The organism is Nocardia sp. NPDC050799, from assembly GCF_040654015.1.
Lineage (GTDB): Bacteria > Actinomycetota > Actinomycetes > Mycobacteriales > Mycobacteriaceae > Nocardia.
Window position 1 is genome coordinate 1 of the sequence record NZ_JBFAHF010000021.1, and the last position, 57,671, is coordinate 57,671.

Genomic DNA, 57,671 nt, shown 5'->3' on the forward strand with positions numbered 1-57,671 from the left:
GCCGTTTCGGCCTCGAAAGCGCATGAGCCGAAGGCTCGAGTCCCGAGGCCGAAACGGCGAGACCAAGGGGGCCTCAACCCCGCGGCGCCGCAGGCGCCGCCAAAAAACACAGACCTTCACGAGCGGGTCCACATCCCACCTTCACGAGCAAGCCCACCCTCGCATGACGAGCAGGCGGCCGGTGCGGGCTCCTCGGGCTGCACCCGGACTCGGTGTCGGCGGTGGGCGGTACGGTCGCAGGCATGAGTGAGGGTCTGTTCGATATGCCCGGTGCGGGGGCGAGCGCACCGGATATCGCCTTCGCGGGCGAGGCCGCACGGGATGGTGGGGCGCGCGCTCCGCTCGCCGTGCGGATGCGGCCCGCCTCGCTCGACGAGGTCGTCGGGCAGCAGCATCTGCTGGGTCCCGGGTCGCCGCTGCGGCGGCTGGTGGAGGGGTCGGGTGCGGCGTCGGTGCTGCTGTACGGGCCGCCCGGTACCGGGAAGACGACGCTCGCGTCGCTGATCTCGTATGCCACCGGGCGCCGGTTCGAGGCCCTGTCGGCCCTGTCCGCCGGCGTCAAAGAGGTGCGGGCGGTCATCGATATCTCACGTCGGCGGCTCACCGCGGGCGAACAGACCGTGCTGTTCATCGACGAGGTGCACCGCTTCTCCAAAACCCAGCAGGACGCGCTGCTGGCCGCGGTGGAGAACCGCATCGTGCTGCTGGTGGGCGCGACCACGGAGAATCCGTCGTTCTCGGTGGTGGCGCCGCTGCTGTCGCGGTCGCTGGTGCTGCAGCTGCACTCGCTCGGCTCCGACGATATCCGGGCCGTGCTCACCCGGGCCATGGCCGATCCGCGCGGTCTGGACGGGCAGTACACGGTGACCGGCGAGGCCCTCGACCACATCGTGCGGATCGCCGGCGGCGATGCCCGGCGGGCCCTCACCGCGCTGGAGGCCTCGGCGGAATCCTCACTGGACGGGACGGTGGATCTCGACCTGGTGGCCGCCAGTATCGACAAGGCGGCCGTCCGGTACGACCGGGCCGGTGACCAGCACTACGACGTGATCAGCGCGTTCATCAAATCGATCCGCGGCTCCGACGTGGACGCGGCGCTGCACTATCTGGCCCGCATGCTGACCGCGGGAGAGGATCCGCGCTTCATCGCCCGCCGCCTGATGATCCACGCCAGCGAGGACATCGGTATGGCCGACCCGACCGCGCTGCAGACGGCGACCGCGGCGGCCCAGGTGGTGCAGCTGGTCGGCTTACCGGAGGCCCGGCTGGCGCTGGCGCAGACCACCATCCATCTGGCGACCGCGCCGAAATCGGGCGCGGTGGTCGCGGCCATCGGCGCGGCCATGGCCGATGTGGCCGCCGGGAAGGCGGGTGCGGTCCCCCCACATCTGCGGGACGGGCACTACGCGGGCGCGGAGCGGCTCGGCGCCGCCCAGGGCTACCGCTACCCGCACGACGACCCGGACGGGGTCCTCGCTCAGCAGTACCCGCCGGACGAACTCGTGGGAGTGGACTATTACCACCCCACCGACCACGGTCACGAGCGGGCGGTCGGGCCCCGGGTCAGCACGCTGCGCCGGATCGTGCGCGGTCTGCGCCCCGGAAACCCGGCTCGGTGATAATTCGGGTGCGCGGCACCGGTAGGCTGGATATTCGTGCAGACCCACGAGATCAGACGGCGGTTCCTGGACCATTTCGTTAGTGCCGGGCATACAGAGGTGTCCAGCGCATCGCTGATTCTCGACGATCCGAACCTGCTGTTCGTGAACGCGGGCATGGTGCAGTTCAAGCCGTATTTCCTCGGTCAGCAGACGCCGCCGTTCCCGCGCGCGACCAGCGTGCAGAAATGTGTGCGCACCGGTGATATCGAGGAAGTCGGCGTCACCACTCGGCACAATACGTTCTTCCAGATGGCGGGTAATTTCTCGTTCGGCGACTACTTCAAAGAAGGCGCCATCCGCTTCGCCTGGGAGCTGATCACCAACTCGCAGGAGGACGGCGGGTACGGATTCGACCCCGAGCGGATCTGGGTCACCGCGTACCAGGACGACCCCGAGGCCGCCGAGATCTGGCGCCGGGTGGCCGGTATCCCCGAGGAGCGGATCCAGTTCCGCGACGGTAAGGACAACTACTGGGATATGGGCGTGCCCGGTCCCGGCGGGCCCTGCTCGGAGATCTACTACGACCGCGGGCCCGAGTACGGCCGCGACGGCGGCCCCGTCGTCGATGAGGACCGGTACCTGGAGATCTGGAACCTGGTTTTCATGCAGGACATCCGCGGTGAGAACAGCCCGAAGCTGGGCTTTCCGCCGGTGGGCGTGCTGCCGAAGAAGAACATTGATACCGGTATGGGCGTCGAGCGCATCGCGCTGCTGCTGCAGGGTGTCGACAACGTCTACGAAACCGATCTGCTGCGGCCCATCATCGACAAGGCCGAGGAACTGACCGGCCGCTCCTACGGTGTCGAACACGCCGACGACGTCCGGTTCCGGGTGATCGCCGACCACGCGCGCACCTCGGCCATGCTGATCGCCGACGGCGTCAACCCCGGCAACGACGGCCGCGGCTACGTGCTGCGCCGGTTGCTGCGCCGGATCGTGCGCTCGGCCCGGCTGCTCGGCGCCGAACAGCCGGTGATGAGCGAGTTCATGCGGGTCGTGAGCGAGCTCATGGCGCCCTCGTATCCCGAACTGTCCACCGACTACCCGCGGATCGAAACCGTCGCGGTCGGCGAGGAGACGGCGTTCCGCAAGACGCTGAGCACGGGTTCGAAGCTGTTCGACGAAACAGCGGAGCAGGTCAAGGCGGCGACCTCGCGCGGTGGCACCGGGGCCATCTCCGGCGCGGACGCCTTCACCCTGCACGACACCTATGGTTTCCCGATCGACCTGACCCTGGAGATGGCCGCGGAAGCGGGCCTCTCGGTGGACGAGGACGGGTTCCGCACGCTCATGGCCGAACAGCGGCGGCGGGCGAAGGAGGACGCGCACGCCCGCAAGCACGCGCACGCCGATCTGTCGGTGTACAAGGACCTGGTCGACCGCGGTGATACGGAATTCACCGGTTTCGACGAGCTGACCTCCGAGGCCCACGTACTGGCCCTGATCTCCGAGGGAGTCCGGGTGCCGACCGCGCCGGCGGGCACCGATATCGAGGTGATCCTGGACCGTAGCCCGCTCTACGCGGAATCCGGTGGTCAGATCGCCGACCGCGGCACGATCACCGCGGCGGGGACGAAACTCGTCGTCAACGATGTGCAGAAGATCGCGAAGAGGCTCTGGGTGCATCGGTGCACCGTCGAACAGGGACAGATCACCGAGGGTGATGTGGTGCTGGCCCAGGTCGATCCGGGCTGGCGACGCGGCGCCACCCAGGGACATTCCGGCACCCATATGGTGCACGCGGCACTACGCCAGGTGCTGGGGCCGAACGCGGTCCAGGCCGGTTCGCTCAACAAACCGGGCTACCTGCGGTTCGACTTCAACTGGCAGGGTCAGCTCAGCGAGCAGCAGAAGGCCGATATCGAGGCGGTGTCCAACGACGGCGTCGGCGCGGACTTCCCGGTGAACACCTTTGTCACCGATCTGCCCAAGGCCAAGGAAATGGGCGCGCTGGCGCTGTTCGGGGAGAACTACGGCGACCGGGTTCGCGTGGTCGAGATCGGCGGGCCGTTCTCCATGGAGCTCTGCGGCGGCACCCATGTGGGTCACTCCTCGCAGATCGGCCCGATCACCCTGCTCGGCGAGTCGTCGGTGGGCTCGGGCGTGCGCCGGGTGGAGGCCTTCGTCGGTTTGGACTCCTATCAATATCTGGCCAAGGAACGCGCGTTGCTGGCCGGGGTCGCCTCGATGCTGAAGGTGCCCTCGGACGAGGTGCCGGGGCGGGTCGAGCAGCTGGTGGACCGGCTCCGCGTCGCCGAGAAGGAACTCGAGCGGACCAAGATCGCGGCTGTGCTGTCGTCGGCGGGTTCCTATGCCGATGCCGCCGAACGGCTCGGGGACGTGCTGCTGGTCGCGGCCGCCGCACCGGCCGGAGTATCGGCGGGTGATCTGCGTACCCTGGCCACCGATATCCGTGGCCGGCTGGGTTCCACCCCCGCCGTCGTGGTGTTGCTCGGAAATAACGCAGGCAAGGTGCCGTTTGTGGCGACCGTGAACAAGGCCGCCCAGGCGCTGGGCTTCGCCGCCGGTGATCTGGTGGCCGTCTTCGGGCCGCGGATCTCCGGCCGCGGCGGCGGCAAGCCGGAGATGGCGCAGGGCGCGGGCTCGGACCCGTCCGGTATCGACGCGGGTCTGGCGGCGGTACGCGATCACATCGGCGCGCACGCCGGCTGATGACGGTGGGCTCGCTGGACGACCCGCCCGTCGACCGGCCCGATCCTGCCACGGATCCGGGCCGGGGCAGGCGACTGGGCATCGATGTGGGCAGTGTGCGGATCGGGGTCGCGGCGAGTGATCCCGACGGTATCCTCGCGACCCCGGTGGAGACCGTCCCCCGCGCTACCGGCTCCCGGCGCGCCGGGCGGCCGCGGGCCGACCGCACCGGCGGGTCCGCGCCCGGGGCGGGCGCCGATATCGCGCGGATCGCGGCGATCGCGGACGAGTACGAGGCGGTGGAGATCATCGTCGGGTTGCCGCGCACGCTGCGCGGCGAGAAGGGGACCTCGGCGCGCATGGCAACGGAGTTCGCCGGAAGATTGCGCGACTCGCTGCCCGAAGTGCCGATCCGGCTTTCCGACGAACGTTTGACTACGGTGTCTGCTGCACGCGCTCTGCGGGACAGTGGTGTTCGAGCGCGCGGACAGCGGCAGGTGATCGACCAGGCTGCTGCTGTGTCGATCCTGCAGAGCTGGTTGGACGAACGGAGTTCTGTGATGAGGTCGGCCGAGGACGCGGCACGTATCGCGTTGTCCGGAGACGATGAATGACGGATCGATGGGCGCGGGCGGAAGCGCAATTCCGGCAGCGTGAGGCCGAGCGAAAATATCGCCGCGACGACAAGGCATGGGAGCGGTCCCGCGGGGCCTCCGCCACGCCGGTGGCCGACGAGCCGGATTGGGACGACGAGCCTGCGGAGGGCTGGGACCCCTACGAGGACGACGACACCGCCGTCATTCCCCGCTATGTCGACGACGACGAATACGACGACGATTTCGACGACGAGCCCGAACCCGAGCCGCGGCCGCGACGCCGCGCCGGTGCGCGGACCGCGCCCGCTCGTGGGGGACGCGCGGCGGCGCGGAAAGCCGCCCGTAAACACGAGGGCGGCCGCCGCCGGCTGATCTGGGTGGCCGCCGGGGTCCTGCTGGTGCTGGTCGTCGGGGCGGGGGTGTACAAGCTGGTCAATCGCTACACCCCGGCCGAGGATTTCGCCGGTCCGGCCGGTGCGCCCGTGGTGGTCCAGGTGAAACCCGGCGATACCGCCACCGAGGTCGCTTCGACGATGGCCGAAGCGGGAATCGTCGCCAGTTCCGCCGCCTTCTACGAGGCCGCCGTGCAGAACGAGGGGATGAATTCGCTCCAGCCCGGCTACTACGCGATCCCGGTGCACAGTCCGGCCGCGGACGCGGTCGCGGCGCTCGTCGCGCCCGGATCGCGGGTCGGCAATGTCGTCGTCTCCGAAGGCCGGCAGCTGCACGATCAGCACGATGTGAGCACCGGCGCGCGCAAGGAGGGCATCTACACCAAGATCGCCGCCGCCAGCTGTGTGGGTGCCGAACCCGAACGCCGCTGTGTCACCTACGACCAACTGGCCCAGGCCGGCGCCACCACCGATCTGGCCGCGCTCGGCGTCCCGGAATGGGCGGTGGAGTCGGTCCGCACGGTGCCCGACCGGGCCCGCCAGCTCGAGGGCCTGATCGCCGCCGGCAGCTGGGATTTCGATCCGAGCGGTTCCGCGCTGGACATCCTGCGGCAGCTGGTGACCGAGAGCGCCCGCAACTATGAATCCACCGGACTGCTGGAATCCGGCCGGGTCAACGGGCTCAGCCCGTACGAAACCCTGATCGGCGCCTCCCTCGTGGAACGCGAAGCGCTGCCGCAGGATATGAGCAAGGTGGCCCGGGTGATCGTGAACCGCCTGGAGATCGACCAGCCACTGCAGTTCGATTCCACCGTCAACTACGCACTCGACAAGACCGAGGTGGCGACCACCGACACCGACCGCGGGCAGACCACCCCGTGGAATACCTACGCCATGCCCGGGCTGCCCGCGACCCCGATCTCCTCGCCCTCGATCGCGGCGCTGGAGGCCATGGAGGAACCCGAGACCGGGACGTGGCTGTACTTCGTGACGGTCGACAAAGAGGGGACCACGCTGTTCACCGAGAGCTATTCCGAACATCTGCGGAACATCGAATTGGCGTTGGAGAGCGGGATCCTCGACAGTGGGCGCTGAACCGGCGGGCCCGCGTCGCGCCGCTGTGCTCGGCAGCCCCATCACCCATTCGAAATCTCCGCAGCTGCATCTGGCGGCCTACCGCGCGCTAGGCCTGGACTGGACCTACGAGCGGATCGAATGCACCGCCGACCGGTTGCCCGGTCTGGTGGACGGGCTCGGCCCGGAATGGGCCGGATTGTCGGTGACCATGCCGGGCAAGGAAGCGGCCCTCGCGTACGCGCAGGTACGCACCGAACGCGCGGTACTGGTCGGTTCGGCCAACACCCTGGTGCGAACGGCGACCGGCTGGCGTGCCGACTGCACCGATGTCGACGGGGTGCTGGGCGCACTGCGGGGCGGCGGGGTGCGGGAGCTGTCCGAGGCGGTGGTGCTGGGGGCCGGGGGCACCGCCCGCCCCGCGCTGCTGGCGCTGACCGAAATCGGGGCCACGACCATCACCATCGTCGCCCGCGATGCCGGCCGCGCGGCGGGCGCGCGCGAACTCGCCGAGCGGCTCGGTGCGGCCGTCCGGGTGATCGGATTCGACGCGCCGGAGCTGGCCGGTGTCTGCGGCCGCGCGGGCGCCGTGGTGAGCACCGTGCCGGCCGCGGCGGCCGCGGCGGTCGCCGGGTCGGTGGCCGCGGCTCCCGTGGTGCTCGACGCGCTGTACGCCCCATGGCCCACCCCGCTGGCCGAAGCGGTCGCCGCCGCCGGGCACACGGTGATCGGCGGTCTGCAGATGCTGCTCGAACAGGCATACGGTCAGGTCGAGCAGTTCACCGGCCGCCCCGCCCCCCGGGAGGCGATGGCCGCCGCGCTCGCCGACCTCGGCTGATGTCGCCGGTAACGCATCGGATCCCGGCGAATATCTGTAACGGGTTCTAGTCCGGTGCGCGGGGGAGTTATGGTGATCGGCATGACTGCGTGGTTGTTGCGGGCACTGGTGCTCGGTGGGCTGGCCGTCGTCCTGCGGGTGCTCCTCGGGTTCGCGATGGGCTACATCCCGACCTACGGGGTGTGGTTGCGGCTGCTGTGCCTGGTGGTGCTGATCGGTGCCGCAGTGGCCTGGGGCGTGCGCGACGGCCGGGCCGACCGCCACGAGCACCCGAACCCCGAGCACGGCGCGGATCTGACGATCCGGTGGCTGCAGACCGCGGTGGTCGCCGGCGTGGGCAGCGGGCTGGTGTCCTGGCTGCTCGATCTCCTGCCGATGGTCGACCTCGGCGACGGCGGCCTGCTGTTCGAGGCCACCGCCGCCTCGTCGTTCATCGTCCTGCTGGTCTTCGTGCCCGGACTCGTCGGGGTGGCCGTCGGACGGCGGCGGGGCAGCCGCGACAACGAGCGGTCGGCGGGTGGTGTCACCCCCGCGCTCGGTTCGCCCGCCTGACGGTCCGACGAGCCCTATCGGGCCGGAATGTTGTCGCCGGTCCGACTACGGCGGGCAGGACGGGCTCGGACAGGCGGAATGTCCGTGGGCCGGGGTGAGCCTTCGGAAAGAATGCGAGTACCGGGCACGCGGGCCGCGATCGTACCGATCGCGGCCCGCGCCTGGTCGCACGGCCGGTCGGCCGGCCTCACAGCAGGATCGCGCTGCCTCCGGTGGACCCGGAGCCGGCGACCGCCGAATACGCCGCGGCGAGCAGGGCGGGGTCGGGGCCTTCCAGCCGGCCGGGTTTGGCCAGTCCGTCGAGCACCACGAACCGCAGCACGCCGGATCGGGTCTTCTTGTCGGTCTGCATACTCTCCAGCAGCTGCGGCAGGGCATCGGGATCGTAGGTGGTGGGCAGTCCGACGCTCTCCAGGATGCTGCGGTGCCGGTCGGCGGTGGTGTCGTCGAGCCGGCCGGCCAGCCGGCCCAGTTCCGCGGCGAAGACCAGGCCCACCGACACCGCCGCGCCGTGCCGCCAGCGGTAGCGCTCCCGGCGTTCGATCGCATGGCCCAGCGTATGACCGTAATTGAGGATCTCGCGCAGCGCGGACTCCTTGAGATCGGCCGCGACCACCTCGGCCTTCACTGCCACTGCCCGGCGAATGAGCTCCGGCAATACCTCGCCGGTCGGGTCCAGCGCGGCCTGCGGGTCGCGTTCGACCAGATCGAGGATCACCGGGTCGGCGATGAACCCGGCCTTGATGATCTCCGCCATCCCCGCCACGATCTCATTGCGCGGCACGGTTTCCAGGGTCACCAGGTCGACCAGCACGGCGGACGGCTCGTGGAAACAGCCGACAAGGTTCTTCCCCGCTTCGGTGTTGATACCGGTCTTACCGCCCACCGCGGCGTCCACCATGGCCAGCAGCGTGGTGGGTACGTGCACGACCTTCACTCCGCGCATCCAGGTCGCGGCGACGAATCCGGCGAGATCGGTGGCCGCGCCGCCGCCGAGGCTCACCACTACATCGTTGCGGGTGAGACCGATCCGGCCCAGTACCTCCCAGCAGAAACCGGCCACGGCGAGTTCCTTGCCCGCCTCGGCGTCCGGGATCTCGATGCGGTGGGCGTCCAGGCCGGCCTCGGCCAGCGTGGTGCGTACCACCTCGGCGGTCTCGACCAGCGACGGCTGATGGAACAGGGCGATGGTCCGTACACCGCCCGCGCCGGTGACCACCTCGACGAGGTCCCCGAGCAGACCGCGGCCGATGATCACCGGATAGGGCTGTGCGGTGCGGACCTCGATACGCGTCGGTTCTGTCACGTGTGCTGCTCCGATCCTGTCTGTGTCTGTTCGGCCTGTTCTCGTTGCTGCCGCCGGGCCCGGGCCCGTCTGGCGCGCGCCCGCCGGGACCGGCCCGGGGTGCGCAGGCCGTTGTCGGCGGCCTGCGCGGGCTCGGCGGCGGGTGCTGTTCCGGTGTCGCTCCCCGTGGTGCCCGAGGCCGCGGCATCGCCTCCGGAAGCGGCCGCGGAACCGGGTTCGCCGGAGGCCGCCGCGGGTTGTGCCGCGGTCCGCCGCGCCCGCGCCCGGGCCCGCCGGCGGGCCCGGGACCTGCTGGTGCGCTGGGTACCCGAGCCTTCGGGCAGATCCGTGTCGAGGGTGTCGGCGGTCACCCGGACCGATTCCAGTGCGAGTTTCCCCAGAATCGAGCGGACCACACGGCCGGGACTGCGGCCGTCGGTGCGCACCCGGACCGAGGTCACCTCCCGGTAGAGCGGCCGCCGGGTCCGCATGAGTTCCCGGTATTTCGTCCCCGGGTCGGCGCCACCCAGCAGCGGCCGGTGGGTACCGGCTCCCGTGCGGCGCAGCCCCTCGGCGATGCTGATCTCCAGATACACCACGGTCCGGTCGCGGAGCAGAAGGCGAGTACGTTCCGAGAGCACCGCGCCGCCACCGAGGGAGACGACACCGCTGCGGGTGGCGAGCGCGTCGCCGACCACCTCTTCCTCGATCCGGCGAAATTCGGTTTCCCCGTCCTCGGCGAAGATCTCCGGAATGGTGCGGCCGGTCACCTCCTCGATCCCGGCGTCGGTGTCGTAGAGCTCGACGCCGAGCTCCCGGGCGAGTTTGCGGCCGATAGTGGTCTTGCCCGCCCCAGGCGGTCCGATCAGCACTACCAGTGGGCCGTGCGGACCGGTGTCCTCGGTCATTAGGCCGGGTCGGCGACGGTATCGCCCGGGTTCAGATGGGGGCGCCCGCTGATCCGCTTCACATAGCCGTCGAGGTTGCCCACCGTCTCGGCGAGCGAATCGCCACCGAACTTCTCCAGCGCGGCCTGGGCCACCACCAGCGCGACCATCGATTCGGCGACCACGCCGGCCGCCGGAACGGCACAGACATCGGAACGCTGGTGGATCGCCACGGCCTCTTCGCCGGTGGACATATCCACCGTGGCCAGCGCGCGCGGCACCGTGGAGATGGGCTTCATGGCCGCGCGGACGCGCAGGGCCTCCCCGTTGGTCATCCCGCCCTCGAGACCGCCGGCCCGGTTGGTGGACCGCAGCACGCCGTCACTGCCGGGGCGCATCTCGTCGTGGGCCTGGCTGCCCCGGCGCCGCGCCGTCTCGAAACCGTCGCCGACCTCGACGCCCTTGATGGCCTGGATACCCATGAGCGCCGCCGCGAGCCGCGAGTCCAGCCGGTTCTCGCCGCTGGTGAAGGAGCCGAGTCCGATCGGGAGCCCGGTGACGACCACCTCGACCACTCCGCCCAGCGTGTCGCCGTCCTTCTTCGCCGCCTCGATCTCGGCGATCATGGCCGCCTCGGCGCCGGCGTCGAACGCGCGCACCGGGCTCTCGTCGATCGCTGCCAGATCGGCGCCGGTGGGGACCACCCCGGTGGTGTTCGCGGCCGTACCGATGGAGACCACATGGGAGACGACTTCCACCCCGAGGGCCTGGCGCAGGAAGGCGCGCGCCACCGTCCCGGCCGCGACCCGGGCCGCCGTCTCGCGGGCGCTGGCGCGTTCCAGCACCGGGCGGGCATCGTCGAAACCGTATTTGAGCATGCCCGAGTAGTCGGCATGGCCGGGGCGGGGGCGGGTGAGCGGAGCGTTGCGGGCCAGTTCGGCCAGTTCGGCCTCGGCGACAGGATCGGCGGACATGACGGTGGTCCATTTGGGCCATTCGGAATTGGCGATCTCGATGGCGACCGGCCCGCCCATGGTGCGGCCGTGGCGGACCCCGCCGATCACGGTGACCTTGTCGGCCTCGAACTTCATCCGGGCGCCGCGACCGTAGCCCAGCCGTCGGCGCGCCAGCTGTGCGGAGATCTCCTCCGAGGTCACCTCGACACCGGCGACCATCCCTTCCAGGATGGCGACGAGAGCGGGTCCATGGGATTCTCCAGCGGTTATCCAGCGCAGCACGCCGACCATCTTCCCATGTCGGCGCGACGGACGGGGGATGCGGTCGGCCGTGCTCATCGCCCCCGGGACGTGCGTGGGGTCCGGGATTGCCGCGGGGTCACCACAGGGTGAGTCCGAGAAGTGTCGCCGCACACATCGACGGACCGTGCGGGATCGTGGGTCCGGGGCCTTCCGGCGCGGGCGCCCGCGGGCCGGGGCCGCGGTGTCGGCCGCCGTATATCCGCCGGCCCACCCGAGAACCGAGCAGTGCGCCGACTCCGGCGATCGCGGTACACACCGGTGCCGCGACGGCCGACCAGACCCAGACGGGACCACCCCCGAGCCCGGCGGCCGCGCCCAGTCCCACGGCCAGTTTCACGTCACCGGCGCCGAGTGCGGCCGGGCGCGTCAGGTGGATCAGCAGATATGGGGTCGCGAGCAATGCCGCGCCCCAGGCGGCGGCGGGAAAGCGCCCGGTCAGCGCCGCATAGCCGAGCACGATCACGGCTCCGGGCACCGTGAGCAGGTTCGGTAGGCGCCGGGAGCGGATATCGCTGATGCTCAGCGCCGCGCACCAGACGGTCAAGGCGAGGAAACCGAAGGTCGTCATGTCGTCCACGATCGCCGTCGGCGGGCCGTACCGGTGGCGGCGAACGCGATCTGTGGACAAGTCGGGCCGCCGGGCCGATATGTGAACAGCGAGTGATCCTCATTTCCGAGGTGTCTGTCGCCCGGTCGGCCCGTGTGCCGAGGCCGGGTCGGCGGTACTTTTATGCCATGTCTGCTGATGCCGGTCGGGGCCCTCGGGTCCGGCCCGATTACGCTGCCCGGCGCGGTGCCCTGCGCAACCTGCTGGTCCAGAACGAGATCGACGGCCTCCTGGTCACCGATCTGGTGAACATCCGCTATCTCACCGGATTCACCGGGTCGAACGCCGCGCTGCTGGTGCACTCGTGGGACACCCCGGGCGCGGAGGACCGCACCGTGATCGCGACCGACGGCCGCTACGACACCCAGGTCGCCGAGCAGGTACCCGATCTACGCGCCGAGATCGCCCGGGCGGTGTCGCGCCGGGTGGTGGAACTGGCGGGGGAGTGGCAGTTCGGCCGACTGGGTTACGAGAGCCATATCGTCACCGTCGATCAGCACCGAGCGCTGCTCGAGCTCGGCTCGGGCCTGGAGTTGGTGGCGACACCTGGCCTGGTCGAGCAGCTGCGCATGGTCAAGGACGAGTACGAGATCGACCTGCTGCGCACCGCCTGCGCCGTCGGTGACGGGGCCCTGGCGGCACTGCTGGACACCGGGGCGCTGCGGCCGGGACGCACCGAGCGTCAGGTCGCCCGGGATCTGGAATGGGCGATGTTCGAGCGCGGGGCGGCCGGGATCGCCTTCGAGACCATCGTCGCGGCCGGGGCGAATTCCGCCGTTCCGCATCACCGGCCCACCGAGGCGGTACTGGCCGTCGGTGATTTCGTGAAGATCGATTTCGGCGCCGTGGTGGACGGCTACCACTCGGATATGACCCGGACCTTCGTACTCGGCGAACCCGCGTCCTGGCAGCGCGAGGTCTACGACCTGGTGTATGCCGCGCAGCGGGCCGGCCGTGAGGCGCTGCGGCCCGGTGTGCCGTGTGCTGATGTGGACGCGGCCGCCCGTGCGGTCATCGCCGCCGCCGGTCACGGGCCGCTGTTCGTGCACGGTCTGGGGCACGGGGTGGGGTTGCGCATCCACGAAGCGCCCGGAATCGCCAAAACGGGCACGGGTACACTCCAGTCTGGCGTGGCGGTGACCGTCGAACCAGGGGTGTACTTTCCCGGCCGCGGCGGCGTCCGGATCGAGGACACGCTCGTGGTGCGCGAAGGGGGCCCGGAGCTGCTCACCAACACCAGCAAAGATTTGATCGTCGTCGGATGACGACGGTCGCCCGAGAACCGAGGAGACCCGAAGACAGTGGCGGACACCAGCGACTTCAAAAACGGCCTCGTGCTGAAGATCGACGGTAATCTCCAGCAGATCGTCGAGTTCCAGCACGTGAAGCCGGGTAAGGGTCCCGCGTTCGTGCGGACGAAGCTGAAGAACGTGCTGTCGGGCAAGCTCGTCGACAAAACCTTCAACGCGGGCGTGAAGGTGGAGACCGCCACGGTCGACCGCCGCGATATGACCTACCTCTACCACGACGGCTCCGATTACGTCTTCATGGACGGCGAGACCTTCGACCAGATCGCCATCGGGGAGAGCACCATCGGCGAGCAGGCCCGGTTCCTGCTGGAGAACATGACCGTGCAGGTCGCCACGCACGAGGGTGCGCCGTTGTACGTGGAGCTGCCGGTCACCGCCGAGCTCGAGGTCACCCACACCGATATCGGTCTGCAGGGCGATCGCTCCACCGGCGGCACCAAGCCCGCCACCGTGGAGACCGGCGCCGAGGTCCAGGTCCCGCTGTTCATCAACACCGGCGACAAACTCCGCATCGATACCCGCGACGGCAGCTACCTGGGCCGCGTCAACTCCTGACGTGCCCGATCAGCCCGCGGACAAGAAATCCGCATACAAGAAGCTCGGCGCCCGCCACAAGGCGCGCCGCCGGGCGGTGGACCTGCTCTTCGAGGCCGAGGCCCGCGATGTCGATCCCGCCGATCTGGCCGACGAGCGGATCGAGCTCGCGGCCCGCGATCAGGGGGTGGCGCCGGTGCACGCCTATACCCGCACCCTGGTGGACGGTATCGCCGAGGAACTCGACCGGGTGGACGGGACCATCGCGTCGTATCTGCAGGATTGGACGCTGCCCCGGTTGCCCGCGGTGGATCGCGCCATTCTGCGGGTGGCGGTATGGGAACTGCTCTACGCGCCCGATGTGCCGCCGATCGTCGCGGTGGACGAGGCGGTGGAACTGGCCAAGGAACTGTCCACCGATGATTCCCCGGGATTCGTGAACGGGGTGCTCGGCCAGGTGGTGCTGGTGGCTCCGCAGATCCGCGCGGCCGCCGCGGCCGCCGGGCGTGCCGGCGATTCGGAATCGGAGGACTGAGATGCGCAAGTACCTGGTGCTGGCCCTCCGTACTCCGGCCTACGATCCGGCGGTGGCCGAACCGCACCGCCGGTTCCTCGCCGAGCTCCGTGCGAAGGGCATGCTGCAGGAAAGTGGTCCGTTCACCGACGGCCGCGGCGGCGCGTACCTCGTGCTCGCGGATTCGCTCGCGGCCGCCGAGGCAGTGGTGTACACCGATCCGCTGCACACCACCGGCTCGTCGGCGATCACGATCCACGAGTGGGAGATCACCGGCTGAACCCATACCGGATCTCTCCGGCCCGGTCCGCCGCGCGACTCGATGAGAGGGCGATAGGCTGTTCATCGCAACGTCCCATGATGTCGAGGAGTGCGGACTATGACCGAGAACGCGGGTATCACCCTGCCCGAGGGCGGCTGCACCGCCGCGGAGGCCTGGGAGATCTTCGACCGGTTGCCGGCCGCGCGGGTGGACGAGGTGATCACCGGCCGCTGGCGCGGTTCGGAATTGCCCACCGGTCACCCGATGGACGGCACCCTGTCCGAATCCGGGTGGTACGGAAAACAGTTCGATGCGCCCGATGAGGTGCATCCGCTGCTGTTCACCGATGAGCGCGGCACCGTGTTCGCGGTGGATCCGCGGCGGGTCCCACTTTCGCTGGCGGGCCGGATTCCAGCGCACTGGCTGCGCCCGGTCCGCAAGAACCTGCGCACCCTCGGCCCGCTGCTGCGCACCCGCAAAGCGACGGCCAGGTTACGCGATATCGAGTACCGCGGCGTGGTCAGCGCCGCCATGGTCTATGACCATCTGCCGATCATCGACCATTTCCGCCGGCTCGGCGACGACAGGCTGCTCGGTGTCATGGATATGCGCGGTCTGGCCGAACCGTACTTCTTCGTCCTGACGCGCTGATCAGCGCGCCGCCGGGCCCGGCCGCAGGATGATCTTGCCGAGCGGCGCCCGGGATTCCAGCATTTCGTGGGCCGCGGCGGCGCGGTCGAGCGGCAGGATCGTTTCCACCGGTGCCGCCAGGGCCGGTACGCGCTCGAGTATCGCGGCACGGGCGCGGCCCACTCGGCGGTGCCAGGCGGGGCCGGAGCATCCGGTGAGTGTCAGCCCGTGCGGGATGAGGTCGGCCGCCGAGATGCGGGCGGGTTCCCCGGAGAGCCAGCCGTAGCTGAGCATCCGCCCGGAGCCGGGTGTCATGGTGCCGAGCAGCGTGGCCGCCGAGGTGCCGCCGAGTGAGTCGAACACGATATCGATCGTGCGGCCCGGTTCCCCGCGCAGTTCCTCGGGCCAGTGCGCGTGGCGGTGGTCGATCACCTCGTCGGCGCCCGATTCCCGCGCGCGCCGGACCTTGTCCGGACCGCCGGCGGTCGCGATCACCCGGGCCGCGCCGAACTCGCGGGCCAATTGGACCAGGTGAACCCCCACGCCGGTGGCGCCGGCCTCGATCAGCACGGTTTCGGAGCCGGTCAGCGCCGCGGCTTCCAGCAGCGCCAGCGCCACCGAACCGCTCATCATCACCGCCGCCGCGTCGGCGGCCGTGACGCCCGCGGGAATCGGAGTCGTGGCTTCCGCTCGCGCGCGGACCAACTCGGCATACGACCCCGTACCGTCCGTATCGGCCACCACTCGTTGTCCGAGGTGCTCGGATCCGACGCCCTCGCCCACGGCGATCACTTCGCCGGCCGCCTGGAAGCCGAAGACGACCGGTGGTGGTGAGGCCATCGGAAACGCGCCGGAACGCAGCTGGGTTTCGGGGTACAGAACGGGAATCGCCTCGGTTCTGATCACTACTTCGCCCGGGCCGGGGACCGGCTCCGGGGCTTCCCGGGGCACCAGCACCTCGGGCCCGCCGGTATTCGTCATTACGATTGCCTGCATTGAAACTCCATAATTTGACTGACGGTCCAGATAACTTCTTCAAGATATGGACCGTCGGTCAAGTTGTCAACGAAGGTGGTGCGACAATTCCGAAGGAACGCGCGGACGCCGCCCGCAACCGGCGTGCCATCCTGGACGCGACCGCGGCGCTACTCGCCGAGCGCGGCCCGGAGGCGGTCACCATGGACCGGGTCGCGGCGGCCGCCGGCGTGGGCAAGGGGACGATCTTTCATCGTTTCGGCAACCGTGCCGGATTGCTGCACGAGCTGGTCGCCGAAAGCGCGGTCACCCTGATGTCCGCCGTGACCGGCGGCCCCCCGCCGCTGGGGCCCGGTGCGCCGGCCGGTGACCGGCTGCTCGCCTTTTTCGACGCCATGGCCCGGCTGGTGATCGACAACCTGGCGCTCATGGAGGTCTATCGAGGGGTCTCGCCGCATCCGCGCACCGAGGAGTTCCACCGGTTCTGGCGTGCCCACATCACCGCTCTGCTGAGCGAAGCACGCCCGGATCTGGACGCGGAGACGGTCGGGCGGCTGCTGCTGGACGGTCTGGCGGGCCAAACCGTGCCGGACATGGTCCGCGCGGGATCAACCGATCGGTTGCTGGCGGCGGTCGATCAGCAGGTGCGCGCGATACTGCGCGCGTCCTAGCGCATCGAGATTCAGCGCACGTTGCGCGGCCGGAACTGGATGCTGATCCGCGGCCCGGTCACCCGCCGGGTCTTGGGTACCGCGTGCTCCCAGGTGCGCTGGCAGGAGCCGCCCATGACGAACAGATCGCCGTGACCCGGGTGGAAGCGCAGGCTCGGCCCGCCGGCGCGGGGTCGCAGCAGCAGGGGCCGCGGCGCTCCCAAGGTGAGGATGGCGACCATGGTGTCGTGCGCGGCGCCGCGTCCGATGGTGTCGCCGTGCCAGGCCACGCTGTCGCGGCCGTCGCGGTAGTAGCAGAACCCCGCGGTGCGAAACGGTTCGCCGAGTTCGGGTCCGTAGTAGGTGGTGAGGGCTTCGCGGGACTCCTCCAGGACGGGGTCCGGTAACGGGTCGGATTCGCCGTAGAAGCAGAGCAGTCGCGGTACCTCGACGACCCGGTCGTACATCTGCCGCCGCTCGGCCTGCCACGGCACCGTCGCGGCCAGTTGTTCGAACAGGTCGTCGGCGCCGCGCAGCCAGCCGGGGCGCAGATCGACCCAGGCGCCGTGAGTGAGCGGGGTGCGCCCGACGTCGGTCAGCGGGGCGAGTTCCGGCGCTCCGAAGCCGTCGAAGAGTGAGCCCTGCAGTGCCATGCCGTCAGGGTACCCCGGTATTCGAACGTATGTTCCAATGGGTCGGCAATGGGCCTCGGCTCGCCGATCGCCGGGGCCGGCGCTCCCGCAGCACCGCGGGTGGGGGCTCGCAGAGCAACGATGACTGCTCCGGCTGGTTTCCCGCTGAACAGCGCCGACGCCCGTATCAGCGGCTGTGTCAGGCCGGCATCAGGACGGTGTCAGCGGATCCGGCGACAGTACTCCCATGAGCAGCACAGCACACAGCACATCTCGGACGGACGCGGTGTCCGGTCGATCGGATTCCGCCGCAGCATCTTCGAAGGAGTACGCCACCATGTCGGTCACCCTGACCGATCGGGAACAAGCCACCCTGCGGACCGCCGCCTACGGCGCCGTGACGTTGATGGCCGCCACCGGCGCGGCCCACTCGGCCGTGGCGAACGGGTCCCTCGTACTGGCTTCCGCGACCGGGGTGGTCGGCCATGTGCTCGCCGCGAGGTCCGCGGACGTGGAACTCACCGGAAAGACCGTCGCCGAACTCGCCGACCAAGTGTTCTCGGCTCTGCGTGCCGCGGTGAACCTGCTGGAGAACAAGAATCCGGCCGAGGCCGAGAACTTCCGCGGCACGGTCGGCCTCGCTGTCGGCGCCGCCGCCCGGCCCCGCCGGGGTGAGCCCGGCCCGGCGACGGTCGAGATGGCCCGCAAGATCACCGCCGCCCTCGCCGGGCCGGGCTCCGTGGACGGCCGGACCGAGCCGGCGGCCGGTGAACGGGATCGTCCGGAGTTGCGGAGAGCGCTCGAGGAGATCGTCGTGTCCGGTCTCACCGGGATCACGGTGCGGGTGCACGACGAGCGGGGCGCGTGGGCCGGCAGTGCGGGAGTGGCCGAGCTGGGTGGTTCGGTGCCGCCGCCGATCGACGGGCATGTCCGGATCGGCAGTAATACCAAGACGTTCACCGCGACGCTGGTGTTGCGGTTGGTGGGCGAGGGCAGGATCGGGCTGGACGTCCCGGTGGTGGAGTATCTGCCGGAGTTCGGGTTCGACGCGCGGATCACGGTGCGGATGCTGTTGCAGCACACCAGTGGCCTGTTCAACTTCACCGGGGAGTACTACGGCGACGGGACGGTCGTGGCGGGGATCCCCTGCACCATCTCGGGTAAGGCGTGGGTGGACAACCGGTTCCACAGCTACGAGCCGGAGGAACTGGTCCGGCTGGCGCTGTCGAAACCGGCGCGATTCGCGCCGGGGACGGACTGGAGCTATTCCAACACCAATTACGTGGTGGCGCGGTTGCTGGTCGAGAAGGTCACCGGACGCCCGGTCGCCCAGGAGATGCAGCGCCTGATCCTGGGACCGCTGGGACTGACGGGTACCGTAGCGCCGACCACGCAGACCGGGATCCCCGAGCCGCACGCCCACGCCTACTACCGCTACGAGGACGACGGCGAGGAACTGACGATCGACGTCACCGAACACAATCCCTCCTGGATCTCCAGCGGCGGTGACATGATCTCGACCAGCCGGGACCTGCACGTCTTCATTTCGGCGCTGAACAGCGGCGAGCTCCTGCCGGACGAGCTGCTGGCCGAGATGCGCACCCCGCGCTCGACGGGTATCCCCGGGATGGGCTACGGCTTGGGCGTGTTCGTCCAGGACATAGCCGGCGGCGGCACCGTGATCATGCACAACGGCGGCGCCGGGGGACATGCGGCGCTGATGTACAGCACGCCCGATGGCGCCGCGACGCTGACCGCCACGCTGAACTATGTGGACGATGCCGCGCTGTCGCTCTCCGCGGCGTTCCAGGAGGCGACGCGGCGGCTCGTCGGCGAAGTATTCGACGGCGGGCGGGCCGATTCGGCTCTTCCGGCGGAATGAGCGCAAGGGTCCATGCGCCTTTGCGAGCCGACCTGCTCCGGTAGTGCGCGCGATAGCACGCGAATCCAGGCCGCGCAGAGCTTTCGAGCTCGGCGCGGCCCGCTGCTGTGCGAGCCGTTCACGCGATCCGGCGTTCCGTGGCGCGCGCCCGCATGCGGTGGTCCCGGCCGGACGGAACCGAGAAACCGGCGGGCGAACATCAGGAATCGGCGGCGGGGATCGCGCGCTCCACGGCCATCTGTACCAGTTCGCGGGCCTGTTCCTCGGTGAAGACGCCGGGCAGGGTGAGTCGTTCGAGGATCAGCCAGTTCAGGGCGAGGAACAGCAACACGACGGTGTTCTCGTCGCCGGGCATCCCGAAGTCCAGGTGGTTGCGGATATTGAAGTCCAGATCGGCGCGCACCCGCTCGGTGAGCAGGGCCTGTAGTTCGGGTCGCCGGGTGGCTTCCAATCGGAGTTCCAGGAGTGCGAGATAGCCGGTGCGGAAGCGGGTGACGCGGCCGACGACCTCGGTCATGAGCGCTGTGACGGTCTCGCGGGTGCGTGGTCCGTGCAGGGCGGCCATGGCCGATTCGTCGGGGGTCAAGCGCTCGTAGTACCGGTGGCCCACCTGGACGAGGAGATCGTCGCGGTTGCTGAAGTAGTTGGAGGCGGTTCCGGCGGGTACCGCCGCCGCTTTGTCCACGGCGCGGAAGGTCAGACCCCGGGCCCCGTCTCGGGCCAAGACCTCGATCGATGCGTCCAGCAGCGCCTGGCGGCGTTCGGGATTCGTGCGGACCACTTGACACCACTCCATCTGTAGTACTACGGTTCAAACCACTTCGAGTAGAGTACTACACCTGAGGTAGTAAGGGTGTGTAGTCACCACCGTCCCCTCGAAGGTCCGGTACGCACCGGTACACGAAAGGCGCAATAGATATGCGAAAGCAGCACGGCACCTACCCCATTCGCAACAACCAGCAGCGCTTTGTGGCTCGTCCCGTCCCGCCGCGGGTGGCCGCTGCCCGCAATGCAGGGCCCCGGACCGGCCGGCGTGGCCCCCGCTGAGGCGGAGTCGGCCGCCCGCCCGTCCCGTCCGGACGGGACGGAACGCAGCAGGAAACAACACCGGCGCGACCGGTGCGTCTACAGAAGAGGACACCCGCCCCATGCACGATGTGAATATCTGGAGTGAAGAATTCGGCACCGGGACGGATACGCCGATCCTGTTGATCATGGGGTCGATGTCGCAGGGCATTCTGTGGCCGGACGAGTTCGTCGGCCGCCTCGTCGCCGGGGGTCGCCGGGTCATCCGGTACGACCACCGCGACACCGGCCGGTCGGGCACCGTCGATTTCGCGGCGCATCCGTACACGTGGAGCGAAATCAAGAACGACGTCTATCGCGTGCTGGACGCGCACGACCTGCGGAGCGCGCACCTGGTCTGCCACTCGGCGGGTGGGCTGCTCGGCCAGTTCATCGCCGTCGAGCGGCCGGAGCGGGTGCGCTCGCTGACCGTTATCGGTTCCTCGCCGCTCGGCGGCGGCGAAGGCATGGTCCTCATGCGGTCGCTGCTGGGGGAGCCGCAGCCCGAGGGGAGCCTGCCGGAGCCGACGCCGGAGTTCGTCGCGTTCTACCGCGCGCTGCTGGCCGCCGCCCCACCGGACAACCGGCACGACCGGATCGAGGGCATGGTCGCCGAGCAGCGCGTGCTGCACGGCACCGGGTTGCCGTTCGACGAGGACGCGGCACGCCGGCTGCAGGAGCGGATCCACGACCGCGCCCGCGATTTGTCGGCCGTAACCAACCACCGGCTGGCCGCGGCGGCGCAGCCGGACTTCGAGCCGGTGGGCGTGCTGTACCGAGTGCAGGCGCCCACGTTGGTCGTGGAAGGCAGCCACGAGCCGGCCAAACCGGGCCACGGCGCGCTCATCGCCGAACAGATCCCCGGGGCACAGCTGCTGATCATGGCGGGTCTGGGGCATACGCTGCCGCCGGAGGTGCACGAGGAGCTGGCCGCCGCCGTCCTCGCGCAGACGGAGGAATGAGGATCACCGGTTTTCGCCGGCCAACCCGGCCGGCAGTTCGACCGTGCGGTCCTGTTCGGCGGCGGTGCCGAAAGGGGTCATCATGAATACGGTGACCCCGGTATCGTCGAGCCGGGCCGACGCCCGTGCGCACCACCGCCGGGCGTGGTCCCGTTCACACTTGGAGGCAGGTCCTCACCTGGTGAAAGTCCCCGCTCGGCGGCTGATAGGCTGCTCGGCGTAAGACATCCTTTAACGGACCGTCCAGTGAGGCGGGGAAGGAGGTCGGTATGGCCGTGCCCGAAGAACGCGGTGCTGCCGAGGCGACGTCACCTCCCGAGCGGCATACCCCGGAATGGGTCGCGACAGGGCGCGAACTGCTCTCCGCCTCCGATGTCGGCCGCACCATCGCGCGGATCGCACACCAGATCATCGAACGCACCGCCCTGGATTCGGGCGATGCCGGCACGCCCCGGGTAGTGCTCATCGGTATTCCGACCCGCGGTACCACCCTCGCGCATCGGCTCACCGACAAGATCGAGGAATTCTCCGGAGTCCGGCCCGCGCTCGGTTCGCTCGACATCACGCTCTACCGCGACGATCTACGCACCAAGCCGCATCGGCCGCTGGAACGCACCTCGGTGCCGGAAGGCGGGATCGAGGACGCGCTGGTCGTACTCGTCGACGATGTGCTCTTCTCCGGACGCACGGTGCGCTCCGCGCTGGACGCGCTGCGGGATCTGGGCCGGCCGCGCGCCGTCCAGCTGGCGGTCCTGGTGGACCGCGGCCACCGCGAACTACCGATCCGCGCCGATTTCGTCGGCAAGAACGTGCCCACCGCGCGCACCGAGGACGTCTCGGTGCTGCTGTCCGAACACGACGGCCGCGACGGGGTTTTCCTGCATCAGGGGGAGGGACAGTGAGACATCTTCTGACGGTGACCGATCTGGATCGCGACACCGCCACCGAGCTGCTCGACGAGGCCGAACGGTTCGAACAGGCGCTGCTGGGCCGCGAAGTGCGCAAACTCCCCACCCTGCGTGGGCGCACGGTGATGACGGTGTTCTTCGAGAACTCCACTCGCACCCGGGTCTCCTTCGAGGTCGCGGGCAAATGGATGAGCGCAGATGTGATCAATGTGAGCGCGAGCAGCTCCTCGGTGGCCAAGGGAGAGTCGCTGCGCGATACCGCGCTCACCCTGCACGCCGCGGGTGCCGACGCGCTCATCGTGCGGCATCCCGCCTCCGGCGCGGCCCATCAGATCACCCGCTGGTTCGAGGACTGGTCGCGGCAGTCGGGCAGTTCGGTCCCCGCGGTGATCAACGCCGGTGACGGCACCCATCAGCACCCCACCCAGGCGCTGCTCGACGCGCTGACCCTGCGTCAGCGGCTCGGCGATATCGCCGGTAAACGAGTGGTGATCGTCGGCGATATCCTGCACAGCCGGGTGGCCCGGTCCAACGCGTTCCTGCTGTCCACGCTCGGCGCGGAGGTGGTGCTCGTCGCGCCGCGCACGCTGCTGCCGGTAGGCGTCGAGGGCTGGCCGGTGCGGGTCTCGACGGACCTGGATTCCGAACTGCCCGGCGCTGACGCCGTCCTCATGCTGCGGGTCCAGGCGGAGCGGATGAACGGCGGATTCTTCCCGTCGGCCCGCGAGTACGCGATCCGCTACGGCCTCTCGGAGCGCCGGCTGGCGCTGCTCGACGAACAGGCGGTGGTGCTGCACCCCGGCCCGATGCTGCGCGGTATGGAGATCGCGTCGTCGGTGGCCGATTCGCCGCGCGCCGCCGTATTGCAACAGGTGACGAATGGAGTCCATATGCGGATGGCGGTGCTGTTCCGCCTCCTGGTCGGAGTGCAGGAGGCCGCGGCGTGAGCGAGTCGGGCCCGGAGGCGGCAGCGGAGCGTAACCACGGAGGGCCCTCGCGCGCGCCCGGAGGACACAGCGTGAGCGATAACGTGCTGATCACCGGGGTGCGGCCCTACGGCGAGGGCGAGCCGGTGGATGTGCTGGTCGCCGGCGGCGTGATCCGGCAGATCGGGACCGGCCTGCAGGCCGAGGACGCCGAGATCGTCGACGGCGCCGGGCAGGTGCTGCTGCCCGGATTCGTGGATCTGCACACCCACCTGCGCGAACCCGGCCGCGAGGACACCGAGACCATCGAGTCCGGTTCCGCCGCCGCGGCGCTGGGCGGCTACACCGCGGTCTTCGCCATGGCCAACACCTCGCCGGTCGCCGATACCCAGGTGGTCACCGACCATGTCTGGCGGCGTGGGCAGGAAGTCGGGCTGGTCGATGTGTACCCGGTGGGCGCGGTGACCGTGGGCCTGGCCGGCGCGCAACTCGCCGAGATGGGCACCATGGCCAGCGGCGTGGGCGCGGTACGCATGTTCTCCGACGACGGGCACTGTGTGCACGATCCGCTCATCATGCGGCGCGCGCTGGAGTACGCCCGCTCGCTGGGCGTACTCGTCGCACAGCACGCGGAGGAGCCCCGGCTCACCGCCGGGGCGGTGGCGCACGAAGGACCGACCGCGGCCCGGCTGGGTCTGGCGGGGTGGCCGCGGGCCGCGGAGGAATCCATCGTCGCACGCGACGCGCTGCTGGCCCGAGACGCGGGCGCACGGGTCCACATCTGCCATGCTTCCACAGCCGGCACCGTGGAATTGGTGAAATGGGCGAAAGCGCAAGGTATTTCGATCACCGCCGAGGTTACGCCCCATCATCTGCTGCTGACCGACGCCCGCCTGGAAACCTACGACGCGGTGAACAAGGTGAACCCGCCGCTGCGCGAGGGATCCGATACCGAGGCACTGCGGCAGGCGCTGGCGGCCGGCATCGTGGACTGTGTCGCCACCGATCACGCCCCGCACGCCGAACAGGACAAATGCTGCGAGTTCGCCGCGGCCAGGCCCGGGATGCTGGGCCTGGAGACCGCGTTGTCCATCGTGGTGGAGACCATGCTGCGGCCCGGTCTGCTGGACTGGCGCGGGGTCGCCCGGGTGATGAGCGAACGGCCCGCCGAGATCGTCGGCCTCGACGACCAGGGCCGCCCGATCGCCGAGGGTGAGCCCGCCAACCTGGTACTGGTCGACCCGGAGGCCACCTGGACCGTGCAGGGCGAAGACCTCGCGAGTATCGCGAGCAATACCCCCTACCAGGCTATGACGCTACCGGGACGGGTCACCACCACACTGCTGCGCGGCCGGATCACCGCCCGCGACGGGGTGGCCGCCGCACCCGCGGGTGTACGAGTAGGAGAGCGTTGATGGAGCGGACACTGTGGGTTATCGGCTGCGTTCTGTTGTGGGCGCTGTTCGTCTACCTGATGTACCGGGGCTGGCGTCACCGTGCGGCCCGGCAGGCCGACCGCATCGGCGACCTGCCCCCGGTACCGGAGGAGACGGGCGCGCAGGTCCTGGATCCGACCACCGGCCTCTACCTCGGCAGCACCATCGCGCCGAGCTGGCAGGACCGGATCGCGGTCGGTGACCTCGGCTTCCGCGCGACCGCGGAGCTCACCCGCTTCGAACACGGAATCCTGCTGGAACGGCAGGGCGCGTCCGCGATCTGGATTCCGGAGGAGTCCATCTCCGTGATCCGTACCGAGCGTGGACACGCGGGCAAGGTCATGAGCGAGGGCGGAGTACTGGTCATCCGCTGGACGCTGCCGAGTGGGACCGAGATCGACACCGGGTTCCGCGGCGACGACAAAACGGTGTATCCGGCCTGGGCGCGGGCAACGACGGGAGACGACGAGAGATGACGACAACAACGGACGCGGCCCTGGTTCTGGAAGACGGACGGGTTTTCCGTGGCACCGCCTACGGCGCGGTGGGCCAGACCCTCGGCGAGGCGGTGTTCTGCACCGCGATGACCGGATATCAGGAAACCCTCACCGACCCCAGTTATCACCGGCAGATCGTGGTGGCCACCGCCCCGCAAATCGGCAATACCGGCTGGAACGACGAGGACGACGAATCCCAGCAGATCTGGGTCGCGGGCTACGCGGTCCGCGATCCCGCGCGCCGCGCCTCGAATTGGCGGTCCAGCGGCACCCTGCCAGGACAGCTGGAACAGCAGAACATCGTCGGCATCGCCGGTATCGACACCCGTGCGGTGGTGCGGCATCTGCGCAGCCGCGGCTCGATGAAAGCGGGGATCTTCTCCGGCCCGGCGCTCGCCGATACCGAGGAACTGCTCGCCCGGGTCACCGGCCAGCCGTCCATGCTGGGCGCCGATCTCGCCGGTGAGGTCACTACCGACCGGATCTACACCGTGGAACCGGAAGGCACTCCCCGGTTCACCGTGGTCGCCGTCGACCTGGGGATCAAATCCAACACCCCGCGGATGTTCGCCGCGCGGGGCATGCGGGTGCACGTGGTCCCGTCCTCGACGAGCCTGGACAAGATCCTCGAACTGAAACCCGACGGCGCGTTCCTGTCCAACGGTCCGGGCGACCCGGCCACCGCCGATACCGCCGTCGCCCTGACCCAGGGCATTCTCGACAAAGGGCTGCCGCTGTTCGGTATCTGCTTCGGTAACCAGATCCTGGGCCGGGCGCTGGGTCGCGGCACCTACAAGATGAAATTCGGGCATCGGGGAATCAATATCCCGGTCATCGAACACGACACCGGCCGCATCTCCATCACCGCGCAGAACCACGGGTTCGCGCTGGAGGGGGAGCGCGGCGAGCAGTTCGACACCCCGTTCGGCAAAGCCGAGGTCAGCCACGTCTGTGCCAACGACGGTGTCGTGGAGGGGGTACGCCTGATCGACGGCCGCGCCTTCTCCGTGCAATACCACCCGGAAGCGGCCGCCGGACCCCATGACGCCGCGTACTTGTTCGACCGGTTCTCCGGTCTTATGGAGGGAGCCTGATGCCACGCCGTACCGACCTCGAACACATTCTGGTCATCGGTTCGGGCCCGATCGTCATCGGTCAGGCGTGCGAATTCGACTACTCGGGCACCCAGGCGTGCCGGGTCCTGCGCGCCGAAGGGCTGCGCGTCTCGCTGGTCAACTCCAATCCCGCGACCATCATGACCGACCCGGAATTCGCCGACTCCACCTACGTGGAACCGATCACCCCGGAATTCGTCGAAAAGGTCATCGAGAAGGAACGCCCCGACGCACTACTGGCCACCCTCGGTGGGCAGACCGCGCTGAACACCGCGGTCGCGCTGCACGAGCGCGGGGTGCTGGAGAAGTACGGGGTCGAGCTGATCGGCGCCGATTTCGATGCCATCCAGCGCGGTGAGGATCGGCAGAAATTCAAGGACATCGTGGCGCGGGTCGGCGGGGAGAGTGCCCGCTCCCGGGTTTGCTACACCATGGACGAGGTCCGCGAAACCGTCGAGGAACTGGGCTTCCCGGTCGTGGTGCGACCCTCGTTCACCATGGGCGGGCTCGGATCCGGGATGGCCTACGACGATACCGATCTCGACCGGATCGCCGGCGGCGGCCTGGCCGCCTCGCCTACCGCGAACGTGCTGATCGAGGAGTCGATCCTCGGCTGGAAGGAATACGAACTCGAGCTGATGCGCGACGGGCGCGACAATGTCGTGATCGTCTGCTCGATCGAGAACGTGGACCCGATGGGTGTGCACACCGGCGACTCCATGACCGTCGCCCCCGCTCTCACCCTCACCGATCGCGAGTACCAGAAGATGCGCGATCTGGGTATCGCGATTCTGCGTGAGGTCGGGGTGGATACCGGCGGCTGCAATATCCAGTTCGCGGTGGATCCGGCCGACGGCCGGCTCATCGTCATCGAGATGAACCCGCGCGTCTCGCGGTCCTCGGCGCTGGCGTCCAAGGCCACCGGCTTCCCGATCGCCAAGATCGCGGCCAAACTGGCCATCGGTTACACGCTCGACGAGATCGTCAACGACATCACCAAGGAAACCCCGGCCTGTTTCGAACCCACCCTCGACTATGTCGTGGTGAAGGCGCCGCGGTTCGCGTTCGAGAAGTTCCCCGGCGCCGACCCCACCCTGACCACCACCATGAAATCGGTGGGTGAGGCCATGTCGCTGGGCCGCAATTTCGCCGAGGCGCTCGGTAAAGTGCTGCGCTCGCTGGAAACCAAAGCGGCCGGGTTCTGGACCGCCGCGGACGGCAAATGGGCACCGTCCTCCACTGATCAGGCCGATATCGACGCCGCGATCGCGGAAATCCTCACGGATCTGCGCACCCCCACCGAGGGCCGGATCTACCAGGTGGAGCGCGCCCTGCGGTTCGGGGCGAGCATCGAGGACGTCGCCGCCGCCTCCGGGATCGACCCGTGGTTCGTCGCCGAGATCGCCGGACTGGTGGACCTGCGCGCGGAACTGCTCGAGACCCCCGTCCTGGACGAATCGCTGCTGCGGCGGGCGAAGTACCACGGCCTCTCCGATCGCCAGATCGCCGAACTGCGGCCGGAACTGGCCGGTGAGAGCGGCGTACGTGCCCTCCGGCACCGGCTCGGGGTGCGGCCGGTGTTCAAAACGGTCGATACCTGTGCCGCCGAATTCGAGGCCAAGACCCCATACCACTATTCGGCCTACGAACTCGACCCCGCGGCCGAATCCGAGGTCGCCCCGCAGCCCGATCGCGACAAGGTGATCATCCTGGGTTCCGGGCCCAACCGTATCGGCCAGGGCATCGAATTCGACTACTCGTGCGTCCACGCCGCGCAGACGCTGTCGGCGGCCGGCTACGAGACCGTCATGGTCAACTGCAACCCGGAAACGGTGTCCACCGACTACGACACCGCCGACCGCCTCTACTTCGAACCCCTCACCTTCGAGGACGTGCTCGAGGTCTACCACGCCGAATCCGAGTCCGGTACGGTCGCCGGGGTCATCGTGCAGCTCGGCGGGCAGACCCCGCTGGGGCTCGCGGAACGGCTCACCGCCGCCGGGGTGCCGCTGGTCGGCACCAGCGCCGCCGCCATCGACCTCGCCGAGGACCGCGGCGAATTCGGTGACGTCCTGATCGCCGCCGGGCTGCCCGCGCCCAAGTACGGCACCGCCACCACCTTCGAGCAGGCCCGCAAGATCGCGGCCGAAATCGGTTATCCGGTTCTGGTGCGCCCCTCGTACGTGCTGGGCGGTCGCGGTATGGAGATCGTCTACGATGAGCTGTCCCTCGAGGGTTATATCTCCCGCGCCACCGAACTCAGTCCCGAACACCCGGTGCTGGTGGACCGGTTTCTGGAAGATGCCATCGAAATCGACGTGGACGCGCTCTGCGACGGCGACGAGGTCTTCCTGGGCGGCGTCATGGAACATATCGAGGAAGCCGGTATCCACTCCGGCGACTCCGCCTGCGCGCTGCCGCCGATCACGCTGGGCCGCAGCGATATCGAGGCGGTGCGCCGCTCCACGATCGCGCTGGCCAAGGGGATCGGCGTCAAAGGTCTGCTGAACGTGCAGTACGCGCTCAAGGACGACATCCTCTACGTCCTCGAGGCCAACCCGCGTGCCAGCCGTACCGTACCGTTCGTCTCGAAGGCCACCGCTGTACCGCTGGCCAAGGCGGCTGCGCGGATCATGCTCGGCACCACCATCGCCGAACTCCGCGCCGAGGGCATGCTGCCCGAGGGCGACGGCGGGCATGTCCCCCTGGACGCTCCGGTGGCGGTCAAGGAAGCGGTACTGCCGTTCCACCGCTTCCGCAGTGCCGACGGGAGCCAGGTGGATTCGTTGCTCTCGCCGGAGATGAAATCCACCGGTGAAGTCATGGGAATCGACGCCGACTTCGGCACCGCGTTCGCCAAGAGCCAATCCGCGGCGTACGGATCGCTGCCCACCGAGGGCACCGTGTTCGTCTCCATCGCCAATCGCGACAAACGCGCCATGGTGTTCCCGGTGAAACGCCTGCACGATCTCGGCTTCCGTATCCTGGCCACCGCTGGAACCGCGGAAATGCTGCGCCGCAACGGGATCCCCTGCGAGCAGGTCCGCAAACACTCGGATCCGGTCTCCCCGGCGGGCGGCAGCCACACACCTCCGCAGCCGTCCATCGTGGACCAGATCCGCGACGGGGAGGTCGATATGGTCTTCAACACCCCCTACGGCAATTCCGGCCCCCGGGTGGACGGCTACGAGATCCGTAGCGCCGCGGTCGGGGTCAATATCCCCTGTATCACCACGGTCCAGGGGGCCGCGGCAGCCGTCCAGGGCATCGAGGCCAGTATCAACGGCGGGCTGGGTGTGCGGTCGCTGCAGGAATTGCACTCGGCGTTGCGCGGCTGAGGGCGCGGGCGATGACGACCACGACGTTCGGTGAGCGGCTGGCCGCCGCCATGAACACCCACGGGCCGATCTGTGTCGGGATCGATCCCCATCCCGCCCTCCTCGCGGCCTGGGGCATGTCCGAGGACGCCGACGGGCTCGAGGCCTTCGCCGAGCGCTGCGTCGAAGCCTTCGACGGAACGGTGGCGGTGGTCAAACCACAGGTCGCCTTCTTCGAGGCCTATGGCGCCGCGGGGATCGGGGTGCTCGAACGCACCATCGAAGTGCTGCGCGCCTCGGGCACCCTGGTCCTGGCCGACGCCAAACGCGGCGATATCGGCTCCACCATGGACGCCTACGCCCGCACCTGGCTCGCCGACGGCCCGCTGGGCGCGGACGCGGTCACCGTATCGCCCTACCTGGGCTTCGGTGCCCTCCGTCCCGTCCTGGAGCTGGCGCACGCCCACCATCGCGGCGTGTTCGTCCTGGCCGCCACCTCCAACCCGGAAGCCGCCCAGATCCAGCAGGCGACGGTCGGCGGCCGCACCGTCGCGCAGACGGTGGTCGACGACGCCGCCCAGCTCAACCCGGCCGGGCAGCCGGGTTCGGTGGGGGTGGTGGTCGGCGCCACGCTCACCGAGACCCCGGATCTCACCATGCTCAACGGGCCGATCCTGCTCCCGGGAGTCGGGGCGCAGGGCGGCACCGCGGAGAAGGTCCGGGCACTGCTGCCGCGCCCGCTGTGGCGGGCGGCGGTACCGAATGTCTCTCGGGACGTGCTCCGGGCAGGGCCCTCGGTCGAGGCGCTGCGCAGCCGCCTGGCGGAGTTCCAGGAGGAGTTCGCCTTCCTCCGGTGAAGTAGGCGGCGTGCGTGCTCGTGACGGGGCGTGGGCTTCGTGCAAGGGCGCGAAACGGGCTTGCGTTGCGTCGGCATTCGAGGCCCCGGGATCGGAGGTCGGCGCCACGCCCGAGGGCGCCGGGATTTTGTTTGTCGTGTCGACTCCTGAGCACACGGATGTGCCGGTCCGGCCGTCGGCTGTACGCTGTACATATTCGGACGATACGGGCGCCTCGGTGGTTGTCTCGGAGGGTCCGTGGGACCTCGTTTTTTGTTGCCGGAGCCGCTTCCGCTCGCTCAGCAGGGGCTCGGGCGAAAATTTCCCAGAAAATTCCTGGTAGGGCGGCTGGGAGGTAGCCAGCAGGTCGATCGGAAGTGTGGTTATCGCGCCGCAACTCCGGTTTGCGCTCGAAAAGCCGCTGATGGCAGGCTGTTTCGTGTGCAGGGGGGTGCAGGCCGCAGTTACGGCAAGCAGGGATGCGGGCGGGTCGGCAAGGGGGTGATACCGGGTGCGATTCATGCCCTGACCTGGGGGGTGGGTTCGCAATCCGGGGGCGTCGTGGGTACGGTCGCTGAGACTGCCGGGTAGTTCGGCAGGTTTCGATGCAGGAATGATGAGACGGAGGAACCGTGGCCCTTCCCCAGCTGACTGATGAGCAGCGCGCCGCTGCTCTGGAGAAGGCGGCTGCCGCTCGCCGTGAGCGGGCAGAGCTCAAGGATCGCCTGAAGCGCGGCGGCACCGACCTCAAGGAGGTCCTCGGCCAGGCCGAGAGCAATGAGATCATCGGTAAGATGAAGGTGCGCGCACTGCTGGAAGCCCTGCCCAAGGTCGGCAAGGTCAAGGCCGAGGAGATCATGAACGAGCTCGAGATCGCGCCGACCCGCCGGCTGCGTGGTCTCGGTGACCGGCAGCGCAAGGCGCTGCTCGCCAAATTCGATCTCGGCGCCTGACACCCTCGGTGGTCGAGAACATGACGAAGGGTCGGCTGGTTGTACTGGTCGGCCCCTCGGCCGTGGGCAAATCCACCGTGGTGCGATGTGTCCGCGAACGGCTGCCGGAACTGGTTTTCAGTGTCTCGGCGACGACACGGGACCCGCGTCCCGGTGAAGTCGACGGTCGTGACTACCGGTTCGTCAGCCGGGCCGAGTTCGACGCGATGATCTCCTCCGGCGATCTGCTCGAATGGGCGGATATCCACGGCGGGTTGCAGCGGTCCGGTACGCCGGCCGCGCCGGTGCGCGCCGCATTGTCGGCCGGGCTGCCGGTACTGATCGAGGTCGATCTCGAAGGAGCACGGTCGATCCGGCGGGTGATGCCGGAGGCCGTGCTGGTGTTCCTCGCGCCGCCCAGCTGGGAGGAACTGGTGGACCGGCTGCGCAGCCGCGGCACCGAACCGCCGGAGGTCATCGAACGCCGCCTGGCGACGGCGCGGGTGGAACTGGCCGCACGTGACGAGTTCGACACTGTGATCGTGAACGACACCGTGACCAGCGCCTGTGCGCAGTTGGTATCGTTGTTCGTCAGCACGAATTCCAATTCGTAGCCGGCTGCGCGGCCCGAGAGCCGTCGTGCAGCCAAACCCAGACCCCGCAGGAGCCTCCTCAGTGAGCAGTACGGATACCGCCGCCACGCCCGCCTACGACACCCCGATCGGCCTCACCAATCCGCCGATCGACGAGCTGCTCGACCGCACCTCGTCCAAGTACAGCCTGGTGATCTACGCGGCCAAACGGGCCCGTCAGATCAACGACTACTACAACCAGCTGGGCGACGGCATCCTCGAATACGTCGGCCCGCTGGTGGAGCCGCTGCCGCAGGAGAAGCCGCTGTCGGTGGCGATGCGGGAGATCCACAGCGATCTGCTCGAACACACCGAAGGCGAATGACCGCCGGCCGGTGATGGGCCGATAGGGCAGGAGGCGCGCTATGGCGCGGGTAGTTGTCGGGGTGGGCGGCGGAATCGCCGCATACAAGGCGTGCGCGCTGGTGCGGCGGTTCACCGAGACCGGTCATACCGTCCGGGTGATCCCCACCGAGGCGGCACTGCAGTTCGTGGGCACGGCCACCTTCGAGGCGCTGTCCGGTCATCCCGTGCACACCGGGGTCTTCTCGGATGTGCCGGAGGTGCCGCATGTGCGGCTCGGCCAGGAGGCGGAACTCGTCGTCATCGCGCCCGCCACCGCAGACCTCATGGCGCGGGCCGCACACGGGCGCGCCGACGATCTGCTCACCGCGACTCTGCTCACGGCCCGATGTCCCGTGCTGTTCGCGCCCGCCATGCACACCGAGATGTGGGAGCACGCGGCGACCGTCGCGAATGTGGCGGCTCTGCGCGCGCACGGCGCCACCGTGATGGAGCCCGCGTCCGGCCGGCTCACCGGTACCGATACCGGCCCCGGCCGCCTGCCCGAACCCGAGGAGATCTTCGGCCTCGCGTCACTGCTGCTCGAACGCCCCGACGCGATACCCCGGGACCTGGTGGGCAGGCGGGTGGTGATCACCGCGGGCGGCACCCGGGAACCGCTGGATCCGGTCCGTTTCCTCGGCAACCGCAGCTCCGGTAAGCAGGGGTACGCGCTCGCCCGGGTCGCCGCCCAGCGTGGCGCCCAGGTCACGCTCATCGCCGGCAATACCATCGAGATGGCACCGCCGGCCGCGGTCGAGCTGGTCCACATCACCACGGCCGAACAGCTGAAAACCGCGGTCGACAAGCACGCCGTCGGCGCGGATGCGGTGATCATGGCCGCCGCGGTTGCCGATTTCCGGCCCGCCACGGTGGCCGCCGCCAAAATCAAGAAGGGCAAGGACGAACCCGACACCATCGCCCTGGCCAAGAACGAGGACATCCTCGCCGGTCTGGTCCAGGAGCGCCGGGAGGGCCGGTTGCCCGGAACGGCCATCGTCGGATTCGCCGCCGAGACCGGCGACGCGGACGGCGACGTGATCACCCACGCGCGGGCCAAACTGGCCCGTAAGGGCTGCGATCTGCTGGTGGTGAACGCGGTGGGCGACGGTAAGGCGTTCGAGGTCGATACCAACGACGGCTGGCTGCTGCGCGCGGACGGCAGCGAACAGGCGCTCGACCACGGATCCAAGGCGTTGCTGGCCAGTCGCGTCCTGGACGCGCTGGGTCCCCTGCTGAGCTGAGCCCCGGGCGCCCGCGGAACCGCGGGATCCGTCTGTTGCCACGGCCGTGGCGGTGTGAGAGGTGCCCGCCGAGGGCGCGAACGCGATACGATCCAGCCCGCTCGGGGGCGCGCGTGCCGCGGAGCGGACACACACGGCCGGAAACGCGTCCAGGATGGTGTCCGAAACCCCAATTACGCCGCCCGTTCTAATAGTCTGGGAGTCCAGGGGCGTGACCGGAGCCGTGCGCTACGGTCCCTCCGGACACGAGTAACCGTTGAGGAAGAGGGAAACTGTGCGCACGTCCGGTAGCCGGCTATTCACCAGTGAGTCCGTGACCGAGGGTCATCCGGACAAGATCTGTGACGCCATCAGCGATTCCATCCTCGACTCTCTTCTGGCCCAGGATCCGCGCAGCCGGGTCGCCGTGGAAACCATGGTGACCACCGGTCAGGTGCACGTCGCGGGCGAGGTCACCACCGAGGCCTATGCGGATATCCCGCATATCGTTCGCGAGAAGATCCTCGAGATCGGATACGACTCCTCGGCAAAGGGATTCGACGGGAACTCCTGCGGCGTGAATATCGCGATCGGTGCGCAATCGCCCGATATCGCCCAGGGCGTCGACACCTCGCACGAGGCGCGGGTCGGCGGCTCCGACGACGAGATCGAACAGCAGGGCGCCGGGGACCAGGGCCTCATGTTCGGTTACGCCAATACCGACACCCCCGAACTCATGCCGCTGCCGATCGCGCTGGCCCACCGCCTGTCGCGCAAGCTCACCGAGGTCCGCAAGACCGGTGTACTGCCGTATCTGCGGCCCGACGGCAAAACCCAGGTCACCATTGAATACGAAGGTGACAGGGCGGTACGGCTGGACACCGTCGTTCTGTCCACTCAGCACGCCGCCGATATCGATCTGGACAATCTGCTGGCCCCCGATATCCGGGAAAAGGTCGTCGACGCGGTGCTGGCCGATATCGCCATCCCCGACCTGGACATCTCCGATATCCGCCTGCTGGTGAACCCCACCGGCAAGTTCGTGCTCGGCGGCCCGATGGGCGATGCCGGCCTGACCGGCCGCAAGATCATCGTCGACACCTACGGCGGTATGGCCCGCCACGGTGGCGGTGCGTTCTCCGGCAAAGACCCCTCGAAGGTCGACCGCTCGGCCGCCTACGCCATGCGCTGGGTCGCCAAGAACGTGGTGGCCGCCGGTCTGGCGGATCGGGTCGAGGTGCAGGTCGCGTATGCGATCGGCAAATCGGCACCGGTCGGTCTGTTCGTGGAGACCTTCGGTACCGAGAAGGTCGACCCGGCCCAGATCTCGTCGGCGATCACCGAGGTGTTCGACCTGCGCCCGGGCGCGATCATCCGCGACCTGGATCTGCTGCGCCCGATCTACGCGCCGACCGCCGCCTACGGGCACTTCGGTCGCACCGATATCGATCTGCCCTGGGAGCGCACCGATCGCGCGGACAAGCTGCGCGCCGCCGCCGGACTGTAAGTTCCACGTCCCGCGTGGATCGATCACCCACCGACACCCCCGCAGACCCCGCGTCGGCGGGGGTGTCGGCCGACGCGGGGCCGGCGCGTCGCCGGGCGGCTCGCGCGAAGAAGGCCGCGACCCCGGCCCCCGAGCCGGTCGAGAACCCGATCGCCCGGGTGCTGCCGCTACTCACCCCCGCGCATCTGGACCGCGATTTCGACTATCTGGTGCCGCCGGAGCTCGCCGATATCGCCCGTCCCGGTGTCCGCGTCCGGGTCCGGTTCGCGGGGCGGCTGGTGGACGGTTATCTGCTGTCCCGGCACGCCGAATCCGATCACCCGGGCAAGCTGGTCCGGCTGGAGCGGGTGGTATCCGCCGAACAAGTGCTCACCCCGGAGATCTTGCGCCTGGCAACCACCGTGGCGGCACGGTGCGCCGGGACCCGTGCCGACGTGCTGCGCCTGGCGATCCCGCCACGGCATGCGCGGGTGGAGAACGGGGGGCCGGTGAAGAAAACCGCGGAGATGGACGGCCCGACCGTCTCCGCGGTCGGCTCGGCGGCGTCCGGGGCCCCGGCGCCGGACGCCGCCGAGCCGCGTATGGGCACTTCGTCAGGTGTGCATGTCGGGCCGGGGACGGCCGACGAGCCGGGGACGGACGCCCGATCGGGCGATGACGTCAGGTCCGGTGGGGACGTCGGGCCGGGTGGGGACGTCGGGTTGGGTGGGGACGTCGGGTTGGGTGGGGACGTCGGGCCGGGTGGGGACGTCGGGCCGGGTGGGGACGTCGGGTTGGGTGCGGACGTCGGGCCGGGTGCGGACGCCGAATCAGGTACAGAGACCGGGTCGAGCACGGGCCACGGACCGGGCACTGGCACCGAAGCGGGCACGAACACCGGGGCAGGGGCGCCGCGGGGGACCTGCCGATCGACCGATTCCGGCTCGGGCGGTGAGGCGGCGCCGTTGCGTGTGGTCGACGTGCCCGGAGCCTCGGAGGAACCGAGGGAGTCCGGCGGATCGCCGGTGCACGGCTCGGATACCGGCAGCGCGGAGCCGCGAGAGGCGGACCGTTTCGACGCGGCGGGACGCGCGGCACTGCCCGCGGCAGTGGACACCGAGGCCTGGCGCCGGTACCGGCACGGGGACGCCTTCCTGACCGCACTCGCGGGCCGCCGGGGGCCGCGGGCGGCGTGGCAGGCACTGCCGGGAGAGGACTGGGCGCGGCGATTGGCCGAGCTCGCGGCGGTGGTGGTCGCGGAGGGCCGCAGCGCGATCCTGATGGTGCCCGACCAGCGCGACCTCGACCGGGTGCTCCGCGAATGTGAACGGCTGGTCGGTGATTCCGCCGTCGGATTGTCGGCGGGGCTGGGCCCGGCGGCCAGATACCGGCGCTGGCTGTCCGTTCTGCGCGGTACCGCGCGCGTGGTGGTGGGCACCCGCAGCGCGGTTTTCGCGCCCGCTGTGGATCTGGGCCTCGTCGCGATCTGGGACGACGGCGACGACACCTATGCCGAACCCCGCGCCCCCTACCCACACGTGCGGGAGGTCGCCATGCTCCGCGCCCACGACACCGGCGCGGCCTTTGTGGCGGCCGGATTCGCCCGGACTGCCGAGATCCAGGCCGTCGTGGAAACGGGATGGGCCCACGATCTGCTCGCCGACCGGGCCACCATACGGGCCGCCGCGCCGCGGATCAGCGCCCCGGGGGACAGCGATGCCGCGCTCGAACGCGATCCGATGGCGCGCGCGATCCGGATCCCCGCCGCCGCCTTCGCCGCAGCCCGGAAGGCACTCGCCGCCGGGTCCGGGGTGCTGGTGCAGGTGCCGCGCCGTGGGTACGTGCCGGCGCTCGCCTGTACTAAATGCCGCACACCCGCCCGTTGCCGCCGGTGTGTGGGGCCGCTGTCGTTGCCCGGGTCGGACCGTCCTGCCGGGGATCCGGGGACGGCGCACAGTCCGGTCTGCCGCTGGTGCGGGCGCACCGAGGCGGCGTTCCGGTGCCCGGCCTGCGGGGGCCGGGTGTTGCGCGCCGTGGTCATCGGTGCGGCGCGGACCGCCGAGGAACTCGGCCGGGCATTCCCCGGGGTGCCGATCCGCGGGTCCAGCGGCGCGGCAATCCTGGACACGGTGCCGCCCGGGCCCCAGGTCGTGGTGGCCACCGTCGGGGCCGAACCGTCGCTCGCCGGTGGTTACGGGGTGGGGCTGCTGCTGGACGGGTGGGCGCTGCTCGGCCGCGCCGATCTGCGCGCCGCGGAGGACGCCCTGCGTCGTTGGCTCAGCGCCGCGGCCCTGGTGCGGCCCGACGGTGAAGTGCTGGTGATGGCCGATCCCGCCGTGCCGACCGTGCAGGCGCTGCTGCGCTGGGATCCGGCCGGGCACGCGGCCGCCGAACTGGCGCAGCGGACCGAGGTCGGATTCCCGCCGGCGGTGCGGATGGCGGCGGTGGACGGCACTCCGGACGGTATCGCCGGACTGCTCGCCGCCGCCGAACTCCCAGCGGCGGTGGAGGTACTGGGCCCGGTGCCGCTACCGGCCGCCGCGCGGCCGCCCTCCGGTACGCGCGGCGACGACCCGGATGCCGAGGTCGAACGGGTGCTGCTGCGAACGCCGCGAACACGTGGCGCGGCGCTGACCCGGGCGCTCACGGCGGCGCAGGCGATCCGGAGCAGTCAGCGGGCGGAGTCGCCGCCGCGGGTTCAGATAGACCCGCTGGACATCGGCTGACCCGCCCGGGCCCGGGGCCGTGTGGTGCCCCCGAGCCCGGGCGGCAGACCGGGCGAGCAGGCTGCCCGGTCGCGCACCGGGCGACGCCACGGGTGGACGGGCGAATATCGACGCACGGAGCCGGTATCGCGGGCGCTCTGGTCGGTGGTGATCCGCCCGTATATCCGCCGGACGCTGGTGTCGGGACGATCGAGGGATTAATCCGGCAGAGGTTGCGTTGGATAGATTGTCGATATATCGTCGATGCTACGTCAACCGATCGAGTAGCTCAGGAGGCTGCTATGGAGAACATCGAGAACACAGAATTTCGCCCGGGTCACGGGCGTCGTGGGCGCGGCCCACGTCCGGGCGGTTTCGGTCCGGGCGGTCCGTTCCGGCACGGTGGCCCGCCCGGTTTCGGCCCAGGGTTCGGCGGGGACTTCGGTCCCGGGTTCGGCCCCGGATTCGGACCGGGTTTCGGCTCGGGATTCGGACGCGGGCGCGGCCGGGGCGGCCGGGGCCGGCGCGGCGATGTACGGGCGGCGATCCTGCTGCTGCTCGCGGAGCGCCCCATGCACGGCTACGAGCTGATCCAGCAGATCCGCGAACGCAGTGACGACCTCTGGCGGCCCAGCCCCGGATCCATTTATCCGGCGCTGTCGCAGTTGGAGGACGAGGGTCTGATCACCATCGAGAAAGTTGCCGGCCGCAAGACCGCGCAACTGACCGAGACAGGGACAGCTCATGTGACGGAGAACCGGGCGGAGCTCGGGGACCCGTGGGCCGACGTCAAGGAAGGAGTCGGCGCGCACACCAGCGATCTGCGGGCCCTGATCGGCCCGCTCATGGGCGCGGTCGCGCAGGTGGCGGCGGCAGGTACCCCGGAGCAGGCGGCCAAGGCGGCCGAGGTGCTCACCGATGCCCGGAAGGCGTTGTACCGCATCCTCGCCGGAGACGAGGATTCCGGAAAGTAACGGGGTGATCAAGACCTCCGGCTCCGGTTCTCCGCCGCGCCGGCAGGGTGGAAGATTGTGTTGTGAAACAACTTCGATGGCCGACGGGGCGGGACGGTTCACAAACCGGCAGGCGTGTCCTGCGGGCGGTGACCGTGGCTGTCGCACTGGCTGGGTCGGTGTTGCTCGCGAGTGTCGAGAGCACCGCTCAGCCGGCCGGTTACCTCCCCGCGTCGGTCCCCACGGACCCCGCTCCACCGCAACCCGACCAGCTGGGCGCGGTGCTCTATATGAAATCCCATCCGGACGCGGTGCCCCGCGGCGTCAACGATTTCGGATGTGTCCCGGACGCGGCCCATCCGCGGCCGGTGATCCTCGCGCACGGCACCGACGCGAGCGCCTACACCGACTGGTCGGTCATCGGGCCGCAGCTCGTGGACCACGGCTTCTGCGTCTTCGCGCTGAATTACGGTGGTAAACCGGGCGCCGGTACCTACGGCACCGAGGACATCGTGCTCAGCGCTTACCAGATCGCGCAGTTCGTCGACGAGGTACGCGCCGCGACGGGAGCCCGGCAGGTCGATCTGGTCGGATTCTCCCAGGGCGCCAATGTCACTCGCTACTACATCAACAAACTCGGCGGCGCGCCCCACGTCGGCAACTGGGTCGGTCTGGCGTCGCCCACCTACGGCGGGGTGCTGTACGGCCTGGTCCCGGTCGCCGAGCAGCTTCCGGGCGCGATGGACCTGGCGACCCGGGCGGTCTCCGTGGCGGCGGTCCAGCAGGTGCAGGGTTCACCGTTCATGCGGGAACTCAACGCGGGCGGCGACACCGTTCCGGGGGTGCGCTACACCACGGTCGGCAGCCGGGTCGACGAAGTGATCCAGCCCTTCGGCAATATCGCGCTGCGCGGGCCGGGGGCACACAACATCGTCCTGCAGGACCGCTGCCCGGTCGACCTCACCGGCCATTTCCACATGGTCTACGACCCGTACGTGTTCCAGTTGCTGTTCCAGGCCCTCGACCCCGAACACGCCCCCGGACCGGTGTGCGTCCCGGTATCGCTCGGCACCGGCATACCCCAGGTGATCATCGGCGGGAACATCTGAGGCCGGGTCGACGGCGTCGCCTCCGGCGGCGCGGGCCCTCGTGGTCGTCGTTCTCGGGACGGCCGCCCGCACCTCGCACGCGCTCCGGAACCGGCGCGTGGGATCCGGCCGCGTGGGCCGTCCATGCGGAGCGGACCGGAGGTGTGCGCGGACGCCCTGAGCACGGTCGTGCCGGGCTACCTAGAATGAAACCTTCCTGCCCTGCCACATGTCTTCGGGAGCTACCGTGACCGTCCAGTCCGTCCGCCTCTTCGGCGATCCGATCCTGCGAGCCCGCGCGGCGGAGGTCACCGAGTTCGGCCCCGAACTGCGGCAGCTGGTGACCGACCTGACCGACACCATGTACGACGACGGCGGAGTGGGGATGGCGGCCCCGCAGATCGGTGTCGGCCTGCGCGTGTTCGTCTACGACACCCGCGACGCCCGCGGGCATCTGATCAACCCGAGCTGGACCGCGCTGGACGAGGAGGAACAGATCGGTCCGGAGGGCTGCCTGTCGATCCCGGGGGTCAATCACGATACGAGGCGGGCCATGCGGGTGCGGGCGACCGGCGTGGATGTGGACGGCAACCCGGTCGAATTCGAGGCCGACGGACTGCTGGCGCGCTGTGTGCAGCACGAAACAGATCATCTGGACGGCACTCTGTTCATCGACCGGCTCGATCCCCCCGACCGGAAGCAGGCCATGCGCACCATCCGTGAATCCGACTGGTTCATCGCCGGGCTGACCGTCCGGCCGAGCCGCGCCCTCGCCGAGCGGGACCGCTGATGCGGATCGTCTTCGCCGGTACTCCCGACCCGGCGGTCCCGTCGCTGCGCCGGCTCCTCGATTCCCGGCACGAGGTGGTCGCCGTGGTGACGCGGCCGGACGCCGTCGCCGGGCGTGGCCGGAAGCTGAAACGCTCACCGGTCGGGCAACTCGCCGACGAACACGGTATTCCGGTCCTCACCCCGGGTAAGCCCGGCGATCCCGAATTCGTCGAGGCGCTCGCGGAGCTGGCGCCGGACTGCTGCCCGGTGGTCGCCTACGGCGCGCTGCTACCGCCGCGGGTGCTGGAGATCCCGAAGTACGGCTGGATCAATCTGCATTTCTCGCTGCTGCCCGCCTGGCGCGGCGCGGCACCGGTCCAGGCCGCCATCGCGGCCGGCGACGAGATCACCGGCGCGTCCACTTTCCGGATCGAGACCGGTCTGGACACCGGACCGGTCTACGGCGTGGTGACCGAGCGGATCGCGGTCACCGATACCGCCGCCGATCTCCTGGGCCGGCTGTCCGACAGCGGCGCGGCGCTGCTGGAGCAGACCCTCGACGGTGTCGAGGACGGCACTCTGCAGGCGATTCCGCAACCGGCGGACGGAGTCTCCTACGCACCCAAGATCACCGTCGAGGCGGCACAGGTCCGCTGGGATCAGCCCGCGCTGGCCGTCGGCCGCGCCATCCGGGCGGTGACTCCGTTCCCCGGCGCCTGGACCACGGTCGCCGGGAACCGTCTCAAGCTGGGTCCGGTGGAGCTGGTCGAAGAGGTGCTGCCCGAGCGGCAGATCGAGGTGCGCAAAACCGGTGTTCTCGTCGGTACCGCCACCACCGCGGTGCGGCTGGACCAGGTGCAACCGCAGGGTAAACGGATGATGGCCGCACTCGATTGGGCGCGCGGCGCCCGTCTGGCACCCGGCGCGGTGGTCGAATGACCGGCTCGAGCGGCGATCGGCCCCGGGGCTTCCGGCGCCACGCCGACCCCCGCGTGGTCGAATCCGAGGCCCCGGACAACGAATCGCCGGAGCGCCGGGGTGGTGTCGGGCCGGGCGGCGGGCCGGGCCGGCGACCGGACGAACCCCGGCAGGATCGGAGCGAGGGCGGTGCTCGCGGCGGCGAGCGTGCGTCCGGGTCCGCGCCGGACCGGAGTCCGGGCGGTTTCCGCCGGGGCGAGCGTGCAGATGATGCCCGGCAGGGCGAGCGGTCGGGCGGGGCCCGGCAGGACCAGCGCTCGGCAGGTTTCCGCCGGGGCGAACCTCCGGCCGGCTCCCGGCAGGATCGGCGCGAGGGCGGTTCCCGTACCGACCGGCGGCCGACCGGTGACCGCCCGGCCGGTCCCCGCGGAGATCGTCCGGCCGCGGAAGCCCGGGGTAACCGCGAGGCCATCGCCGATCCACGCCGACGCCGGGATCGACCCGAAACCAGGGGATACGGTGAGCCCGGCGGGGGCCGCGGGAAGCCGCCGGACCGCGAGGCCGAGCCCGGTCGCAGCACGGGTGGCGGTCGCCGTCCCGACCGGGAAACCGGTGTGAGTCGGGGTCATCGCCCGGCCGGAGCGTCCGACCGCCCCGGCCGGAGTAAAGCCGCCGCGGGCACCGATGCCGCCCGGAAAGGAACGGATGACAGCCGGGACGACCGGCGCGGGGATCGGCGCCGCGGCTCGGCGGCGGCCGCGCAGGGCCGCGGCGCCGGGAAACGGGCCGATGGTCCGGTCCGGGACCGGCCCGGCCGGGGTCATGGTGCCGCGCGCACTCCGGCGGACCCGGCGCGCACCGTGGCGCTGGAGACCCTGCGCGCCGTCCGTGACCGGGACGCCTACGCCAACCTGGTGCTGCCCGGACTGCTGCGCGAGTATCGCGTGGAGGGACGTGACGCGGCTCTGGCCACCGAACTCGGTTACGGAGCGTGCCGGGCCCTGGGCGTGCTCGACGCGGTGATCGCCGACTGCGCCGGACGTGAGATCGACGAGATCGACGGCTCGCTGCTGGATATCCTGCGCCTCGGCGCCTACCAGTTGCTGCGCACCCGGGTCGAACCGCACGCCGCGGTGCACACCGCGGTCGAATTCGCCCGTGCCGAATCCGGTACGGGGCGTGCCGGTTTCGTCAACGCGGTGCTGCGCCGCGTCGCCGAGCGGAGTGCGCAGGAGTGGATCGAGCGGCTCGCCCCCGCCGATCCGATCGGCCGCATGGCCTTCGAATACGCCCATCCGAGGTGGATCGCGCAGGCGTTCGCCGATGCGCTGGGCGCGGACGCGGATGAACTGCCGGAGCTGCTCGCCGCGGACGACGCCCGGCCGCTGGTGCACCTGGTGGCGCGGCCCGGCGATATCACCGCCGAGGAACTCGCGCTGGTCACCGGTGGCGAGGAGGGCCGGTGGTCGCCGTACGCGGTGTACCTGGAGGGCGGTGACCCGGGCGCGCTGGAACCCGTGCGGGAGGGCATGGCCGCGGTCCAGGACGAGGGCAGTCAGCTGGTGGCCCTGGCGCTCACCCGCGCCCCGCTGCACGGCACCGACGGCGGCCGCTGGCTGGACCTGTGCGCGGGTCCGGGCGGAAAGACGGTGCTGCTCGGAGCGCTGGCCGATATCGACGGTTTCCGGGTCGACGCGGTCGAGCCGGCCCGGCACCGGGCCGAACTGGTCCGTACCGCGACGCGCGGGCTGCCCGTACAGGTGCATATCGCCGACGGCCGCGACAGCGGCCTGGCCGCCGGCTACGACCGCATCCTGGTGGACGCCCCGTGTACCGGCCTCGGCGCGCTGCGCCGCCGTCCGGAGGCCCGGTGGCGGCGAACTCCCGCCGATATCGCCGATCTGGTTGCTCTCCAGCGCGAACTGCTGACCGCGGCCTGGGACCTGGTGCGCCCCGGTGGTGTGGTGGTGTACTCCACCTGCTCGCCTCATCTGCCGGAAACCGTTGCCGTAGTAGCGGATACGGTTCGCCGCACCGGTGCCGAACAGCTCGACGCCCGCCCACTGCTACCCGGGGTCACCGGGCTCGGCGCGGGCCCGGCGGTCCAGTTGTGGCCGCACCGGCACGGGACCGACGCCATGTTCGTGGCCGCGCTGCGCAAACCGGGGTAACCGCCGGGCGCGCGCGAGTAGCGCCGGATTTCCGAACCTGCCGCGTCCGCGCCCGGCACACTGTCGCTATGGGTATCACCTGGGCGCACGTGGTACGGATGGCCACCGAGCTGCCGGAGGTCGCCGAATCGACCTCCTACCGCACCCCGGCTCTGAAAGCGGCGGGCAAGAGTTTCGCGCGGTTGCGTACCGAAGCCGAGGGCGGTCTCGCGCTGCGCTGCGAGATGGTGGAGAAGGGGGCGCTGCTGGCCTCCGGCGACCCAGCCTTCTACACCACCCCGCACTACGACGGCTATCCCTACATCCTCATCGACCTCCACCGGGTCGATCCCGGGCAGTTGCGCGAACTGTTGGACGCGGCTTGGTGGCTGGTCGCGCCCGCGCGATTACGGCGTGCCCGCGAGCGCGACCTGTGACGTATGCCCCCACCGGGGGTCGCGGGGGTGAGCCGGCATGGTCCCGGCCCTCGGCGGGCACCGCCTATACGGCGTGGACCTTCACCCAGGTGCTGTTGACCGCGGCATTACCGGAGATACGGTCCACCTGTTCCGGATCGTGCAGCAGGTTCACGTTCGCGCCCGGCACCGCGGCCGCGATGGTCCAGCCGACACCCGGCTCGCCGTGACCCCACCCGTGCGGGATGGCGACCGTACCCGGCCGGATCTCGTCGCTGATCTCCACCGGCACCACGATCGAGCCGATGGGTGAGCTCACCGTGACCCGGCCGCCGTCGGACAGTCCGCGCGCGGTCGCGTCCTGCGGATGCATGAGCGCGGTGCAGCGGTCGCGGCCCTTCACCATCGACGGCACATTGTGCAGCCAGGAGTTGTTGCTGCGCAGATGGCGCCGGCCGATGAGACGCAGATCGAAACCGAGGTCGCGGTCCGCGCCGCCCCCGCGTGCCTCGTCGAGGAGCCGGCGCGCCTCGGTGATGAACTGCCGCGGTGCCAGCTGGACTTTGCGGTCGGCGGTGGCGATGAGCGAATGCAGCCGCGGCTGCAGCGGGCCCAGGTCGATACCGCCGCGGGCTTCGCGTACCTTCTGCACGGTCACGCCCTTACGGCCCCGGCGCAGTACGCCGTGCGGGCCGACCGCGACACCGAGTGCCGCGGCCCGCAGCGGGCTGAACCGGGCGAAGACCGCGTTGAGGGCGCGGCCGGTGAGCGAGCGCAGCGGAAGCGGCAGGATCTCGGTGGTCAGCCGGGCCATGATCTCCCAGTCCTCCAACCCCTCCTGCTCGGGTGCGACCGCTCGCGCGTTGAAACGAATGTTGTTGTGCACGCTGAACATGGTGAGCAGGATGTCGAGATCCTCGCGTTCCAGCGGCGACAGCGGCGGCAGGATAATGTCGGCGTGCCGGGTCGTCTCGGTGATGTACATGTCCACGGCCACATAGAAATCAAGCGAACCCAGCGCTTTGTCGAGCTGTCCGCGCTGCGGGGTGGACAGGACCGGGTTGCCCGCGTAGGTGATCATGGCGCGGATACGGTCCGGGCCGTCGTCGAGGATCTCCGAGGCCAGCGCGGCCACCGGCAGTTCGAACCGGAACGATTTGTACTTACCGGAGCGGTCGGTCCACGCGCCGTAGGATGGCGACACCCGGCGCGCCAGCGGCAGCAGGTCCACGGCCGGGGTGGCATACATCTGGCCGCCCGGACTGTCGAGGTTTCCGGTGATCGCGTTGATGGTGTTGACCAGCCAGTGGGTGATGGTGCCGGTCAGCGTCTGGCACACCCCGATACGCGCGTACATCACCGCCGATTTCGCGGCCGCGTGCTCGCGGGCCAGCCGCCGGATCGTCTCGGCGTCCACGCCGGCGTAGGGGGCGGCGTCCTCGGGCGTGAAACCGGCGACCAGTTCGCGCAGCTCGTCCAGTCCGGCGCACTGGGTCCGGACGGCGGTCCGGTCGCAGAGATCCTCGGTGATCAGTACGTGCAGGACGGCCAGCAGCAGATAGGGATCGCCACCCGGCAGGACCGAGACGTGCTCGTCGGCCAGCCGGGCGGTCTCGGTACGCCGTGGATCGATCACCACGACCTTGCCGCCGCGGGCACGCACCTGCTTGATGCGGTCGCGGGCGCCCGGCATGGTGGTGACCGATCCGTTGGATACCGCGGGGTTGGCGCCGATGATCACCATCCGGTCGGTGCGGTCGATATCGGCGATGGGCATGAGGAAGTTCGACCCGTACATCTGCCAGGCCACGAATTCCTGCGGGAACTGGTCGATCGAGGAGGCCGTGTAGAAATTGCGGGTCATCAGCGCCATGCGGAGCGCGAAGGCATACATGATCGCCGAATTGTGGGCGGCCGGATTGCCGAGGTACATGCCCACCGAATGCGGTCCGTGCTCCCGGCGCACCCGGCGCAGGCGGTTGCCGATCTCGCGGAAGGCCTCGTCCCAGCCGATGGGCTCGAATTTCTCGCCGACCCGGCGCACCGGGGTACGCAGCCGGTCCGGATCGTCGTGCAGGCCCGCCATGGCGGTGGCCTTGGGACAGATGTAGCCCTTGGACAGCACATCGTCGGGGTTGCCTTCGATCTTGGCCACTTTCGTGTCCTCGACGGTCACCAGGATGCCGCAGTGCGCTTCGCACAGGGTGCATTGCCGGGCGATGGTTTCAGCGGTCATAACTCACGTCACCTTCCGCCGCGTCGTCGTCGACGCGCGACCCGCAGGAGCGCCGGATTACGGGGCTGATCCGGCTGATCGGTTGCTCGAGGAGAAGAGGGGGCTCTCGGAATGGTCGTTTGAGATAAATACCCACTCATACTCTCAAAGATGAGGGTAGACCGAACGGCGAAGCGGGCACAACAGCTGCGGCGCTTACTCCCGGGACGACTGTTCGCGCAACCGGGCCAGCGTTTTGGCGAGAATGCGCGATACGTGCATCTGCGAAATACCCATCTGCTGCGCGATTTGTGTCTGGGTCATCGACTCGAAGAACCGCATGGTGAGAATCCGCCGCTCCCGCTCGGGCAATCCGGCCAGCAGCGGCCGGATCGCCACGTATTCCTCGACCCGGTCGAATTGCGCTTCCTCTTCGCCGAGCGTATCCAGCAGGGACGCGTCCGTATCGCGTCCCACCGAGGCGGCGTCGATCGATGTCGGCTGATAGGCGTTACCGGCGATAACGGCCTGGGTCACTTCGTCCGGATCGACATCCAGCTCGGCGGCGATCTCCTTGGCCGTCGGCGAACGACCCAGCGACTGCGACAGCGAATCCACCGCCGCACCGATCCGCAGATGGGTCTCCTTGACCCGGCGCGGCACCCGCATCGCCCAGGTGTTGTCCCGGAAATACCGGCGCACCTCGCCCATGATCGTGGGCACCGCGAACGACAGGAAGTTCGAACCGCGCGAGATATCGAAACGGTCCACCGCGTGCACCAGGCCCACCCGGGCCACCTGGGTCAGATCGTCGAACGGCTCGCCGCGGCCACTGAACTTCCGGGCGATATGGTCGGCCAGCGGAATGCAGCGCGCGATCAACTCGTTGCGCAGCGCCGCCTGCTCCGCCGAATCCGGTTCGGTACCGGCGAGCCGGACGAACAGATCCGCGACATCGTCGTAGCCGCCCGCCGACGACGATTTCTCCAGCTCCTCGCGGGTTTCGGTATCGGCCTCGGCGTCGGCTTCGGCGGTGTCGGCCACGCTCGCCGATTCCCGATCGTGCTCATCCTCGGGAGATTCGAGCGGCTTGTCCTGCTCGCTCACTACGCTTTCCCCCGGACCCGACGGAATTCGACCGCTGTCGGATATCCGGAAACCTGCTGATCGAAGGGGTCCTGCCGGGCGTCCACCGAATCGGTCAGGGTACGTAGGACGTGCCAGCCGAAACTGCGCGCGTCAGGCAGTCCCTCCTGCGCCGCCACCCCGGCGACCTGCACCAATAATTCGGTGTCGCCGATGCTGAACACACACTGCAGGCTCGTCTCGGGCGCCGCCAGGCCGATCAGCGTGGAACATGCCTCGTCCACCGCCAGCCGGATATCGGCGACCTCGTCCAGCGTGAAATCACTGAGCAGGACCAGAGTCTCGGCGAGACCGCGCACGATCGGCAACTGCGTCACCGATGCCGCCACCCGAATCTCCACCGGGGCACCGTGGAGCCCTTGTTCCGCCGAAGTATTGATCACGCAGCCGAGTGTATGGGCGCATCGTCACAAGGAGGGGGGCGGGGCACGCCCGCAGGCGGGATCCGGCCGAGAAGCCGGGGCCTCGGTGCCGCCCGTCGGTTCCCGAGGGCCGGCGGCCCCGCCCTGCCGGAGGCGTCACCGGCGAACACGGCCCCGGGCCCGCGCCGCCCCGGGCGCCGCCATACACTCCCGCTGTGACTGCGTCCGAGCCCACGTTCACCCGTCCTCCGGTCCCGATGATCGCCCCGTCGATTCTGTCCGCCGATTTCGCCCGGCTGGCCGACGAGGCCGACGCGGTATCGACCGCCGACTGGTTGCACGTCGATGTGATGGACGCGCATTTCGTCCCGAATCTGACCCTGGGGCTGCCGGTGGTGCAGAGCCTGCTGAAGGCCACCGATATTCCGCTGGACTGCCATCTGATGATCGAGGATCCGGCCCGGTGGGCGCCGCCGTACGCGGAAGCGGGTGCCTACAACGTGACTTTCCACGCCGAGGCGACCGAGGATCCGGTGGCCGTGGCCCGTGATATCCGGGCCGCCGGCGCCAAAGCGGGGCTGTCGGTGAAGCCGAACACCCCCATCGAGCCGTACCTGGAGATCCTGCGCCACTTCGACACGCTGCTGGTGATGAGTGTCGAACCCGGGTTCGGCGGGCAGTCGTTCATTCCGGAGGTGCTGGAGAAGGCCCGGATCGTGCGGCGTCTGGTCGATGCGGGGGAGTTGCGCCTGGTGGTGGAGATCGACGGCGGGATCAACGCCGACACCATCGAGCAGGCCGCGGCGGCCGGTATCGACTGTTTCGTGGCGGGTTCGGCGGTGTACAACACCGAGGATCCCGGCGCGACGGTGGAGAAGCTGCGGCGGCAGGCGGAATCGAGCCGGTCGGCGCATCAGCTCACCCGCTGAAGTCCGTGGGCCGCATCGTCGCGCACACCTCATCCTGCGAGACCAGTGGGACGAAGCCGAGCGGGTGTGCCGTGCCTCCGCCGAAGCCGGCCGAGTGGAGGGTATGAGCGTGTTGGGAATGCTCCTCGAACAGCGCGGCGATCCAATCGAAGCCCGGCACTGGCAGGAGGCGGCCCGGGCAGTGTTGCCCGGTCCGAACCGACGAGAGGCCGAGCCACCTCCGGAATGATCGGGTGCGCCGAGGCGGTTCCGCCGTCGGAAAGTGCGAGAAGCGGGAGAACGGGGGCCGGCCTCGTTTCGGTCCCCGCGGCTACGATCGGCCCGGGCTCAGCGGGTACCGGCAGAGCACTCGCGTGCGGCGTCGACCACCGCGTGCTGGGGCGGCCGGGTCCCCAGTACGTCGGGACCCGCGACCCACAGGCGGTAGCCGCTGGCCTCGTCATCGGGTGAGGGCAGCACGATCTGGCTGCCGGTACCGGCGACGGTGGTGTAGAGGCGGAAGAGTTCGGCGGCCGCGGTTGCGGTGAATTCCTCGTGCCGGGTGGGACCGGTGAGGAAGGTCCAGCGCCGGGCTCGGGGGTGGGCGAAGACCGGTCCGGCGATCCCCGCCGCCCGCAGTCGTGACAACACCTGTTCACCGAGTTCGGTCGGCATGGTGACGGCGCCGTAGGTGGCGCCCACATGCAGCAGGATACGTCGGGAGGCGGGATCGACCACCGCGGGCAGCAGATCCTTCTCCCGGTACCGCCGGCAGTGTCGCTCCAGGGCGGATTCGGTGAAAGTGGTCATGGCGGTTCGGCTTCCTCGAGTGGTGGCGTGCCCGGCCGGGGCGCGGGCATCCACCGGGGCGGATGTCGCACGGATCCGACGGGTGTGGTCACCGCGGGGATCCGGTGCCCGGACAACACTGTCGCTGGGCCGAGAGACGCTGGATCACCGCGGCGGTGCGAGGTCTCCCCGGCCCGGACTGTTGTGGGCGGATCCAGTTGTCGTGATGGCTTGTGGCACACGGTGTTCCGCGGCGGTGGCCGTCCTCGTACGAGTGCTGCGCCGGGCCGCACCGCGGGGTGGTCGAGGTGGGTGAACCGGTCACCTCACAATATTGCGTCAGCCGCTGTGAGCGTGCAAATCGAGAAACATTTCGGGTTTCGATGCGGTATCGGTGGGGCAAAGAGGCCGCGGGCGGATCCGGTCCGGACCGGATCGCGGCCCGTCGGAAGTGGTATGGCCGAATGCGGGCCGGATGTGACCGCCATCTCTCGATCGGAAAATATCCGGATCGCCTCCCGTGATGCGAGGCTGCGCGACCAGGGGCTCCCACAGGGTGGTCCGCGTCATGGCCGGGCCGGAGGGTGGGAACTAGTCTGGTCGTGGACGGCGAACTGGGAATACTCGGTACCACTCCCGCCGTTCCGTATGCGGAACACCGACGCGAACGGGAGAAGACATGTTCACGGGCATCGTCGAGGAACTGGGCGAAATCGTCGCCCGCGAACAATCCGCCGACGCGGCGCGGCTGACGATCCGCGGGAAGGTGGTCACCTCCGATGCCGGACACGGAGATTCGATCGCGGTCAACGGTGTCTGTCTGACCGTCGTCGACGTCGTCGACGACGCGTTCACCGTCGATGTCATGGGCGAGACGTTGCGCCGGTCGAGTATCGGCGGTCTGGAACCGGGTTCGCGGGTCAATCTGGAGCGCGCGGCCGCGGTGAACAGCCGGCTCGGGGGCCATATCGTCCAGGGGCACGTGGACGGCACCGGCGCCATCCTGGCCCGGACCCCGGCGGACAACTGGGAAGTGGTCCGGATCTCGCTGCCCGACGCGATCGCCAGGTACGTGGTCGAGAAGGGCTCCATCACCGTGAACGGCATTTCGCTCACCGTCTCCGGGCTGGGCCGGGCCGATACACCGGCCGCCGATGGCAACCGGGACTGGTTCGAGGTCTCGCTCATCCCGACCACACTGAGTCTCACCGATCTGGGCACATCCACCCCCGGGACCGTCGTGAATCTCGAGGTCGACGTGATCGCCAAGTACGTCGAGCGCCTCCAGCAGCGCGGCTGATGACTGCGGCCGCACCCGAACCGGCCGAACAGACCCAGTAGTGTGATCGGGACCTATCGAGATGGAGCATTACAGACGTGACCAGGTTCGACAGCATCGAGCGCGCGGTCGCCGATATCGCGGCCGGTAAACCGGTCGTCGTGGTCGACGACGAGGACCGGGAGAACGAGGGAGACCTCATCTTCGCCGCGGAGAAGGCCACCCCGGAGCTCGTGGCGTTCATGATCCGCTACACCTCGGGTTACATCTGTGCACCGCTCACCGGTGACGATTGCGATCGGCTGGGACTGCCGCCGATGTACGCGGTGAACCAGGACAAGCACGGCACCGCGTACACCGTGTCGGTGGATGCCCGAGAGGGCGTGACCACCGGTATCTCCGGTGCCGACCGGGCCACCACCATCCGGTTGCTGGCCGACGGCGATGCCAAACCGAACGATTTCACCCGTCCCGGTCATGTGGTGCCGCTACGCGCCAAGGATGGGGGCGTGCTCCGCCGGCCCGGTCATACCGAGGCCGCCGTGGATCTGGCACGGATGGCCGGGCTGCGGCCGGCCGGGGTGATCTGCGAGATCGTCAGCCAGAAGGAAGACGGGCATATGGCCCGCACCGACGAGCTGCGGGTTTTCGCCGACGAGCACGAACTGGCGCTGATCTCGATCGCCGAGATGATCGCCTGGCGGCGTAAGCACGAGAAGCATGTCGTGCGGGTCGCCCAGGCGCGTATCCCGACCGTGCACGGCGAGTTCACCGCTGTCGGGTACCAGAGCATCTACGACGATGTCGAACATGTCGCGCTGGTCCGCGGGGATGTCGGTGACGGCGAGGACATGCTGGTCCGGGTGCACTCGGAGTGCCTGACCGGTGATGTGTTCGGTTCGCTGCGCTGCGACTGCGGGCCGCAGCTGGACGCGGCCCTGGAGATGGTGGCCGCCGAGGGCCGCGGCGTGGTGCTCTACATGCGCGGGCACGAAGGCCGCGGTATCGGGCTCATGCACAAGCTGCAGGCCTATCAGCTGCAGGATTCGGGCCACGATACGGTCGACGCCAATATCGAGCTCGGCCTGCCCGCCGATGCCCGCGACTACGGGACCGGCGCGCAGATTCTGGTCGATCTGGGACTGCGGTCCATGCGGCTGCTCACCAACAACCCGGCCAAACGGGTCGGGCTCGACGGCTACGGACTGCGGATCACCGAACGGGTGCCGATGCCGGTCCGGGCCAATGCCGAGAACCTGCGCTATCTGCGCACCAAACGCGACCGGATGGGCCACGACCTGGTGGGTCTCGACGATCTGGATCTGGGGGAGACAGCGCAGTGACGTTCTCCGGATCGAAAGGCGGAAACCGATGAGCGGCACCGGAGTACCGAGCTTCGCGCTCGCCGACGCCAAGGATCTGCGGCTGGCGATCGTGGCCTCGCGCTGGCACACCGAGATCTGCGACACCCTGGTCGCCAACGCCGAACGCGTCGCCGCCGAGGCCGGGGTACGCCACACCACCGTCGCGCGGTGCGCCGGGGCGATGGAGCTGCCGGTGCTGGCCCAGGAACTGGCCCGCACCCATGACGCCGTGGTCGCGCTCGGTGTGGTGATCCGGGGCGGCACCCCGCATTTCGACTATGTCTGCGATTCGGTGACCGCCGGCCTGACCCGGGTCTCGCTGGACGAGAGCACCCCGGTCGCCAACGGCGTGCTCACCACCGACGACGAAGCGCAAGCCCTCGATCGGGCCGGACTGCCGGATTCGGCGGAGAACAAGGGCGAACAGGCGGCGGCCGCCGCCTTGGACGCCGCCCTCACCCTCCGCGGTCTGCGCGCGGCAGGCTGAGCCGTGCCGGTCGTACGGATCTGGCGCCGGGGGGAATCCTCCGGCGGTGACTCGGGGAGCTCTCCCGAATGGGAGCTGGAGGTACGCCCGCGGAAGTCGCGTCGCACGGCGGTGATCGTCGCGGTGCTCCTGGTGGTGGCCTTCGTACTGTTCGGGATCTTCCTGCGGACCGACTACACCGGGGTCAATTTCCGGGTGGTCGATCAGTTCGCGATGGCGTGTATCGGGATCTTCGGCGCGGCGGCTGTCCTGCTGCTCACCCGCCCGCGGGTGCGGGCGGGCCGGCGCGGGGTCGTGGTCCGGAATGTGCTCGGGGACAACGAGTTCGAATGGAAGCATGTCCGCGGGGTGACGTTCCCGGACCGTAAGGCGTGGGCCCGGCTCGAACTGGTGAACGACGAGTACGTCCCGATGCTGGCGGTGCGATCCAACGACGGTGAGCACGCCGCGGCAGCTCTGGACCGGCTCCGCGACCTCGGCGTCAAGTACGCCCCGCCGGACTGATCGGGCCCGATGGTCGGCTCCCGGCCGAGCTGTATCGCCCTGCTGCGTTCCGGCCGCTGCGGGTCTCGTCGGCCCGGTCGGCGACGACCGACTACTCCATCCGGACGATCGGCGGCAGCTGGTAGCTGCCGTCGAAGACGGCGTCGCGCGGTTCGTAGATACGCAGCATCGGCCGGAACGGGCCGGACGGAGCGGGTAGCCAGTTGGCCCGCCGCCGCGGATCGGTGGGTTCGTCGTGCTGCACCACCACGGTCAGCGATCCGTCCACCGTCCGCAGACCGGGCGTCCGGTCACCCAGCGAGTAGCGTCCGATCGGGTTCGCGACCAAGAAAAAATCCGGGATGTCGTACATGGTCAACGACCAGAATGCCCCGCAGGGTGGAGGCTCGGCGAAGCGCACCTCGTAGCGGTGGGAGCCGTGCAGCGGCCGGTCGTCGCCGTCGGTGAAGGCCATCGCGTAGGCGGCCTCGTAGCCGTGGTTGCCCCAGAGTCCGGCGCGGGCCGCGCCCGCACGCAGCAGATAGCGGTCCGGGTCGTCGGGGAGTTTCCAGTGCGGATCGTCGAGGGCGCCGACACCGAAGAAATCCAGGTTGTAGTCGAAGATGTGATAGGTCAGATTCCAGCCGTTCTGCCGCGGCGCGCTGCTGTGGGTCGCGGCCGTCTCGAGGCGCTCCTTTCCGGCCGCGAGGCCCTCCCGCAGTGCCGAGGCCCGTTCCGGGTCGAGATCGAGGTAGGGCGTATCGGCGTCCAGCAACCCCAGCGCCTGGTAACGCCGCTGGTAGCGGCGGTCACGGTCGGCGGGCGGGAAAGCTCGGATACCGATGCGGAGCTCTTCGAAGAAACGCAGATTCTCCGGGACCCCCGGCGCGGGGGCGGGCAGGTCCGGGGCGGCCGCGGTCGGCATGAGGCGCAGGGCGTTCTGAAGAGCGCGGACCGCCGGTAGATCCGACTCCCCGTCCACGGCCCACCGGCCCACGATGGTGGCGACCGTGGTCGGGAACTCGATGACGGTGACGCCCTCCGGGGGCATACCGTCCCAGCCGGGCGCGACCAGCAGATAGGCCCCCGGGAGAGTGCCGGTGGCGCGATGACCGATATAGGCGAAGTTGTTCGTCCAGGCGTCGACGAACTGCATGACGTAGTAGCGGCCCGCCGTATCCGGTACGTCCAAGCGCACCGGGCCGGCCGCGGTGGAGACGTTCGCGATCGAATACACGGTGTCGTTGTTGACGGAGACGAAGGTGTCCCGCGGCCCGGCCAGCGCGGTGGCATGGCCGAACACGTTGAGCGGTGTCGGCGGCAGGCCGCCTATCCCTTCTCCGGTGAACCGTGCGATCTGCCGAAGGTCGTAGACGAGCGGGAAACCATAGACGAACGCGTCGGCCGCCAGAGTGGTGAGTTCGGCCCGGGACAGCCCGGCGGTATCGGTGCTCGGCATGACACCAGGGGACCACCGGATACCGCTCGGCGGCTCACCCGGCGCGGGTGAGCCGCCAGGGCGCGGCGTGGTTCACCGGGTATCGCCGAGGACCTCACCTTCGCGCCGGGGGTCGGCCCCGCCGATCCAGCTGTTGTCACCGTCGCGGCCGAGCACACTGAGCCCGCTGGTCTGCGGGGCCACCGAGACCTGATGGCCCCGTTCGCGCAGCCGGGTGACGAGGGGGTCGTGGGCGCCGTCGTCGCTCGCGTCGATCGCCGGATGCTCACCGCCCACATTCGTGACGGGCGTATTCGCGGCGCCGACGGCCGGCGCGGAAACCGCCTGCTGCGGATCCAGACCCCAATCCAGCATGCCGACAAGAGTTTTGACAACGAACTGGATGATGACCGAGCCGCCCGGAGAGCCGACCACATGGGTGAGCGCACCCCGCTCCGAGTCGTTGCCCTGCTCGAACACCAGGGTCGGGCTCATGGAGCTGCGCGGCCGCTTTCCCGGCTCGATCCGGTTGGCGACCGGCTTCCCGTCGGCGCCGAGCGGATCGGTCGCGAAATCGGTGAGCTGGTTGTTCAGCAGGAATCCGTCGACCATGTGGAAGGAACCGAAGGCCGATTCCACGGTGGTGGTCATGGCCGCGGCATTGCCGTAGGAATCGACCACCGAGATATGGCTGGTGCCGTGTTCGGGCTGCTGGGGGCCGATACCCACCGGCGCGGCCCCGAAATCACCGGGCTGCGCGGTGCCCATGCTCCGGCGTGGGTCGATGAGTTCGGCGCGTTTGTCCAGGTACTCCGGGTTCACCAGCGTCTCCGGTGAATTGCCGGGCAGCGGAACGTAATCGGGATCGGCGACGAATTTGTCACGGTCGGCGTAGGCGAGCCGTTCGGCCTCGGCGATGAGGTGTACGGCCTCGGCCTTCGGGACACCGCCGTTACGGTCGACATTCTGCGGCGGCAGGGCCGGAAGATCGAAGTTCTCCAGGATGCCGAGCGTGGCCGCCACCGTGATACCGCCGGAGGACGGCCCGGGCATCCCGCAGATCTCGTGCACGCGGTAGCCGGTGCACAACGGGGTGCGTTTCACCGCGCGGTAGGAGTCGAGGTCCGCGGCTTCCAGGAGACCCGGGGTGCGCCCGCCGGCCCGCGAGGCGGCCGCGGCGACGATGTCCTCGGCGATCGGCCCGGTGTAGAAGCCCTCCGCGCCCTCGGTGGCCACCGTGGTGAGGGTCTTCGACAGGGTAGGATTGGTGAGGATTGTGCCCGCCGCCTTGGGGGACCCGTCCGGGTTCAGGAAGTATTCGGCCGCCGCCTGGTCCCGGGCCAGTTCCGCCGCGGAGTCCGCGATCTGCCCGGCCAGCCGTGGACTGATCTCGAACCCCTGGTCCGCCATCGCCACGGCGGGATCGAACAGTTCCCGCCACGGAATATGGCCGTGCTCGGTGTGCGCCAGCTCGAGCATCCGGACCACCCCCGGCACTCCGATGGAGCGCCCGCTGGCGCGGGTGTCCGGTTTCGGTTCGGTGCGGTCGGTATCGCTGATCCAGCGCAGGTAGTTCTCGGTGGCTTCGGCCGGCGCGGTCTCCCGGCCGTCGTAGGCGTCCAGCGTCTCGTGTTCCGCGTCGTAATAGAGCAGGAACGCGCCACCGCCCAGGCCCGACGCCTGCGGCTCGGTGAGCCCCAGCACGGTCTGCGCGGTGATCAGCGCGTCCGCCGCGGTGCCGCCGGCCCGGAGCACCTCGCAGGCCGCGCGCGTCGCGTGGGAGTTCGCGGTGGATACGGCGTAGCCGCTGGTGCGGACGGCGGTCATCTCGCTGCGGTAGCCCGACGCGATCTCCGGGTTGGTCGCCAGGTCGCGCGAGGTGGGGGCCGCCGAACCCGGGGCCGGCGCGGCGGTCACCGGGGTGCCGTTCGGTGCCGGGGTACAGGGGCCCGCGGCCCCGGTATTGTCGGAGCATCCGCTGAGCGAGCCTGCCACGAGCAGCGCCGTCACCGTCAGCGCGTACCGAATCCGTTGTATCGGGCGCATATTCGAACTCTAGCGGGACACGGCGACAGCGGCGGCCGAACTCGCCCCGCGTGAGGGAAACGGGCCGTGACCGGCCGGGTGGCGGATACCGGCGGCGCGGGTGCATGAGGTGGGCCCCGGCAGGACCGGCGGCGCCGGGTCGCCGGTGTGCGAGCGGCCCGTGCCGACCGGCGGCCGGATGTGTCCGAGGCCGCTACTACGCTGGATACGTGGCAGATCCCGCGACGTACCGGCCGCAGCCCGGCTCCATTCCGCTCGAACCCGGTGTCTACAAGTTCCGGGACTCCTACGGCCGGGTCATCTATGTCGGCAAAGCGAAAAGCCTGCGCAATCGGCTCAACTCGTACTTCGCCGATATCGCCGCACTGCATCCGCGGACCCGCCAGATGGTCACCACCGCCGCGAGCGTGGAATGGACCGTGGTCTCCACCGAGGTGGAAGCGCTGCAGCTCGAGTACAACTGGATCAAGGAGTTCGATCCGCGGTTCAACGTCCGCTATCGCGACGACAAGTCCTATCCCGTACTGGCGGTCACGCTGAACGAGGAGTACCCGCGGCTGTTCGTCTACCGGGGCGCCCGGAAGAAGGGGGTGCGCTATTTCGGCCCGTATGCCCATGCCTGGGCGATCCGGGAGACTCTCGATCTGCTGTTGCGCGTCTTCCCTGCCCGCACCTGCTCGGCCGGGGTGTTCAAACGGCACAGCCAGATGGGCCGCCCGTGTCTGCTCGGCTATATCGACAAGTGCTCGGCCCCGTGTGTGGGCCGCGTCTCCGCCGCCGAGCACCGGCAGATCGTCGACGATTTCTGCGATTTCCTGGCGGGCCGCACCGACCGGATGGTCAAGGACCTGGAACGCCGGATGCAGGCGGCCGCCGAGGACCTCGATTTCGAGAGAGCGGCCCGGCTGCGCGACGATGTGCGGGCCCTGCGCCGGGCACTGGAGAAACAGGCCGTCGTGCTGGGCGACGGCACCGACGCCGATGTGATCGCCTTCGCGGGGGACGACCTGGAGGTCGCCGTGCAGATCTTCCATGTCCGCGACGGCCGGGTACGTGGGCAGCGTGGCTGGGTGGTCGACAAATCCGGCGATGCGGCCGATACCCCGGAGCGGGGCGGTGAACTGGCCGCGCTGGTGGAACAGTTCCTCACCCAGTTCTACGCGGAGCAGACCGCTGTGGCCGAGCAGACCACGGGTGACCAGGCCGCGGCGGTGGTACCGCGCGAGGTGCTGGTCCCCGAGCTCCCGGCCGATGCCGAGGAGGTCCAGCGCTGGCTGTCGACCC

General features: G+C 69.6%; 51 protein-coding genes and 1 pseudogene (1 of these 52 running past the window's edge). 39 read left to right on the top strand and 13 right to left on the bottom strand.

Annotation, left to right across the window (positions count from 1 at the left end; all coding sequences use genetic code 11):
• Nucleotides 1–242: 242 nt before the first annotated feature.
• The 6 genes from AB0H42_RS21595 (at nt 243) to AB0H42_RS21620 (ending at nt 7,765) form a co-directional block, all read left to right on the top strand.
• Entirely contained in the window at nt 243–1,619 is a 1,377-nt protein-coding gene (locus AB0H42_RS21595) for a replication-associated recombination protein A (RefSeq protein ID WP_357058355.1), read from the top strand.
• 36 nt (nt 1,620–1,655) lie between these two features.
• Complete coding sequence (alaS, locus tag AB0H42_RS21600) at nt 1,656–4,334, top strand: alanine--tRNA ligase (protein ID WP_357058357.1); 2,679 nt, start codon at nt 1,656–1,658, stop codon at nt 4,332–4,334.
• Nucleotides 4,334–4,927 (top strand): Holliday junction resolvase RuvX, encoded by a 594-nt coding sequence (gene ruvX / locus AB0H42_RS21605; RefSeq protein ID WP_357058359.1) that lies wholly within the window; start codon nt 4,334–4,336, stop codon nt 4,925–4,927. The genes alaS and ruvX overlap by 1 nt, the downstream gene beginning before the upstream one ends.
• The gene (locus tag AB0H42_RS21610; RefSeq protein ID WP_357058361.1) at nt 4,924–6,396 is read left to right on the top strand and encodes an endolytic transglycosylase MltG; all 1,473 of its coding nucleotides are present in this window, start codon (nt 4,924–4,926) and stop codon (nt 6,394–6,396) included. The genes ruvX and AB0H42_RS21610 overlap by 4 nt, the downstream gene beginning before the upstream one ends.
• Nucleotides 6,386–7,213, top strand: coding sequence for a shikimate dehydrogenase (locus AB0H42_RS21615; RefSeq protein WP_357058363.1), 828 nt, complete (start codon nt 6,386–6,388; stop codon nt 7,211–7,213). Before AB0H42_RS21610 ends, AB0H42_RS21615 begins: the two co-directional genes overlap by 11 nt.
• A gap of 81 nt (nt 7,214–7,294) precedes the next feature.
• Nucleotides 7,295–7,765, top strand: coding sequence for a B-4DMT family transporter (locus tag AB0H42_RS21620; RefSeq protein WP_357058365.1), 471 nt, complete (start codon nt 7,295–7,297; stop codon nt 7,763–7,765).
• 187 nt (nt 7,766–7,952) lie between these two features.
• Here the strand turns inward: AB0H42_RS21620 and aroB are convergent, their stop codons facing one another.
• The 4 genes and pseudogenes from aroB to AB0H42_RS21640 all read right to left on the bottom strand — a co-directional run bounded on the left by aroB (nt 7,953) and on the right by AB0H42_RS21640 (nt 11,764).
• Nucleotides 7,953–9,071 carry a 3-dehydroquinate synthase gene (aroB, locus tag AB0H42_RS21625; protein WP_357058366.1) on the bottom strand — a complete coding sequence of 373 codons (1,119 nt, stop codon included), beginning with the start codon at nt 9,069–9,071 and terminating at the stop codon, nt 7,953–7,955.
• Between the two features lie 359 nt (nt 9,072–9,430).
• Nucleotides 9,431–9,958 (bottom strand): annotated as a pseudogene (locus AB0H42_RS21630) (shikimate kinase); the annotation flags it as partial.
• On the bottom strand, nt 9,958–11,175 hold the full coding sequence (gene aroC, locus AB0H42_RS21635) for a chorismate synthase (RefSeq protein WP_357058368.1): 1,218 nt from the start codon (nt 11,173–11,175) through the stop codon (nt 9,958–9,960). The gene aroC and the pseudogene AB0H42_RS21630, both read right to left, overlap by 1 nt.
• A gap of 97 nt (nt 11,176–11,272) precedes the next feature.
• Nucleotides 11,273–11,764 (bottom strand): A24 family peptidase, encoded by a 492-nt coding sequence (locus AB0H42_RS21640; RefSeq protein ID WP_357058370.1) that lies wholly within the window; start codon nt 11,762–11,764, stop codon nt 11,273–11,275.
• 167 nt (nt 11,765–11,931) lie between these two features.
• Between AB0H42_RS21640 and AB0H42_RS21645 the strand changes: the two genes are divergently transcribed.
• The 5 genes from AB0H42_RS21645 to AB0H42_RS21665 all read left to right on the top strand — a co-directional run bounded on the left by AB0H42_RS21645 (nt 11,932) and on the right by AB0H42_RS21665 (nt 15,074).
• Nucleotides 11,932–13,068, top strand: a complete 1,137-nt coding sequence (locus AB0H42_RS21645; protein WP_357058372.1) for a Xaa-Pro peptidase family protein — start codon at nt 11,932–11,934, stop codon at nt 13,066–13,068.
• A 36-nt stretch (nt 13,069–13,104) separates the two neighbouring features.
• A complete protein-coding gene (gene efp / locus AB0H42_RS21650) occupies nt 13,105–13,668 on the top strand; it encodes an elongation factor P (RefSeq protein ID WP_357058374.1) in 564 nt (187 codons plus the stop codon).
• A 1-nt stretch (nt 13,669) separates the two neighbouring features.
• Nucleotides 13,670–14,182 carry a transcription antitermination factor NusB gene (gene nusB / locus AB0H42_RS21655; RefSeq protein WP_357058376.1) on the top strand — a complete coding sequence of 171 codons (513 nt, stop codon included), beginning with the start codon at nt 13,670–13,672 and terminating at the stop codon, nt 14,180–14,182.
• 1 nt (nt 14,183) lies between these two features.
• Nucleotides 14,184–14,441 carry a YciI family protein gene (locus AB0H42_RS21660; protein ID WP_357058378.1) on the top strand — a complete coding sequence of 86 codons (258 nt, stop codon included), beginning with the start codon at nt 14,184–14,186 and terminating at the stop codon, nt 14,439–14,441.
• Between the two features lie 99 nt (nt 14,442–14,540).
• The gene (locus tag AB0H42_RS21665; protein ID WP_357058380.1) at nt 14,541–15,074 is read left to right on the top strand and encodes a DUF4334 domain-containing protein; all 534 of its coding nucleotides are present in this window, start codon (nt 14,541–14,543) and stop codon (nt 15,072–15,074) included.
• On the opposite strand, the gene AB0H42_RS21670 is transcribed toward AB0H42_RS21665, so the two are convergent.
• Nucleotides 15,075–16,049, bottom strand: coding sequence for a zinc-binding dehydrogenase (locus AB0H42_RS21670; RefSeq protein WP_357058382.1), 975 nt, complete (start codon nt 16,047–16,049; stop codon nt 15,075–15,077).
• An 86-nt stretch (nt 16,050–16,135) separates the two neighbouring features.
• On the opposite strand from AB0H42_RS21670, the gene AB0H42_RS21675 reads away from it, so the two are divergent.
• Nucleotides 16,136–16,699, top strand: a complete 564-nt coding sequence (locus AB0H42_RS21675; protein ID WP_357058531.1) for a helix-turn-helix domain-containing protein — start codon at nt 16,136–16,138, stop codon at nt 16,697–16,699.
• A gap of 11 nt (nt 16,700–16,710) precedes the next feature.
• Here AB0H42_RS21675 and AB0H42_RS21680 read toward each other — a convergent pair whose 3' ends face one another.
• Nucleotides 16,711–17,331 (bottom strand): alpha-ketoglutarate-dependent dioxygenase AlkB, encoded by a 621-nt coding sequence (locus tag AB0H42_RS21680; RefSeq protein ID WP_357058384.1) that lies wholly within the window; start codon nt 17,329–17,331, stop codon nt 16,711–16,713.
• A 316-nt stretch (nt 17,332–17,647) separates the two neighbouring features.
• Here AB0H42_RS21680 and AB0H42_RS21685 point away from each other — a divergent pair, with 316 nt between their 5' ends.
• Nucleotides 17,648–19,192, top strand: coding sequence for a serine hydrolase domain-containing protein (locus tag AB0H42_RS21685; RefSeq protein ID WP_357058386.1), 1,545 nt, complete (start codon nt 17,648–17,650; stop codon nt 19,190–19,192).
• Between the two features lie 199 nt (nt 19,193–19,391).
• On the opposite strand, the gene AB0H42_RS21690 is transcribed toward AB0H42_RS21685, so the two are convergent.
• Complete coding sequence (locus tag AB0H42_RS21690; protein ID WP_357058388.1) at nt 19,392–19,973, bottom strand: TetR family transcriptional regulator; 582 nt, start codon at nt 19,971–19,973, stop codon at nt 19,392–19,394.
• A gap of 367 nt (nt 19,974–20,340) precedes the next feature.
• Here AB0H42_RS21690 and AB0H42_RS21695 point away from each other — a divergent pair, with 367 nt between their 5' ends.
• The 20 genes from AB0H42_RS21695 (at nt 20,341) to AB0H42_RS21790 (ending at nt 43,891) form a co-directional block, all read left to right on the top strand.
• A complete protein-coding gene (locus tag AB0H42_RS21695) occupies nt 20,341–21,219 on the top strand; it encodes an alpha/beta fold hydrolase (RefSeq protein ID WP_357058390.1) in 879 nt (292 codons plus the stop codon).
• Nucleotides 21,220–21,488: 269 nt separating this feature from the next.
• Nucleotides 21,489–22,121: a bifunctional pyr operon transcriptional regulator/uracil phosphoribosyltransferase PyrR gene (pyrR, locus tag AB0H42_RS21700; protein ID WP_357058393.1), complete on the top strand. Its 633-nt coding sequence runs from the start codon at nt 21,489–21,491 to the stop codon at nt 22,119–22,121.
• Complete coding sequence (locus AB0H42_RS21705; protein WP_357058394.1) at nt 22,118–23,074, top strand: aspartate carbamoyltransferase catalytic subunit; 957 nt, start codon at nt 22,118–22,120, stop codon at nt 23,072–23,074. The genes pyrR and AB0H42_RS21705 overlap by 4 nt, the downstream gene beginning before the upstream one ends.
• Before the next feature lie 71 nt (nt 23,075–23,145).
• Nucleotides 23,146–24,468 carry a dihydroorotase gene (locus AB0H42_RS21710; RefSeq protein ID WP_357058396.1) on the top strand — a complete coding sequence of 441 codons (1,323 nt, stop codon included), beginning with the start codon at nt 23,146–23,148 and terminating at the stop codon, nt 24,466–24,468.
• Complete coding sequence (locus tag AB0H42_RS21715) at nt 24,468–24,965, top strand: transporter (RefSeq protein ID WP_357058398.1); 498 nt, start codon at nt 24,468–24,470, stop codon at nt 24,963–24,965. Before AB0H42_RS21710 ends, AB0H42_RS21715 begins: the two co-directional genes overlap by 1 nt.
• Nucleotides 24,962–26,080, top strand: a complete 1,119-nt coding sequence (carA, locus tag AB0H42_RS21720; protein ID WP_357058400.1) for a glutamine-hydrolyzing carbamoyl-phosphate synthase small subunit — start codon at nt 24,962–24,964, stop codon at nt 26,078–26,080. The genes AB0H42_RS21715 and carA overlap by 4 nt, the downstream gene beginning before the upstream one ends.
• Nucleotides 26,080–29,439 carry a carbamoyl-phosphate synthase large subunit gene (gene carB, locus AB0H42_RS21725; RefSeq protein ID WP_357058402.1) on the top strand — a complete coding sequence of 1,120 codons (3,360 nt, stop codon included), beginning with the start codon at nt 26,080–26,082 and terminating at the stop codon, nt 29,437–29,439. Before carA ends, carB begins: the two co-directional genes overlap by 1 nt.
• 11 nt (nt 29,440–29,450) lie before the next feature.
• Complete coding sequence (gene pyrF, locus AB0H42_RS21730; protein WP_357058404.1) at nt 29,451–30,275, top strand: orotidine-5'-phosphate decarboxylase; 825 nt, start codon at nt 29,451–29,453, stop codon at nt 30,273–30,275.
• Between the two features lie 611 nt (nt 30,276–30,886).
• The gene (gene mihF / locus AB0H42_RS21735) at nt 30,887–31,207 is read left to right on the top strand and encodes an integration host factor, actinobacterial type (RefSeq protein WP_030521477.1); all 321 of its coding nucleotides are present in this window, start codon (nt 30,887–30,889) and stop codon (nt 31,205–31,207) included.
• A gap of 20 nt (nt 31,208–31,227) precedes the next feature.
• A complete protein-coding gene (gmk, locus tag AB0H42_RS21740; RefSeq protein ID WP_357058406.1) occupies nt 31,228–31,800 on the top strand; it encodes a guanylate kinase in 573 nt (190 codons plus the stop codon).
• Between the two features lie 61 nt (nt 31,801–31,861).
• On the top strand, nt 31,862–32,143 hold the full coding sequence (gene rpoZ, locus AB0H42_RS21745; protein WP_357058408.1) for a DNA-directed RNA polymerase subunit omega: 282 nt from the start codon (nt 31,862–31,864) through the stop codon (nt 32,141–32,143).
• A 40-nt stretch (nt 32,144–32,183) separates the two neighbouring features.
• Nucleotides 32,184–33,404, top strand: a complete 1,221-nt coding sequence (gene coaBC / locus AB0H42_RS21750) for a bifunctional phosphopantothenoylcysteine decarboxylase/phosphopantothenate--cysteine ligase CoaBC (protein WP_063061121.1) — start codon at nt 32,184–32,186, stop codon at nt 33,402–33,404.
• Between the two features lie 274 nt (nt 33,405–33,678).
• Complete coding sequence (metK, locus tag AB0H42_RS21755; protein ID WP_357058410.1) at nt 33,679–34,890, top strand: methionine adenosyltransferase; 1,212 nt, start codon at nt 33,679–33,681, stop codon at nt 34,888–34,890.
• Nucleotides 34,891–35,048: 158 nt separating this feature from the next.
• The gene (locus AB0H42_RS21760) at nt 35,049–37,595 is read left to right on the top strand and encodes a primosomal protein N' (RefSeq protein ID WP_357058533.1); all 2,547 of its coding nucleotides are present in this window, start codon (nt 35,049–35,051) and stop codon (nt 37,593–37,595) included.
• A gap of 281 nt (nt 37,596–37,876) precedes the next feature.
• Nucleotides 37,877–38,548 (top strand): PadR family transcriptional regulator, encoded by a 672-nt coding sequence (locus tag AB0H42_RS21765; RefSeq protein WP_357058412.1) that lies wholly within the window; start codon nt 37,877–37,879, stop codon nt 38,546–38,548.
• A 134-nt stretch (nt 38,549–38,682) separates the two neighbouring features.
• Complete coding sequence (locus AB0H42_RS21770) at nt 38,683–39,636, top strand: alpha/beta fold hydrolase (RefSeq protein ID WP_357058535.1); 954 nt, start codon at nt 38,683–38,685, stop codon at nt 39,634–39,636.
• Between the two features lie 226 nt (nt 39,637–39,862).
• Nucleotides 39,863–40,405, top strand: a complete 543-nt coding sequence (gene def, locus AB0H42_RS21775) for a peptide deformylase (RefSeq protein WP_357058414.1) — start codon at nt 39,863–39,865, stop codon at nt 40,403–40,405.
• Nucleotides 40,405–41,325: a methionyl-tRNA formyltransferase gene (gene fmt / locus AB0H42_RS21780; RefSeq protein ID WP_357058416.1), complete on the top strand. Its 921-nt coding sequence runs from the start codon at nt 40,405–40,407 to the stop codon at nt 41,323–41,325. Before def ends, fmt begins: the two co-directional genes overlap by 1 nt.
• Nucleotides 41,326–41,918: 593 nt before the next feature.
• Nucleotides 41,919–43,475, top strand: coding sequence for a transcription antitermination factor NusB (locus tag AB0H42_RS21785; protein WP_357058418.1), 1,557 nt, complete (start codon nt 41,919–41,921; stop codon nt 43,473–43,475).
• A gap of 68 nt (nt 43,476–43,543) precedes the next feature.
• A complete protein-coding gene (locus AB0H42_RS21790; RefSeq protein ID WP_357058420.1) occupies nt 43,544–43,891 on the top strand; it encodes an MmcQ/YjbR family DNA-binding protein in 348 nt (115 codons plus the stop codon).
• Between the two features lie 64 nt (nt 43,892–43,955).
• Here AB0H42_RS21790 and AB0H42_RS21795 read toward each other — a convergent pair whose 3' ends face one another.
• The 3 genes from AB0H42_RS21795 to AB0H42_RS21805 all read right to left on the bottom strand — a co-directional run bounded on the left by AB0H42_RS21795 (nt 43,956) and on the right by AB0H42_RS21805 (nt 47,614).
• On the bottom strand, nt 43,956–46,106 hold the full coding sequence (locus AB0H42_RS21795; protein WP_357058422.1) for a molybdopterin oxidoreductase family protein: 2,151 nt from the start codon (nt 46,104–46,106) through the stop codon (nt 43,956–43,958).
• A gap of 195 nt (nt 46,107–46,301) precedes the next feature.
• On the bottom strand, nt 46,302–47,129 hold the full coding sequence (locus AB0H42_RS21800; protein WP_357058537.1) for a SigB/SigF/SigG family RNA polymerase sigma factor: 828 nt from the start codon (nt 47,127–47,129) through the stop codon (nt 46,302–46,304).
• A 62-nt stretch (nt 47,130–47,191) separates the two neighbouring features.
• Nucleotides 47,192–47,614 carry an anti-sigma factor gene (locus AB0H42_RS21805; protein ID WP_357058423.1) on the bottom strand — a complete coding sequence of 141 codons (423 nt, stop codon included), beginning with the start codon at nt 47,612–47,614 and terminating at the stop codon, nt 47,192–47,194.
• 236 nt (nt 47,615–47,850) lie between these two features.
• Between AB0H42_RS21805 and rpe the strand changes: the two genes are divergently transcribed.
• Nucleotides 47,851–48,522, top strand: a complete 672-nt coding sequence (rpe, locus tag AB0H42_RS21810) for a ribulose-phosphate 3-epimerase (RefSeq protein ID WP_357058539.1) — start codon at nt 47,851–47,853, stop codon at nt 48,520–48,522.
• 327 nt (nt 48,523–48,849) lie between these two features.
• Here the strand turns inward: rpe and AB0H42_RS21815 are convergent, their stop codons facing one another.
• Nucleotides 48,850–49,311, bottom strand: coding sequence for a hypothetical protein (locus AB0H42_RS21815; RefSeq protein WP_357058425.1), 462 nt, complete (start codon nt 49,309–49,311; stop codon nt 48,850–48,852).
• Between the two features lie 658 nt (nt 49,312–49,969).
• Here AB0H42_RS21815 and AB0H42_RS21820 point away from each other — a divergent pair.
• From AB0H42_RS21820 to AB0H42_RS21835, 4 genes are all read left to right on the top strand, one after another.
• Nucleotides 49,970–50,590, top strand: a complete 621-nt coding sequence (locus AB0H42_RS21820) for a riboflavin synthase (protein WP_357058427.1) — start codon at nt 49,970–49,972, stop codon at nt 50,588–50,590.
• Nucleotides 50,591–50,667: 77 nt separating this feature from the next.
• Nucleotides 50,668–51,912, top strand: coding sequence for a bifunctional 3,4-dihydroxy-2-butanone-4-phosphate synthase/GTP cyclohydrolase II (locus AB0H42_RS21825; protein WP_265804754.1), 1,245 nt, complete (start codon nt 50,668–50,670; stop codon nt 51,910–51,912).
• Between the two features lie 28 nt (nt 51,913–51,940).
• Complete coding sequence (gene ribH / locus AB0H42_RS21830) at nt 51,941–52,420, top strand: 6,7-dimethyl-8-ribityllumazine synthase (protein ID WP_063038923.1); 480 nt, start codon at nt 51,941–51,943, stop codon at nt 52,418–52,420.
• Between the two features lie 18 nt (nt 52,421–52,438).
• Nucleotides 52,439–52,924, top strand: coding sequence for a PH domain-containing protein (locus AB0H42_RS21835; RefSeq protein ID WP_357058541.1), 486 nt, complete (start codon nt 52,439–52,441; stop codon nt 52,922–52,924).
• Nucleotides 52,925–53,015: 91 nt separating this feature from the next.
• Here AB0H42_RS21835 and AB0H42_RS21840 read toward each other — a convergent pair whose 3' ends face one another.
• Nucleotides 53,016–54,362, bottom strand: a complete 1,347-nt coding sequence (locus tag AB0H42_RS21840; protein ID WP_357058429.1) for a DUF1254 domain-containing protein — start codon at nt 54,360–54,362, stop codon at nt 53,016–53,018.
• A 72-nt stretch (nt 54,363–54,434) separates the two neighbouring features.
• Entirely contained in the window at nt 54,435–56,387 is a 1,953-nt protein-coding gene (locus AB0H42_RS21845) for a gamma-glutamyltransferase family protein (protein ID WP_357058431.1), read from the bottom strand.
• Nucleotides 56,388–56,596: 209 nt separating this feature from the next.
• Here AB0H42_RS21845 and uvrC point away from each other — a divergent pair, with 209 nt between their 5' ends.
• Nucleotides 56,597–57,671 carry the 5' portion of an excinuclease ABC subunit UvrC gene (gene uvrC / locus AB0H42_RS21850; RefSeq protein WP_357058433.1) on the top strand. It continues 983 nt past the right edge of the window, so 1,075 of the gene's 2,058 nt are visible here — the first part of the coding sequence; it begins with the start codon at nt 56,597–56,599; the stop codon falls past the right edge of the window.

What these genes read in the sequence shown, in the direction of transcription:
- AB0H42_RS21595 (WP_357058355.1), top strand. Translation starts at nt 243, where the DNA reads ATGAGTGAGGGTCTGTTCGATATGCCCGGTGCGGGGGCGAGCGCACCG.
- ruvX (WP_357058359.1), top strand. Translation starts at nt 4,334, where the DNA reads ATGACGGTGGGCTCGCTGGACGACCCGCCCGTCGACCGGCCCGATCCT.
- AB0H42_RS21610 (WP_357058361.1), top strand. Translation starts at nt 4,924, where the DNA reads ATGACGGATCGATGGGCGCGGGCGGAAGCGCAATTCCGGCAGCGTGAG.
- AB0H42_RS21620 (WP_357058365.1), top strand. Translation starts at nt 7,295, where the DNA reads ATGACTGCGTGGTTGTTGCGGGCACTGGTGCTCGGTGGGCTGGCCGTC.
- AB0H42_RS21640 (WP_357058370.1), bottom strand. Translation starts at nt 11,764, where the DNA reads ATGACGACCTTCGGTTTCCTCGCCTTGACCGTCTGGTGCGCGGCGCTG.
- AB0H42_RS21645 (WP_357058372.1), top strand. Translation starts at nt 11,932, where the DNA reads ATGTCTGCTGATGCCGGTCGGGGCCCTCGGGTCCGGCCCGATTACGCT.
- AB0H42_RS21660 (WP_357058378.1), top strand. Translation starts at nt 14,184, where the DNA reads ATGCGCAAGTACCTGGTGCTGGCCCTCCGTACTCCGGCCTACGATCCG.
- AB0H42_RS21665 (WP_357058380.1), top strand. Translation starts at nt 14,541, where the DNA reads ATGACCGAGAACGCGGGTATCACCCTGCCCGAGGGCGGCTGCACCGCC.
- AB0H42_RS21670 (WP_357058382.1), bottom strand. Translation starts at nt 16,049, where the DNA reads ATGCAGGCAATCGTAATGACGAATACCGGCGGGCCCGAGGTGCTGGTG.
- AB0H42_RS21680 (WP_357058384.1), bottom strand. Translation starts at nt 17,331, where the DNA reads ATGGCACTGCAGGGCTCACTCTTCGACGGCTTCGGAGCGCCGGAACTC.
- AB0H42_RS21685 (WP_357058386.1), top strand. Translation starts at nt 17,648, where the DNA reads ATGTCGGTCACCCTGACCGATCGGGAACAAGCCACCCTGCGGACCGCC.
- AB0H42_RS21695 (WP_357058390.1), top strand. Translation starts at nt 20,341, where the DNA reads ATGCACGATGTGAATATCTGGAGTGAAGAATTCGGCACCGGGACGGAT.
- pyrR (WP_357058393.1), top strand. Translation starts at nt 21,489, where the DNA reads ATGGCCGTGCCCGAAGAACGCGGTGCTGCCGAGGCGACGTCACCTCCC.
- AB0H42_RS21715 (WP_357058398.1), top strand. Translation starts at nt 24,468, where the DNA reads ATGGAGCGGACACTGTGGGTTATCGGCTGCGTTCTGTTGTGGGCGCTG.
- carA (WP_357058400.1), top strand. Translation starts at nt 24,962, where the DNA reads ATGACGACAACAACGGACGCGGCCCTGGTTCTGGAAGACGGACGGGTT.
- carB (WP_357058402.1), top strand. Translation starts at nt 26,080, where the DNA reads ATGCCACGCCGTACCGACCTCGAACACATTCTGGTCATCGGTTCGGGC.
- pyrF (WP_357058404.1), top strand. Translation starts at nt 29,451, where the DNA reads ATGACGACCACGACGTTCGGTGAGCGGCTGGCCGCCGCCATGAACACC.
- gmk (WP_357058406.1), top strand. Translation starts at nt 31,228, where the DNA reads ATGACGAAGGGTCGGCTGGTTGTACTGGTCGGCCCCTCGGCCGTGGGC.
- coaBC (WP_063061121.1), top strand. Translation starts at nt 32,184, where the DNA reads ATGGCGCGGGTAGTTGTCGGGGTGGGCGGCGGAATCGCCGCATACAAG.
- AB0H42_RS21765 (WP_357058412.1), top strand. Translation starts at nt 37,877, where the DNA reads ATGGAGAACATCGAGAACACAGAATTTCGCCCGGGTCACGGGCGTCGT.
- fmt (WP_357058416.1), top strand. Translation starts at nt 40,405, where the DNA reads ATGCGGATCGTCTTCGCCGGTACTCCCGACCCGGCGGTCCCGTCGCTG.
- AB0H42_RS21790 (WP_357058420.1), top strand. Translation starts at nt 43,544, where the DNA reads ATGGGTATCACCTGGGCGCACGTGGTACGGATGGCCACCGAGCTGCCG.
- AB0H42_RS21795 (WP_357058422.1), bottom strand. Translation starts at nt 46,106, where the DNA reads ATGACCGCTGAAACCATCGCCCGGCAATGCACCCTGTGCGAAGCGCAC.
- rpe (WP_357058539.1), top strand. Translation starts at nt 47,851, where the DNA reads ATGATCGCCCCGTCGATTCTGTCCGCCGATTTCGCCCGGCTGGCCGAC.
- AB0H42_RS21815 (WP_357058425.1), bottom strand. Translation starts at nt 49,311, where the DNA reads ATGACCACTTTCACCGAATCCGCCCTGGAGCGACACTGCCGGCGGTAC.
- AB0H42_RS21820 (WP_357058427.1), top strand. Translation starts at nt 49,970, where the DNA reads ATGTTCACGGGCATCGTCGAGGAACTGGGCGAAATCGTCGCCCGCGAA.
- ribH (WP_063038923.1), top strand. Translation starts at nt 51,941, where the DNA reads ATGAGCGGCACCGGAGTACCGAGCTTCGCGCTCGCCGACGCCAAGGAT.
- AB0H42_RS21840 (WP_357058429.1), bottom strand. Translation starts at nt 54,362, where the DNA reads ATGCCGAGCACCGATACCGCCGGGCTGTCCCGGGCCGAACTCACCACT.
- AB0H42_RS21845 (WP_357058431.1), bottom strand. Translation starts at nt 56,387, where the DNA reads ATGCGCCCGATACAACGGATTCGGTACGCGCTGACGGTGACGGCGCTG.